This window comes from Streptomyces hokutonensis, assembly GCF_042751305.1.
Taxonomy (GTDB): Bacteria; Actinomycetota; Actinomycetes; order Streptomycetales; family Streptomycetaceae; genus Streptomyces; species Streptomyces hokutonensis_A.
Genome location: NZ_JBHYWD010000005.1, coordinates 272,388 through 328,635, shown reverse-complemented (window position 1 = coordinate 328,635; position 56,248 = coordinate 272,388). Strand labels below are relative to the sequence as shown.

The following is a 56,248-nucleotide window of genomic DNA, read 5'->3' as shown; positions in this document are numbered from 1 at the left end:
CCTCACCCTCTTCACGGCGGCGGCCGACCGCCTCGCCGCGGCCGGTGTCCGCACGCCCCGGCTCCTGCACGCCGACCCCACCCACACCCACCTCCCGGCGGACGCGGCGCTGGTCGAGGACCTCCCGGGCGGCACCCTGGAGGACCTGCTGGACGCCGACCCGGCCGCCGCACAGGAGGCCCTGGAACGGATGGCGAGCCTCCTCGCCGCCCTGCACACCTGCACGGGCCCGCGCTTCGGGAAGGTGGTGGTGGTCGACAACGGCGGTTCCTCGTACGGGAGTTCATGCGAGGAGACCGTCGTGGCACGCGCCCTGAGCGACCTCGACGAACTCCCCGCCCGCGACCCGCGAGCCGCCGCCGCCCACCCCCAACTGGCCGAGTCCGTAAGGGCCTTGGCCGCCCGCGTCGGCCCTCGCACCTCGCGCCCCGCCCTCATCCACGGCGAACTCGGCGCCGACCACGTCCGCGTGACCGCCGACGGCGACCTCGCCCTCATCGACATCGAAGGCCTGATGTACTTCGACCTCGAATGGGAGCACGTCTTCCTCCGCCTGCGCTTCGGCCGTCACTACGACGCCCTGCGCACCGAGGGTCTGGACGAGGACCGGCTCCACCTCTACCGCCTGGCCATGCATCTCTCCCTGGTGGCGGGCCCGTTGCGCCTCCTGGAGGTCGGTGACTTCCACGACCCCGAGTTCATGCGGGGCATCGCGGAACACAACCTCCAGCAGGCCCTGTCTCTCACGGAGTGGACATGAGTGACGTCGAACTGACCGTGGCCGTGCTGCTGATCGCCGTTCTCGCCGTCGTCGGCGTCGGGGCGATCACCCGCGGCTGGACCCCGCTCGTCCGCCGACGCGGCGTCGCGCGCCCCCGGTTGTGGGGCTACGGCATCCTGGTCAGCGCCGCGGGCCTGGCCTGGTCCACCTTCTTCGGGCCGTATCTGAGCCCCCACTCGCACGGGTTCCTCGCGCTGGCCGGCACGTTCGTGATGGCCGCCGGGATCCTCGTCCAGCGGGCCGCCGTGGAGCCCGGGAAGGCCGAGGACCCTACGAAGAGCGCCTCCTGATCTTCGACCCCAGCCACACCAGCGGGTCGTACTTGCGGTCAACTGCCCGTTCCTTCAAGGGGATCAGCGCGTTGTCCGTGATGTGGATGCCCTCGGGGCAGACCTCGGTGCAGCACTTGGTGATGTTGCAGTAGCCGAGGCCGTGTTCGTCCTGGGCGGTCTTCTTGCGGTCCAGGCCGCTCTCGGCGGCCGCGTCCAGCGGGTGCATGTCCAACTCGGCTACCCGCATGAGGAATCGGGGTCCCGCGAACGCCGTCTTGTTCTCCTCGTGGTCGCGGACGACATGGCAGGTGTCCTGGCACAGGAAGCACTCGATGCACTTGCGGAACTCCTGCGAGCGGTCCACGTCCTCCTGCATCATCCGGTACTCGCCCGCGGCGACGCCCTGCGGCGGCACGAACGCCGGAACCTCCCTGGCCTTCTGGTAGTTGAAGCCCACGTCCGTGACGAGATCGCGGACCACCGGGAAGGCACGCAGCGGGGTGACCGTGATCGTCTCCTCGCGGGTGAACACCGACATGCGGGTCATGCACATCAGCCGGGGCCGCCCGTTGATCTCCGCCGAGCACGAACCGCACTTGCCCGCCTTGCAGTTCCAGCGCACGGCGAGGTCGGAGGCCTGGGTGGCCTGGATGCGGTGGATGATGTCGAGGATCACCTCGCCGTCGTTGACCTCGACCTTGAAATCCTCCAGGCCGCCGCCCTTGACGTCCCCCCGCCACACCTTGAAGCGGGCCTCGTAGCTGCTCACTCGTAGAGCTCCTCTTCGGCGAGGTACTTGACCAGCTCTTCCTTCTCGAAGAGGGCGAGCAGGTCGGCGCGGATGGGGTCGGTGGTCTCGCGGGTCAGGGCGATCTGTGCGGACATCGGGTCCGTCGCTCCCAACCCGCCTGTGGGGTCGGTGAGTTGGCAGATGAGGTTGATGCGCCGCCAGTCGCGGTTCATGCCGGGGTGGTCCTCGCGGGTGTGTCCGCCACGCGACTCGGTGCGCTCCAGAGCGGCCCGCGCCACGCACTCGCTGACCAGCAGCATGTTCCGGAGGTCGAGCGCGAGGTGCCAGCCCGGGTTGAACTGGCGGTGGCCCTCGACTCCCGCCCGGCGGGCCCGTACTCGAAGGTCCGCCAGTTTCTCCAGCGCCTGTTCCATCTCGCCCTCGCGGCGGATGATGCCGACGAGGTCGTTCATGGTCTGCTGGAGTTCCTGGTGGAGGGTGTACGGGTTCTCCGGGGTGCGGCCGTTCTCCTTGCCCGGTTCAGGGCCCTCCGCGGAGAAGGGGCGCAGTGCCTCCGCCGCCGCCAGGTCCACCTCGGTGTCGTCGACCTGAGGGCGGCTGTCCGCCAGGTCGGCCGCGTGGTCCGCCGCGTGCCAGCCCGCCCGGCGGCCGAACACCAGCAGGTCGGACAGGGAGTTGCCGCCCAGCCGGTTGGAGCCGTGCATACCGCCGGCCACCTCGCCGGCCGCGAACAGCCCCGGTACCCCGCGTGCCGCCGCCGTGTCCGACTCGACCGCGATGCCGCCCATCACGTAGTGACAGGTCGGGCCGACCTCCATCGCCTCCGCCGTGATGTCGACGTCTGCCAGCTCCTTGAACTGGTGGTACATGGACGGCAGTCGGCGCCGGATCACCTCCGCCGGCATACGTGTCGACACGTCCAGGAAGACCCCGCCGTGGGGCGATCCGCGGCCCGCCTTCACCTCGGAGTTGATGGCGCGGGCGACCTCGTCGCGGGGGAGCAGCTCGGGGGGACGGCGGTTGTGGTCCGGGTCCTCGTACCAGCGGTCGCCCTCCGCCTCCGACTCGGCGTACTTCTCCTTGAAGACGTCGGGGACGTAGTCGAACATGAACCGCTTGCCCTCGGAGTTGCGCAGCACCCCGCCGTCACCGCGCACCGACTCGGTGACGAGGATGCCCTTCACGGACGGCGGCCAGACCATGCCGGTCGGGTGGAACTGCACGAACTCCATGTTGAGGAGGGGCGCGCCCGCCAGCAGCGCCAGCGCGTGGCCGTCGCCCGTGTACTCCCACGAGTTGGACGTCACCTTGAAGGACTTGCCGATGCCGCCCGTCGCGATCACCACGGAGGGCGCTTCCAGGACGAGGAAACGGCCCGTCTCGCGCTCGTACGCGAAGACTCCGGAGACCCGGCTGCCGTCCTTCAACACCCTTGTGACCGTGCACTCCTGATAGACCTTCAGGCGCGACTCGTACTCGCCCGTCTCGCGAAAGTCCTCCTGCTGGAGCGACACGATCTTCTGCTGGAGCGTGCGGATCAGCTCAAGTCCCGTGCGGTCGCCGACGTGGGCGAGGCGCGGGTACTCGTGGCCGCCGAAGTTGCGCTGCGAGATCCGGCCGTCCTGGGTGCGGTCGAAGAGGGCGCCCCAGGTCTCCAACTCCCAGACCCGGTCGGGGGCTTCCTTCGCGTGCAGCTCGGACATGCGCCACTGGTTGAGGAACTTGCCGCCGCGCAGGGTGTCGCGGAAGTGGACCTGCCAGTTGTCGCCGGAGTTGACGTTGCCCATCGCCGCCGCGATGCCGCCCTCGGCCATCACCGTATGGGCCTTGCCGAACAGCGACTTGCAGATCACCGCCGTACGGGCACCGCGCTCGCGCGCCTCGATGGCGGCCCGGAGGCCCGCGCCACCGGCACCGACCACGACGACGTCCCACTCCTGTCGCTCGACCACGGACATCAGAAGAACCTCGGATCGTTGAAAGCGCCTGAGGCGACCAGGTACACGTAGAAGTCGGCAGCCGCCACGCTGATCAACGACGCCCAGGCGAGCTGCATATGACGGTTGTTCAGCTGCCCCACGAACTTCCACGCCTTGTAGCGCACGGGGTGCTTGGAGAAGTGCTTGAGCTTGCCGCCGACGATGTGCCGGCAGGAGTGGCAGGACAGGGTGTACGCCCAGATCAGCACGATGTTGGCCACGAAGACGAGGGTGCCCAGGCCCATGTGGCCCCAGTGGTAGTGCTCGTCGCGGAAGGTCAGCACGGTGTCGTAGGTGAGCGTGCCCGCGACCAGGAGCGCCGCGTAGAAGAAGTACCGGTGGACGTTCTGCAGGATCAGCGGGAAGCGGGTCTCGCCGGAGTACTTCTTGTGCGGCTCGGCCACCGCGCAGGCCGGGGGAGAGGCCCAGAAGCCGCGGTAGTAGGCCTTGCGGTAGTAGTAGCAGGTCAGACGGAAGCCGAGCGGGAAGACCAGGATGATGATGGCGGGGGAGATGCCCCACCAGCTCCCGAAGAGATCGGCGTTCGGGCCCGCGTGCATGGTGCTGCACCGCTCGGCCAGACAGGGCGAGTAGAACGGCGAGACGTACGGCGCCGAGTAGTAGTTGCTGTCCGCGAAGGCCCGCCAGGTCGAGTAGACGACGAAGGCGAGCAGTCCGGCGGCGGTGACGGCCGGGGCCAGCCACCAGCGGTCGGTCCGCAGATGCGGGGCGTCGATGGCGGCGCGCGTACCGGTGCGTACGCCGCCGCTGTTCGGATGGGGTTCCGTACCAGTGGCCAACTCAGGACTCCGGTCGGTTCAGGGTGCGTGGCGGTCGTGGGCGCCGAGTCCTTCGTCGTCCGAGTCCGTCCACAGGGTGTTGTCGTAGGGGGTGTCGGAGATGGAGACGAGATCGGGGCGCCGGGGGCGCTCGATCCCTGGTGCGGCGTCGCGCAGCAGCGCGACGCTCTCGCGCAGGCGGTCGGCGTCGGCCTTGACCCTGCGCATCTCCAGGCCGCCGCTGCCGAATTGCTGTTCCAGCCGTCCCACCGACCTGAACAGGTCTTCAAGACAGCGCTGGACTGACGTCAGTTCGTCGTGCACGGACATGACGTGACCTCACTTCCGTGGGCGTCGGCCCTGGACGGCAACGTTCATGCGCCTGCGAGTGTTGCGCGTCACACCTGCCGGTGGGAAGCGGTGTGCACGGATTGGCCGGGGTGCGTTGGTGTGTACGGGGGCAGATTCGAACATTGCGCCGCACGGGTGGGCTTCCCGGCGCCCCTCGCCGTGTCGCCCCACAGGGCCGAACCGTTTCCTCTTCAGTGGCCGCAAAGATCTGATCAGCCCCATATACCACCAAAAGTGATCAGAAGCCCGCGGCTTACCGGAGGTAGCAGTGATGTCCCACGACGGCGTCGGACTGCGCGCGGTCATGCGCTCGGTCGCCTTCCTCACCGCGGGCGCGCTCGCGGTGCCCACCCTCGCGGGGTGCAGTTCCGAGGACGAGTCGGGCAAGCCGCTGGCCGCACAGGACATCGCGCCCGTCGCGCGTGACCTGGTCGCCGACGGCGGCACCCTGCGCTGGGCCGTCGACGACGTACCCGAGACCCTCAACGCCTTCCAGTCGGACGCCGACGACGCCACCACCCGCGTCGCCCAGGCCGTCCTGCCCGCCATGTTCCGGCTCGACGCGCAGGGCCGCCCGCAGCGCGACGCCGACTACCTGGAGTCCGCGAAGGTCGTCGACACCTCGCCCAAGCAGGTCGTCCTCTACAAGCTCGACCAGCAGGCGGTGTGGAGCGACGGCCGGGAGATCGGCGCCGCCGACTTCGCCGCCCAGTGGCGCGCCCTGTCCGGCAAGGACTCCGCGTACTGGACCGCCCGCAACGCCGGCTACGACCGCATCGAGAAGATCGAGCGCGGCGCCAACAACCTCGAGGTCAAGGTCACCTTCAGCAGGCCGTACGCCGACTGGAAGTCACTGTTCTCGCCGCTGTACCCCAAGGACGTCATGGGCACCCCGGACGCCTTCAACGACGGGGCGCGCCGCAAGCTGAAGGTCACCGCCGGCGCCTTCTCGCTGCAGAAGGTCGACCGCAAGGACAAGGAGATCGTCCTCGCCCGCAACCCGCACTGGTGGGGCCGGCCCGCGAAGCTCTCGCAGATCGTGCTGGCCGCCGTACCGCTGGACAAGCGGGCCGCCGCACTCGCCGACGGCACCGTCGACCTGGCCGCCGTCGACCCCGCCGACGCGAGCCGGATCGCGCTCGCGGGCCGCGCCAAGGGCACCGGCACCCCGCTCCAGGGCGCGAGCGCGAGCGCCACGAGCGACACGGAGAGCAAGGACGAGAACAAGGGCGAGAGCCCCAGGGAGAAGAAGCAGCTCAGCAAGAAGGAGCGCAAGGCGCTCGCCAAGTACCTGCGCCGGCAGGACGAGTTGAGGGCCTTCACCGTCCGCCGCTCCTTCGAACCCGCCTACACACAGCTCGCCCTCAACGGCTCCGAGGGGCCCCTCGCCGACGAGCGCGTCCGGCGCGCCGTGGCCCGAGCGCTCGACCGGGAGGCGCTCGCCAAGGTCGTCCTCACCCCGCTGGGCCTGCCCGCCGTACCGGTCGGCAGCCACCTCGCACTCTCCGGGCAGGCCGCGTACGCCGACAACAGCGGCGCGCTCGGCGACCACGACACGGCGGAGGCGCAGGCACTGCTCGCCGACGCCGGATGGGTGCCCGGCGGACCGGTCAAGGACAAGGGCGAGAAGGCGGCCGGCGCCGAGGGCAAGAAGGGCAAGAAGGACGACGAGTCGGAGGGCGGCTCCGACGGGCAGTACATCGTCGGCGAGGACAACAAGGACCCGCAGGACCACACCAACAAGCACGGTCACGGCGACGGGGGCTCCAAGCACCTCGCCGACGGCAAGCAGTACGACGGCCGCAAGGTGAAGCAGGGCGGGGCGCCCGGCGCGTACGCCCCGAAGGGCACGGCCGCCCCCGCCGGCGCGAAGACCGGCACGCTCGCCAAGGACGGCAAGCCGCTCACCCTGCGCTTCGTGCTCCCCTCCGGCACCGGCTCCGAGTCGCTGAGCGCGGTCGCCGACAGCATCTCCCGCATGCTGGAGAAGGTCGGCATCCGCACCGAGATCAGCAAGGTCTCCGACGACAGCTACTTCAAGGACCACATCGCGTCCGGCCAGTACGACCTCGCCCTCTACTCCTGGCCCGCGTCCGCCTACCCCGCCACCGACGCCCGCCCGATCTTCGCCAAGCCGGTCCCGGCCGCCGACGGCTCCCTGAACGTCGAGCAGAACTACACCCGCGTCGGCACCGACCAGGTCGACCAGCTCTTCGACCAGGCCGCGTCCACCCTCGACGAGGACGAGTCCGCCGCCCTCGTCCGCAAGGCCGACGCCCGCATCTGGGCCGCGGCCGGCTCCATCCCCCTCTACCAGCGCCCCCAGCTCACGGCCGCCCGCAAGACCGTCGTCAACGCGGGCTCCTTCGGCTTCCAGACCCCGGTCTACGAGGACATGGGGTTTCTGAAGAAGGGGGCCCACCCCTCGGCGAGCCCGTCCAAGGGCTAACATCGCGCGAACATGACGAGCAGCGCCGCCGTCCCGCAGGTGATGCGGGGCGGCGGTTGTCGTACGGGGGTGGGTTGTGCGGGGTTGGGGTGCGGCGTTGACCGCGGTGGTGATGCTGGGCACGGCCGGCTGCGGAGCCGCGGCCACCGATGACGGCCGGGCCGCGGCCGGGGCGGCCACGATCTGTACGCACGGGACCTATACCTGGTCCGGCGTCCGGCACGAGGAGCGGCTGACCGGGCTCCCCGACCGGATCACCTACACCGACGGCGGGTACCAGGGCACCGTCGAACCCGTCTCCGACACCGTCTACCGGCCCACCGTGACCCATCCGCCCAAGGGCGTCGCCCCCGCGCGCGTGATCAAGGCACTCGGCACCCATCTGAAGACGGAGGACCCGCTCGCCGGGCCGTCCGAGACCGCCGGGCACGAGGAGACGGACTTCTTCGACGTGCTCGTGGGCCCCCGGCAGCCCTATTACACCTGGGAGTCCATCGGCCTGGTCGAGGCGGACTTCACTTACAGCTGTGGACTGAACCCGCCGGTGCGCGGTCACGTGCACACCTGGGACACCTACGGCGGCGGATTCATCCCCTGTTCCGAGCCGCCCGAGAGTGCTGCGGCCCAGGCGGCGGCGTCGAAGCTCTGCCCGTAAGGCCCTGCGGAGGCCCCTTCCCCGTACGCCACGTACGATGGGGTAAGGCCGTGGCGTGTCCAGCCCGGCAGGGTCCGCGTAACACAGACGTACGCGCAGGCCTTCCTCACTCTCCGGGAGTACGCCGCAATATGGCCACGCGCCACGACATCCGCAACGTCGCCATCGTCGCCCACGTCGACCACGGGAAGACGACCCTCGTCGACGCCATGCTGAAGCAGGCCGGTGCCTTCGCCGCGCACGCCGCCGAATCGCTCGACGACCGCATGATGGACTCGAACGATCTGGAGCGTGAGAAGGGCATCACGATCCTGGCCAAGAACACGGCCGTCAAGTACCACCCCAAGGATGGCGGAGACGTCATCACCATCAACATCATCGACACCCCCGGCCACGCCGACTTCGGTGGCGAGGTCGAGCGCGGTCTGTCGATGGTGGACGCGGTGGTGCTGCTCGTCGACGCCTCCGAGGGCCCGCTGCCCCAGACCCGCTTCGTGCTGCGCAAGGCGCTCCAGCAGCGCCTGCCCGTCATCCTCTGCATCAACAAGACGGACCGCCCGGACTCCCGGATCGACGAGGTCGTCAACGAGACCTACGACCTCTTCCTGGACCTGGACGCGGACGAGGAGCAGATCGAGTTCCCGATCGTCTACGCGTGTGCGCGTGACGGCGTCGCCTCGCTGACCAAGCCGGAGAACGGCACGGTCCCGCAGGACAGCGACAACCTGGAGCCCTTCTTCTCCACGATCCTGTCGCACGTCCCGGCCCCGCAGTACGACGAGGAGGCCCCGCTCCAGGCGCACGTCACCAACCTGGACGCGGACAACTTCCTCGGCCGTATCGCGCTGCTCCGCGTCGAGCAGGGCGAGCTGCGCAAGGGCCAGACCGTCACGTGGATCAAGCGCGACGGCACCATGTCCAACGTGCGCATCACCGAGCTGCTGATGACCGAGGCGCTCACCCGCAAGCCGGCCGAGATGGCGGGCCCCGGTGACATCTGCGCCGTGGCCGGTATCCCGGACATCATGATCGGTGAGACCCTCGCCGACCCCGAGAACCCGATCGCGCTGCCGCTGATCACGGTCGACGAGCCGGCGATCTCCATGACCATCGGTACGAACACCTCGCCGCTGGTCGGCCGCGGCGGCACCGGCAAGGGCGCCACCGCGAAGGCGGCCGTCAAGGACCGCAAGGTGACGGCTCGTCAGGTCAAGGACCGCCTGGACCGCGAGCTGATCGGTAACGTCTCGCTCCGCGTCCTCGACACCGAGCGCCCCGACGCCTGGGAGGTGCAGGGCCGCGGTGAGCTGGCGCTGGCCATCCTGGTCGAGCAGATGCGCCGCGAGGGCTTCGAGCTGACCATCGGCAAGCCGCAGGTCGTCACGCAGATCATCGACGGCAAGGTGCACGAGCCGGTCGAGCGCATGACGATCGACGTGCCCGAGGAGCACATGGGCGCGGTCACGCAGCTCATGGGCGTCCGCAAGGGCCGGATGGACAACATGTCCAACCACGGCTCGGGCTGGGTCCGCCTGGAGTTCGTCGTCCCGTCCCGCGGCCTCATCGGCTTCCGTACGGAGTTCCTGACCGGCACGCGCGGCACGGGCATCGCCCACTCCATCCACGAGGGCCACGAGCCGTGGTTCGGTGTGCTGACGACCCGTAACAACGGTTCGCTGGTCGCCGACCGCGCCGGTGCCGTCACCGCGTTCGCGATGACGAACCTCCAGGAGCGCGGTGTGCTGTTCACCGACCCCGGCACCGAGGTGTACGAGGGCATGATCGTCGGCGAGAACTCGCGCGCCGACGACATGGACGTGAACATCACCAAGGAGAAGAAGCTCACCAACATGCGCTCGGCCGCCGCCGACTCCTTCGAGGCGATCGTGCCGCCGCGCAAGCTCTCCCTGGAGCAGTCCCTGGAGTTCTGCCGCGACGACGAGTGCGTCGAGGTGACCCCGGAGGCCGTCCGCATCCGCAAGGTCGTCCTCGACCAGAAGGAGCGGGGTCGCTCGGCGAGCCGCGCCAAGCACGCCTGATCCACCGCTGAGGCCCAACTGAGCCCGGGCGCCCCCTACTTGGGGTGCCCGGGCTCAGTGCGCGGGCCGCGCCACGGTGATGATCTCGGGGCTCTCGGGCGTGAGCGGCCCCCGCTCCCAGTCGCCGTACTGCTCGACGACCGCCAGCCCGGCCCCGGCGAGGAACCCCGACAGGGCGGCACGGTCCAGGAACCGCAGGGTCGACCGGCTGACCTGAGGCCGTGTCCAACACCCGCCCTCGAAGGTCTCGGTGAACGTCACCCGGTCCTCCGCGGCCGGCACGGTCTCGACCTCGTGCCACACCGTTACGACACCGCCGCGCGGGTCGGTGAGCCGGCGCGCCCGGTCCGGTGTCCAGCCCTCCCAGGCACGCGCCGCCGGGTTCCGCGTCTCGAACACGAACCGCCCGCCGGGCGCCAGCGCGTCCTGGACCGCCCGCAGCGCGACCCGCAACTCCTCATCCCGAACCAGGACTTGGAAGGCGTGCCCGGTCATCACGACGAGATCGAACTCGCCGTGCCAGGCCATGGTCCGCAACTCCCCGAGCACCCACTCGACACCGGGCTCCCGCCGACGCGCCTGAACGAGCATGGCGGCGGCGGGATCGATCCCGGTCAGCCGCCCCCTGTGTCCCTCGCCCCGGGCCCGGTGCAGCAACCTCCCGGTACCGCACCCCACATCGAGCACGGCCCGCGCGGACATCGCCAGTTCCAGATAGAAGTCGTCCCCCGCACCCCACGGATTGAGCCCGTCGTACAACTCGGCAAGCGACATGTCCCCGAATGACCGATCCACCACCGGTTCAGCCTGCCACAGCCGCCCCGACGGAACGGCGGGACCGCCTGCATTCTTGACGGGTTCTCAACCGGGGGATGCGGTACCCGGGCTTTGCCCGACGCCTGGCCGAATAAAGGGTTATCCCTTGTCCTGGTCAGGAATCCGCACAGGCCGTCCGATCCGCACTACCCTGCCGTTGGCGTGATCCTGTCCATGCTCTGTCGGCTGCCCTTGAAGGCCTCCGGCGTGCGGGCATGTCGATTGCACAGCGGTCGTTGAACCGCAACTGGATTTTCACGCGCTCCGCGTTCGGCATGCGGACATTCAAGCCCGATAAATATGTAACAAGTCCGTTTCGCAGGGATCTTTCACCAAACCCTTTGTCCGGATTTTGGAAGATGTACGCGCGAGGTGTGATCGAACCGAGACCTTGTGAATATGGCTCGGCCCCGCCTCATGGCAGATAGTTAGGCGCGTAGAGCTCGGATCACGGGTCACTCGCTGTAGGCGGCGACTCATCGAGCGCGGGGAGCACTTGACCTTTTCAGGCACCGGTGACGGTGATGTGTCATGCGCTCTCCCAGGTGATGAACCATTGGACTCATGAGGAGGAGCCCCCATGCGTGGTGCCAAGAGCGCCAAGTGGGTTGCGATAGCCGCAGTTGTGGCGCTGGGCGCAACGGCCTGTGGCGGCGGCGGTGACGACAACAGCTCCGGCGGCAGCAAGGGCAACGGCGTCATCTCGGTGGAGATCGGCGAACCGCAGAACAGCCTGGTTCCGAGCAACACGTACGAGACCGAGGGCGGCCAGGTCATCAACGCCCTCTTCACCGGGCTGACCAAGCTTGACGCCGACAACAAGGTCGTCAACGCCATGGCGGAGTCGATCGAGTCCAAGGACAACAAGGTCTGGACGATCAAGCTGAAGTCTGGCTACACCTTCCACAACGGGGAGAAGGTGACCGCCCAGTCCTTCGCCGACGCGTGGAACTACGGCGCGAACCAGACCAACGCCCAGCAGACCAACCCGCTGTTCAGCCACATCGCGGGCTACGCGGACCTCAACCCGGGCGAGGGCAAGAAGCCCAAGACCGACAAGCTGTCCGGTCTGAAGGTCGTTGACGACAGCACCCTCCAGGTCACCCTGAACGGCGCGTTCTCGGCGTTCCCGTCGCAGCTCTCCTTCACCGCCTTCGTGCCGCTGCCCAAGGCGTTCTTCAAGGACCCGAAGGCCTTCGGCGAGGCCCCGATCGGCAACGGCCCGTTCAAGATGAGCGGTAAGTTCAAGCACAACCAGGAAATTGACACCGTCAAGTACGACAAGTACCCCGACGCCTCGAAGATCGAGGTCAAGGGTGTCAACTTCAAGATCTACTCGAACCAGGACACCGCGTACAAGGACCTCGTCGCCGGCAACCTCGACAGCCTGCTGACGATCCCGACCTCGGGCCTGCCGACGTACCACAAGGACCTGAACGGCCGTTACATCGACGAGGCCGACTCGGCCGTCGGCTACATCGGCTTCCCGATCAAGTACAACAAGGCCTTCCAGAACGCGGACCTCCGCAAGGCCATCTCGATGTCGATCGACCGCGCGACGATCTCGTCGAAGATCTTCCTCGGCGCCCGTACGCCCGCGGACGACTACATCAGCCCGATCATCGACGGCTACCGCAAGGGCGCCTGTGGTGAGTCCTGCACGTACAACCCGACCAAGGCCAAGGCGCTCTACAAGCAGAGCGGCGGTCTGCCGGGCAACACGCTGGAGATCGGTTACAACGCGGACGGCGGCCACAAGGAGTGGGTCGAGGCCGTGTCGAACCAGATCCAGCAGGCTCTCGGCATCAAGGTGACGGCCAAGCCGTTCGAGCAGTTCCAGACCATCCTCAACGACCTGGACGCCAAGAAGTACCAGGGCGCGTTCCGTATGGCGTGGAGCATGGACTACCCGGACATGGAGGACTACCTCCGTCCGATCTTCTCGAAGGACGCCATCACCACCGGCTCCAACTACTCGGGCTACACGAACGAGGCGTTCGAGCAGCTCCTCGTCGAGGGCGACCAGGCCCCGACGCACGAGGACGCCATCAAGAAGTACCAGGCCGCGGACGACATCCTGCTCAAGGACCTGCCGTACATCCCGGTGTACTTCTACACGATGAACGCCGGCTTCAGCGACAAGATCAAGTCCATGAAGGTCGCCGGTCACCAGATCCTGTGGGACACGGTCAAGCTCAGCTGACCTGGTTCGAACAGTTCTGACACAGCAGTACGGGGTGAGCAGGGGGAGGAATAGCCTTCCCCTGCTCACTTCTGCTGCCGTCTACCGTCCGACCGTGCCCTCCCCCCGGCCGCGGTCGGGTCGAGCACCCCCCTCTGGAGTACCCATGGGCCGATACGTCGCGCGCCGTCTCCTACAGGTGATCCCTGTGGTCTTCGGCGTCACGTTCATCATCTTCTGCCTGGTCTTCGCTCTGCCCGGCGATCCGATCCAGGCACTGGCCGGCGACAAGCGCGCCGACCCCAACATCGCGGCGATCCTCCGCGCGCACTACCACCTCAACGAGCCGCTGTACCAGCAGTACTGGCACTACATCAGCGGCGTCTTCAGCGGTGACCTCGGGGAGACGTACAACGGGCGTTCCATCTCGGACATCGTCTCCGAGCGCTTCCCCGTCACGCTGAAGCTGGGGCTGACGTCGTTCGCCATCGAGGCCGTGATAGGCATCGTCGCGGGCATCTTCTCCGCCCTGAAAAAGGGCAAGTTCATCGACAACGTCGTACTCATCTCGACCCTGGTCCTGATCTCGATCCCGGTCTTCGTGCTCGGCTCCGTGCTGCAGCTGGAGTTCGGTGTGAACCTCAAGATCACGCCGGTCGCGGGCATCCAACACGGCTGGCCGCAGAGCTACATCCTCCCGGCCATCGTGCTCGCCTCGACGTCGATGGCGTACATCGCCCGACTCGTCCGGACCAGCATGATGGAGTCGGTCCGTGCCGACTACGTCCGTACGGCGATCGCCAAGGGCCTTCCGCAGCGGCGGGTCATCGGCGTGCACGCGATGCGCAACTCCCTGATCCCGGTCGTCACCTTCCTGGGCTTCGACCTGGGCGCGCTCATGGGCGGCGCCATCATCACCGAGCGCGTGTTCAACATGCCAGGTATCGGCGGTCAGTTGGCCCAGTCCGTCTCCCTGCGGGAGCGACCCGTCGTCGTCGGCCTGGTGACCCTTCTCGTGCTGATCTACCTGGTCGCCAACCTCCTCGTAGACCTGCTCTACGCCGTGCTTGACCCGAGGATCCGCTATGAGTGAGAAGACGATAGAAAGGCCCACCACCGACGAGGCCGCCATCGCCAAGGAGATCGAGGCGGAGGAGAAGGCGGCGGCGCGGCAGGCGAGCCTGCTGCGGGACGGCTGGGCGGACCTGCGCAAGCGGCCCATGTTCATCGTGACCTCGCTGATCATCCTGGTCCTGCTCGCGCTGGCGGTCGCGCCAAGTCTGTTCACGGCGCGCTCCCCGTTCTCCGACGGCTTCTGCCAGCTTCAGAACTCCATGACCGGGCCCTCGTCCGGGCACCTGTTCGGCTACGACGTGCAGGGCTGCGACATCTACACGCGGACCGTCTACGGCACCCGCAACTCGATCGTCGTCGGTGTCGTGACCACCACCGCCACCACGCTGATCGGCGGCCTGGTGGGCATGCTCGCCGGTCTCATCGGCGGCTGGGCCGACGCGCTGCTGTCCCGTATCACCGAGGTGTTCGCGGGTCTGCCGCTCATCATCGGCGCGCTGCTGATCATGTCCATCTGGGGCGGCGGCGACGTGTGGTCGGTGTCGCTCATCATGGCGCTCCTCGGCTGGCCGCAGGTCTACCGGATCATGCGCGGCGAGGTCATCGCCAACAAGTACAACGACTACGTGACGGCCGCGCGGGCACTGGGCGCGGGCTCCTGGCGAATAGCGTTCCGGCACATCCTGCCGAACACGCTCGCCCCCGTCATCGTCATCACCACCATGAACCTCGGTGTGTACATCAGCGCCGAGGCCGCCCTGTCCTACCTGGGCATCGGCATCCAGTACCCCAACATCTCCTGGGGCGTGATGATCAGTGACGCCCAGGACAGGTTCCTGACCTCGCCGCACGCGCTGATGTTCCCGGCCGGTGCCCTGAGCATCACGGTCCTGGCCTTCATCATGCTCGGCGACGTGGTTCGCGACGCCTTCGATCCCAAGATGCGCTGAGGGAGGCGTACGTGACCATCATCGACCCGACGGACGCCGTTCCGGCCCAGCGCCCCGGCGACCACGACAACACCGGCCCACTGCTCGAAGTGCGCGATCTGCACGTCGAGTTCCAGACCCGCGAGGGTGTGGTCAAGGCCGTCAACGGCGTCAACTACACCGTCGACTCCGGAGAGACGCTCGCCGTGCTCGGCGAGTCCGGCTCCGGCAAGTCCGTGACCGCGCAGGCGATCATGGGCATCCTGGACATGCCGCCCGCCCGGATCCCGCAGGGGGAGATCCGTTTCTACGGCCAGGACATGCTGACCATGGGTGCCGAGGAGCGGCGCAAGCTGCGCGGCGCCCGGATCGCCATGATCTTCCAGGACGCGCTCTCCTCGCTCAACCCCGTGCTCAGCGTGGGGTTCCAGCTCGGCGAGATGTTCCGCGTCCACCAGGGCATGTCCCGCAAGCAGGCCAAGGCCAAGTCCATCGAGCTGATGGACCGGGTGAAGATCCCGGCCGCCGCGGCGCGGGTGAACGACTACCCGCACCAGTTCTCCGGCGGTATGCGCCAGCGCATCATGATCGCGATGGCGCTCGCCCTGGAGCCGGACCTGATCATCGCCGACGAGCCGACCACGGCCCTCGACGTGACGGTGCAGGCCCAGGTCATGGACCTGCTCGCGGAGTTGCAGCGCGAGTACCGGATGGGGCTCATCCTCATCACCCACGACCTCGGTGTGGTCGCGGACGTCGCCGACAAGATCGCGGTGATGTACGCGGGCCGTATCGTGGAGACGGCACCGGTGCACGAGCTGTACAAGCGCCCGGCGCACCCCTACACCCGGGGTCTGCTGGACTCCATCCCGCGCCTGGACCAGAAGGGCCAGGAGCTCTACGCGATCCAGGGCCTGCCGCCCAACCTGCTGAAGGTGCCGCAGGGTTGTGCCTTCAACCCGCGCTGCGAGAAGGCGCAGGACATCTGCCGTACGGAGTTCCCGCCGCTGGTCCCGGTGACCGAGGCGGACGGAACGGAACTGCCCGGCCGCGCCAGCGCGTGCCACTTCTGGAAGGAGACGATCCATGGCTGACCCGACCAAGGCCGACGAGCCCCAGGACGCGATGCCCAACGTCTCCGAGGTCGAGGTGGCGGAGGTGCACTCGGAGGAGGAGGCGGTCGCCGCTCTCGACGCGAACGTCGAGCGGGGCGAGCCGATCCTCCAGGTGCGCAACCTGGTCAAACACTTCCCGCTGACCCAGGGGATCGTGATCAAACGCCAGATCGGCGCGGTGAAGGCCGTCGACGGTGTCTCCTTCGACCTGCACCAGGGCGAGACCCTGGGCATCGTGGGCGAGTCCGGCTGCGGCAAGTCGACGGTCGCCAAGCTCCTGATGAGCCTGGAGACGCCGACGGCCGGCGAGGTCTTCTACAAGGGCCAGGACATCACCCGGCTGTCCGGCAGGGCCCTCAAGGCCGTCCGCCGGAACATCCAGATGATCTTCCAGGACCCGTACACCTCGCTCAACCCCCGGATGACGGTGGGCGACATCATCGGTGAGCCCTTCGACATCCACCCCGAGGTGGCACCGAAGGGGGACCGTCGCCAGAAGGTGCGGGACCTCCTGGACGTCGTGGGTCTCAACCCGGAGTACATCAACCGCTACCCGCACCAGTTCTCGGGCGGCCAGCGCCAGCGCATCGGCATCGCCCGCGGCCTCGCGCTCAACCCCGAGGTCATCATCTGCGACGAGCCGGTGTCCGCGCTCGACGTGTCGGTGCAGGCACAGGTCATCAACCTGATGGCGCGACTGCAGGACGAGTTCAACCTCTCCTACATCTTCATCGCGCACGACCTGTCGATCGTCCGGCACATCTCGGACCGGGTGGGCGTGATGTACCTCGGCAAGATGGCCGAGGTCGGCACCGACGAGCAGATCTACGAGTACCCGACGCACCCCTACACCCAGGCGCTGCTGTCGGCGGTACCCGTGCCGGACCCGGAGGCCCGCGAGCACCGCGAGCGGATCATCCTCACCGGTGACGTGCCCTCCCCGGCCAACCCGCCGTCCGGCTGCCGCTTCCGCACCCGCTGCTGGAAGGCCCAGGACAAGTGCGCCCAGGAGGAGCCGCTGCTGGCGATCCCGGAGCGCTTCAAGGGCTCCGACACCCCCGCGGCCCACGAGTCGGCGTGCCACTTCGCCGAGGTCAAGGACGTGGTCCACGCGGCCTGATCGCTACGGCCGACACCGAATCCCGGCACTGCGACGGCGGTGCCGGGATTCGGCGTTCTCATACGACGGGGTCCGCCACCCGCGCCCAGTGACAGGCCACTTGAGCCTCCCCGCCCCCGCCCAGCACCTCCAGGTCCTCGGTCCGGCACCGGTGCGCCACCCCCGCCCGCTCCGCCTCCCCGCTCGCCAGGATCTGGCAGCGCACCCGGAACCGGCAGCCGCTCGGGATACGGGACGGGTCCGGTGGTTCGCCGGACAGCACCACGGGATCGCCCGGCGCCTCCGGCAGCACCGACAACAATGCCTGCGTGTACGGGTGTTGGGGCGCCGTCAGAACGCGCTCGGCGTCCCCCGTCTCCACGATCCGGCCCAGGTACATCACCGCGACCCGGTCGGCGATGTTCCACGCCAGCCCCAGGTCGTGGGTCACCACCAGGGCGGCCAGGCCGAGTTCGGTGCGCAGCCGCAGGAGCAGGGCCAGGATCTCGCCGCGCACGGAGGCGTCCAGGGAGGCCACCGGCTCGTCGGCGACGAGGAGTTCGGGTTCCAGCACGAGTGCGCCGGCGATCACCACGCGCTGCCGCTGCCCGCCGGACAGCTCGTGCGGATAGCGCAGAAAGAACCGCTCGGGCGGCCGCAGCCCGGCACGGCTCAACGCCCGGGCGACCACGGCCTGTTCGTCACCCACACCCCCGTGAATGCGCAGCCCCTCGGCCACCGCGTCGTACACCGTGTGCCGTGGGTTGAGCGACCCGCTCGGGTCCTGGAGGACGAGCTGCACGCGTCGGCGATAGGCCTTGAGGGCCCGTGAGGAGTACTGGAGGGGCTTGCCGTCGAAGGTGACCCGCCCTCCGGTCGGCGGCACCAGCCCGAGCAGCGAGCGGGCCAGCGTCGTCTTCCCGCACCCGGACTCTCCGACGAGGGCGACGACCTCCCCCGGCCGGATGTCGAGATCGACCCCGTCCACGGCCCGGGCGGCCGCACCGCCGCGCCGCCCGGGGAAGGCCACGCGCAGTCCTTGGGCGCTGAGGAGGGGCGCCGGTTGTGTGGTCATGACGCGCTCCCGGTGTCGTGGCCGGCCGGTACCTGCACATGCACGCAGGCCGCCCTCCGCCCCCGGCCGGCCTCCCGGAGGGACTGGTCCTCGGTCGCGCACGCGTCCAACGCCTCCGCGCAGCGTGGATGGAAGGCGCAGCCGGACGGCAGGTCCGACGGGTCGGGTGGGTCGCCTGCCAGGCCGCGTGGGGCGAAGCGGGAGGCCGGGTCGCCGATGTGCGGGAAGGAGGCCGACAGGGCCTTGGCGTAGGGGTGGAGGGCGTTCTCGTAGACCTGCCGGGCGGGGCCCTCCTCGATCACGCGGCCCGCGTACATGACGACCAGGCGGTCGCAGAGGTCGGCGAGGATCGCGAGGTCGTGGCTGATCATCAGCAGGCCCACCTGCTGGTCCGTGACCAGGCGTTCGATCAGGCCGAGGATCTGGGCCTGGATCATCACGTCGAGTGCCGTGGTGGGCTCGTCCGCGATGATCAGCTGCGGGTCGCAGGCGAGTGCCATGGCGATCATGACGCGTTGCCGCTGGCCGCCGGAGAGTTCGTGCGGGTAGGCGGTCGCGCGGGTGGCCGGCAGTCCGGCCTGTTCCAGGAGTTCCCCGGCGCGGCGCCTGGCCTGTGCCGTCGTCGCGCCCTGGTGCAGCAGCACGGGTTCCGCGATCTGGTCACCGATGCGGTGCACGGGGTTGAGGGAGTGCATCGCGCCCTGGAAGACGATCGAGGCACCGGCCCAGCGGACCGCCCGCACCCGCCCCCACCGCATCGTCAGCACGTCCTCGCCGTTCAGCAGGATCTCCCCGGAGACCCGCGTCCCCGGCGGCAGCAGCCGTAGCAGCGCGAGCGCCAGGGTGGACTTGCCGGAGCCCGACTCGCCCGCCACGCCCACTTTCTGACCGGCCGTCAGGGACAGGTCGACGCCTCGCACCGCGGCCACCCCGCCCGGGTACGTCACTTCGAGGTTCCGGACCTCCAGGAGGGTCAACCCGCCACCCCCAGCCGGGGGTTGAGGACGGACTCCACCGCGCGCCCGCACAGCGTGAACGCCAGCGCGACCACGGCGATCGCGATGCCGGGCGGCACCAGGTACCACCAGTCCCCGGCACTGACCGCGCCCGCCTCCCGGGCGTCCTGGAGCAGCCCGCCCCACGACACCACCGTCGGATCGCCGAGCCCCAGGAACGCGAGGGTCGCCTCGGCGAGGATGGAGGAGGAGACCATCAGGGTCGTCTGCGCCAGGACCAGCGGCATCACATTGGGCAGCACGTGCCGGGACATCACGTGCCAGTGGCCGCCGCCGAGCGCCCGCGCCCGTTCGATGTACGGCCGTGACTCCACCGCCAGCGTCTGCGCCCGCACCAGCCGGGCCGTGGTCGGCCAGGTGGTCACGCCGATCGCGAGGATCACCGTCCCCAGGGAGCGGGACATGACGGTGGCCAGCGCGATGGCGAGCACCAGCGTCGGCATGACCAGGAACCAGTCGGTGATCCGCATCAGGACCGTCCCGTACGCGCCCCGGAAGTGCCCGGCGGTGATCCCGACCACCGCGCCGATCGCCACGGACAGCACGGCCGCGAGTAGTCCGACGAGCAGTGAGACCCGCGCGCCCCAGATGACCAGTCCCAGCAGGTTGCGGCCGAACTGGTCGGTGCCCAGCGGGAATTGGGCGCTCGGACTCTCCAGGGGCTGCCCCGGTGCTCCGGTCACGCTCGACACGTCGGAGCCGACCGTCAGCGGTGCGGTGAGCGCGGCCAGTGCGAAGAGGCCGAGCGCGGCCAGGCCGACCAGTCCGGCGCGGTGGGTGCGGTACCGCGCCCAGAACCGTACGGCGGACCGGCGGCGGCGCTGCCAGGCGAGGGCGCGCGGACCGGTCTGTGCGACGGGGGGAGCGGTCATCGGCCCACCCGGGGGTCGAGCAGCGGATAGACGAGGTCTGCCAGTGTGTTCATGACGATCACCGCCGCGGCGAAGAAGAGGAACAGGCCCTGGACCAGGGGCAGATCGGGCACGCTCAGCGCCTGGTAGAACAGTCCGCCCAGACCGGGCCAGGAGAAGACCGTCTCCACCAGGATCACGCCGGCGACCGTACGGCCGAGGTTGACGAAGACGAGGGTGACGGTGGGCAGCAGCGCGTTCGGTACGGCGTGCCGGCGCCGGACCAGGTCGTCCCGAAGTCCCTTGGCCCGCGCGGTCGTCAGATAGTCGCTGCCCATCTCGTCGAGCAGCGCGGAGCGCGTGACCAGCAGGGTCTGCCCGTACTCGACCGCCACCAGCGTGACCACGGGCAGGACGAGATGGTGGGCCACGTCCAGCATGTACGCGAAGCCCTCCTTGCCGCCCGACTCCATGCCGCCGGTCGGGAAGAGCCCGGGGATCGGGCCCACGCCCACCGAGAACACGATGATCAGCAGCAGGCCGAGCCAGAACGACGGCACGGAGTAAAGGGTCAGCGCAAGACCGGTGTTGAGCCGGTCGGACAGACTGCCGTTGCGCCATGCCGACCTGGTGCCGAGGAACATGCCGAGCGCGGTGTACAGCACGAAGGCCGTGCCGGTGAGCAGCAGGGTGTTCGGGAGCGCCTCGGTGATCTTGTCGATGACGGGCGCCCGGAACTGGTACGACGTCCCGAGGTCGCCGGTGAGGGCTTTGCCGCAGTAGTCCGTGAACTGCTCCCACAGCGGCAGGTCGAGCCCGAACTCCCGGCGGTACTCGGCCAGTTGGGCGGTCGAGATCGGGCGCCCGCCGGTCATCGTCTTGACCGGGTCGCCCGGGATCAGCCGGAACAGGAAGAACCCGGTGACCAGCACGGCCAGCAGCGAGACGACGGCGCCGCCCAACTTGCCGCCGACGTAGCGGACGTAGCCGGACCGGGCACTGCCCGCTCCTGGTCCGGCCGTCTCCTCCACCGGCACCGAGGTGACGTCAGCGGCCATGAACGGCCGTCCCGCACAAGGCTGTTGAGGATCGGCGCACCGGCTACTCCCGGTCCTCGGCGGTGGCCCGGCGCCGCACCGCGAACAGCACCACCGCACCGACCACGACCAGCCCTCCGACGGCGATCCCGGCGATCGCCCCGCCCGAGAGCCCGCCGGACGACGAGCCGTCGGAGGCCGCGGGCACCGCCGACCACCAACTCCAGTAGCCGTCCTGCCCGTAGATGTTGCCGCCGCTCAGAGGCATCGTGTCGATGGACTTGATCTGGTCGGTGCGGTAGGCCTCGACGGCGTTCGGGTACGCCATGACGTTCATGTACCCGAGGTCGTACAGCCGCGACTCCATCTGCTTCACGAGGTCCGCCCGCTTGACCGGGTCGTACTCGGCCAACTGCTGGGCGTAGAGCGTGTCGTAGGTCTTGTCGCAGATGAAGTTGTCGGTGGCGCCGATGTCCTTGGGGGTGGCCGGGAGTGCCGCGCAGGTGTGGATGGACAGTACGAAGTCCGGGTCGGGGTTGACGGACCAGCCGTCGAAGGCGAGGTCGTACTTGCCGGCGAGCCAGGGGTCGGTGACGTTGTCGAGGCAGTCGAGCGTCACGCCGATGCCGAGCTTGCCCCACCACTCCTTGAGGTACTGGCCGACCGCCTTGTCGTTGGGGTCGGTGGCGTGGCACAGCAGGCGGTAGTCGATCGGTTTGCCGTCCTTGCCGACGCGTTTGCCGTCGCTGTTCTTCTTGTAGCCCGCCCGGTCGAGGAGTTGGGCCGCCTTCGTGGGGTCGTAGGCGAGGTCCTGGCTCGCGGACGGTTTCCAGAAGTACGTCGAGAAGCGCGGCGGGATGTAGCCCTCGCCCTCGACGGCGTGGCCCTGGAAGACCTTGTCGATGAGGGTCGTGCGGTCGACCGCCATGAACAGGGCGTGCCGGACGTTCTCGTCGAGCAGGGAGGGGTCGCCGTCGCCGAAGTGGGTGCCGTTCCTGGCCTGGGCGCCGGGGTTGGTGGCGAGGGCGTAGAAGCGGCGGCCGGGGGCGTCGTTGACCTTGATGTTCTGCTCGGTCTTGAGGGAGGCGGCCTGGGCGGGGGTCAGGGAGGGGGAGCCGGCGACGAAGGAGACCTCGCCCTTGCGGAGTGCGGCCACGGCCGCGTCCTGGTCCTTGTAGTAGCGGAAGACGAGTTCGTCGAACTTCGGTGCCCCGCGCCAGAAGGACTTGTTGGCCTTGAGGCGGACGTAGCTGTCGGGTTTGTAGGCGGTGAGGACGAACGGGCCGTTGCCGACGATCGGGAAGGTCTTGTCGTTGTTGAACTTGGAGAGGTCGCCGGCCTTCGACCAGATGTGCTCGGGCACGATCGGCACATCGAGCGCGGTCATCGTGGCCTGCGGCTTCTTGAGCTGGATGACCAGCTGGGTGGGGCTGGGGGCGGTGACCTTCGCGAAGTTGGTGACGAAGCTGCCGTTGGCGGTGGCGGCGCCCGGGTCGGTCATCATCTTGTTGAACGTCCAGGCCGCGTCCTCGGCGGTGGCCTGCTGCCCGTCGGACCACTTGGAGTCCGAGCGGATCGTGTACGTCCAGGTCAGCTTGTCCGGCGACGAGGTCCACTTGGTGGCGAGCCCCGGGATGGTGTGGTTGTCCTTGGGGTCGTAGTTGGTGAGGTAGTCGTACATCAGCCGGCCGATGCTGGTGCTGACCAGGCGGGTCGCCAGGAAGGGGCTCAGGGAGTCCACGCTCTGCGCGACGGCGACGGTGAGGACCTTGTCGCTCTTGTCGGTCTTGGCCTCGGCCTGCTGCGGTGCCGGATTGAGGGGGGTGGCGAGGGCCGCCGTGACGGCCAGGGCGCCGGATGCTCCGGCCACCAGCCGGTATAAGCGGCGGGGCCGCGGTCTTCTGGGGCGTGAGTGCTCTGTGCCGTTCCGGTCCTGAGTGCTCATGGTCCTGACCTCGCGCTTGACCAGGTGACGCCGGGCTGGGTTGAAGAGTGTGTCTATCAGCGGCGGTCGGCACCCGTCAACGGCGCGTGAAAGGCCATGTGGCCTGCGGAAACAGTGAGTTGACGCACCGATTCGAGGTTTATTGGTCCACACCACTGAAGCGTGCCTGGTGGGGCCGTGGCAGTGGAACGGGGACCGCTGCGGCCTGTGCGTCACCCGTCCCGCGCGCGGCCTGTGCTGCATTCGGGTGGCTGCGTGTGCGAGGTGACCGGTTTGTGCGGATATTGGCCGGTAATGGATCGATCTGGATCGGCCTGGGTCGGCTTTCCTGAGGAGGCACTCGATGCGTGGAGCCACACACGCCAAATGGGCCGCTTGCGCGGCGGCGGTAGCCCTCGCGGCGACCGCCTGTGGGAGCAGCGGCGGCAGCAGCAGCGGCGGCGGTGACGGCAGCGCGGTGCTCAGTGCCTCCTGGGGAGACCCGCAGAACCCGCTGGAGCCGGCCAACACCAACGAGGTACAGGGCGGCAAGGTCCTCGACATGGTCTTCCGCGGCCTCAAGCGCTACAACGCCAAGACCGGCAAGGCCGAGGACATGCTCGCCGACAAGATCGAGACCACGGACTCGCAGAACTTCACGGTCACCATCAAGAGCGGCTGGAAGTTCAGCAACGGCGAGGCCGTCACCGCGAAGTCCTTCGTCGACGCGTGGAACTACGGCGCCAGCCTCAAGAACAACCAGAAGAACGCGTACTTCTTCGGGTACATCGAGGGCTACGACAAGGTCCACCCCGACAGCGGTTCGCAGTCCGCGACCACGCTCTCCGGGCTCAAGGTGACCGGCACCGACACCTTCACCATCAAGCTCACCCAGAAGTTCTCCACGTTCCCGGACACCCTCGGCTACGCGGCCTACTCCCCGCTGCCGTCGACGTTCTTCTCCGACCACGCGGCCTGGCTCAAGAAGCCGGTCGGGAACGGGCCCTACACCATCGAGTCGTACACCAAGGGCTCGCAGATGCAGCTCAAGAAGTGGGACGGCTACACCAACGCGGACAAGGCGCAGAACGGTGGCGTGACCCTCAAGGTCTACACCGACAACAACACCGCCTACACCGACCTGATGGCCGGCAACCTCGACCTCGTCGACGACATCCCGGCCGCGCAGCTCAAGAACGTCAAGAGCGACCTCGGCGGCCGGTACATCAACACGCCCGCCGGGATCATCCAGACGCTCGCGTTCCCGTACTACGACAAGGACTGGAACAAGAGCGGCTCGGAGAAGGTCCGCCAGGGCCTGTCGATGGCGATCAACCGGGACCAGATCACCAACACGATCTTCCAGAAGACCCGCACCCCGGCCACCGACTGGACCTCACCGGTGCTCGGCACCGCCGGCGGCTTCCAGGACGGGCTGTGCGGGGACTCCTGCAAGTACAACCCGACCGAGGCCAAGAAGCTGGTCCAGGAGGGCGGCGGGCTGCCCGGCGGCCAGGTCAAGATCACGTACAACGCGGACACGGGCTCGCACAAGGAGTGGGTGGACGCCGTGTGCAACTCCATCAACAACGCGCTCGGCAACGACAAGGCGTGCGTCGGCAACCCGGTCGGCACCTTCGCCGACTTCCGCAACCAGATCGGCCAGCACAAGATGACCGGGCCGTTCCGGGCCGGCTGGCAGATGGACTACCCGCTCATCCAGAACTTCCTCCAGCCGCTGTACTACACCAACGCCTCCTCCAACGACGGCCAGTGGTCCAACAAGGACTTCGACAAGCTCGTGAACCAGGCCAACGCGGAGACCGACACCGGCAAGGCGATCAAGCTCTTCCAGCAGGCCGAGGGCGTCGTACGGGACAACATGGCCGCCATCCCGCTCTGGTACCAGAACGGCAGCGCGGGCTACTCCGACCGGCTCTCCAACGTGGCGCTCAACCCGTTCAGCGTCCCCGTGTACAACGAGATCAAGGTCGGCTGAGCCCGCATGGGACGGTACGTCGTCCGGCGGCTGCTGCAGATGATCCCGGTCTTCATCGGCGCCACCCTGCTGATCTTCCTGATGGTGAACGTGATGGGCGACCCCATCGCGGGCCTGTGCGGCGACCGGCAGTGCGACCCGGCGACGGCCGCCCAGCTCAAGAAGGAGTTCGGCCTCGACAAGCCCCTGTGGCAGCAGTACCTGACCTACTTGGGGAACATCTTCACCGGTGACTTCGGTACGGCGTTCAACGGCCAGAAGGTCACCGAGCTGATGGCGACCGCGTTCCCCGTCACCATCCGGCTGACCATCGTGGCGATCGTCATCGAGGTCGTCATCGGCATCACGCTCGGGGTGCTCACCGGCCTCAAGCGCGGCCGGCCGATCGACACGAGCGTGCTGCTGCTCACCCTCGTCGTCATCTCCATCCCGACCTTCGTCACCGGTCTGCTGCTGCAACTGCTGCTCGGCGTCGAGTGGGGCTGGATCAAACCCTCCGTCTCCTCGGAGGCGACCTTCAGTGAACTGATCGTCCCCGGGCTGGTGTTGGCCTCGGTCTCACTCGCCTACGTCACCCGGCTGACCCGGACGTCCATCGCGGAGAACCGGCGCTCCGACTACGTCCGCACGGCCGTGGCGAAGGGCCTCCCGAGACGCCGGGTGATCATCCGCCACCTCCTCCGCAACTCCCTCATCCCCGTGGTCACTTTCATCGGAACCGACATCGGCGCCCTGATGGGCGGCGCGATCGTCACCGAGCGGATCTTCAACATCCACGGCGTCGGCTTCCAGATCTACCAGGGGATCGTCCGGCAGAACACACAGACCGTGGTCGGCTTCGTGACGGTCCTCGTCCTCGTCTTCCTGGTCGCCAACCTGCTTGTAGACCTCCTGTACGCCGTACTCGACCCGAGGATCCGCTATGCCTGAGCAGCCGTTCGAGCCGGATCGCGCCATCGCCGGCACCGGCGCGGGCGGCGCGATGGACCTCGCCACGAGCGAGGCGGAGACCCTGGAGAAGACTCCTGGCGGCCCGGAGGGCACGGGCCCCCAGGAGAAGCCCCGCTCCCTCTGGTCCGACGCCTGGCGGGACCTGCGCCGCAACCCGGTCTTCATCATCTCCGCACTGGTCATCCTCTTCCTGATCGTCATCTCCCTCTGGCCGTCCCTGATCGCCTCCGGCAACCCCCTCAAGTGCGACCTCGCAAAGGCCCAGGAGGGCTCCCAGCCCGGCCATCCTTTCGGCTACGACGGCCAGGGCTGCGACGTCTACACGCGCACGGTGTACGGCACCCGTACGTCGGTGACGGTCGGCGTCCTCGCCACGCTGGGCGTCGCGATCCTCGGCTCGGCCCTGGGCGGACTCGCGGGCTTCTTCGGCGGGGCGTGGGACTCGATCCTCTCCCGCCTCACGGACATCTTCTTCGCGATCCCGGTGGTCCTCGGCGGCCTGGTCCTGCTCTCCGTGGTCACCAGCAACACGGTCTGGCCGGTCATCGGCTTCATGGTGCTGCTCGGCTGGCCGCAGATCTCCCGCATCGCCCGCGGCTCGGTCATCACCGCCAAACAGAACGACTACGTGCAGGCCGCGCGGGCCCTCGGCGCCTCCAACTCCCGCCTCCTGCTACGGCACATCGCCCCGAACGCGGTCGCCCCGGTGATCGTCGTCGCCACCATCGCGCTCGGCACGTACATCTCGCTGGAAGCGACCCTGTCGTACCTCGGCGTAGGCCTGAAGCCCCCCACGGTCAGCTGGGGCATCGACATCTCCTCGGCCTCCGCCTACATCCGCAACGCCCCCCACATGCTCCTCTGGCCGGCCGGAGCCCTCGCGATCACCGTCCTCGCGTTCATCATGCTCGGCGACGCGGTGCGCGACGCCCTTGACCCGAAGTTGAGGTGAGGCGGCGTCATGCTGCTCGAAGTGCGGGATCTGCACGTGGAGTTCAGGACCAGGGACGGGGTCGCCAAGGCCGTCAACGGGGTCAACTACAGCGTGGACGAGGGGGAGACCCTTGCCGTGCTGGGGGAGTCGGGGTCCGGGAAGTCCGTGACCGCGCAGGCTGTCATGGGGATTCTCGATGTGCCGCCGGGGAAGATCACCGGCGGGGAGATCCTCTTCCGGGGCGAGGACCTGCTGAAGTTCAAGGAAGAGGAACGGCGCAAGGTCCGCGGCGCCGAGATGGCGATGATCTTCCAGGACGCGCTGTCCTCGCTCAACCCCGTGCTCTCCGTGGGCGATCAGCTCGGCGAGATGTTCGTCGTGCACAAGGGGATGTCGAGGAAGGACGCGCGCGCCAAGGCCGTCGAGCTGATGGAGCGGGTGCGGATCCCGGCCGCCAAGGAACGCGTGCGGGACTACCCGCACCAGTTCTCCGGCGGTATGCGCCAGCGCATCATGATCGCGATGGCGCTCGCCCTCGAACCGGCGCTCATCATCGCCGACGAACCCACCACCGCCCTGGATGTCACCGTGCAGGCCCAGGTCATGGACCTGCTCGCCGAGTTGCAGCGCGAGCTCAACATGGGGCTCATCCTCATCACCCACGACCTCGGAGTCGTCGCGGACGTCGCCGACAAGATCGCCGTGATGTACGCGGGACGGATCGTCGAGTCGGCCCCGGTCCACGACATCTACAAGGCACCCGCCCACCCGTACACGCGCGGCCTGCTGGACTCCATCCCGCGCCTGGACCAGAAGGGCCAGGAGCTCTACGCCATCAAGGGCCTCCCGCCGAACCTGATGCACATCCCGCCCGGCTGCGCCTTCAACCCCCGCTGTCCGATGGCCCAGGACGTGTGCCGGACCGATGAACCCGAACTGTACGAGGTTGATCAACACCGGGGCAGTGCCTGTCACTTCTGGAGGGAGTGCCTCAATGGTTGAGCCGATCCTTGAAGTGACCGGACTGGTCAAGCACTACCCGTTGACCCAGGGCATTCTGTTCAAGAAACAGGTCGGTGCCGTCAAGGCCGTTGACGGTGTCGACTTCACGCTCAACAGAGGAGAGACCCTCGGCATCGTCGGGGAGTCCGGGTGCGGCAAATCAACTGTCGCCAAGATGCTGGTCAATCTCGAGCGGCCGACCGAGGGGTCGATCAAGTTCAAGGGCGAGGACATCAGTAAGATGTCCGGCCGCGCCCTGAAGACCGCCCGCCGCAACATCCAGATGGTGTTCCAGGACCCGTACACCTCCCTCAACCCCCGTATGACGGTCGGCGACATCATCGGAGAGCCGTACGAGATCCACCCCGAGGTGGCCCCGAAAGGCGACCGGCGCAAGCGGGTTCAGGATCTCCTCGACGTCGTGGGACTCAACCCCGAGTACATCAACCGCTATCCGCACCAGTTCTCCGGCGGCCAGCGCCAACGCATCGGCATCGCACGGGGGTTGGCCCTGCGCCCCGAGGTCATCGTCGCCGACGAACCCGTCTCCGCGCTCGACGTCTCCGTGCAGGCCCAGGTCATCAACCTCCTCGACCGCCTCCAGGACGAGTTCGACCTCTCCTACGTCTTCATCGCGCACGACCTCTCGATCGTCCGGCACATCTCGGACCGGGTCGGGGTGATGTACCTCGGACGGATCGTGGAGATCGGCAGCGACGAGCAGATCTACGACCACCCGACGCACCCGTACACGCAGGCACTGCTGTCCGCGGTCCCCGTGCCCGACCCGGACGCGCGCGAGCACCGCGAGCGGATCATCCTGTCCGGCGATGTGCCGTCCCCGACGAACGTCCCGTCCGGCTGCCGCTTCCGTACCCGCTGCTGGAAGGCGCAGGAGCGCTGCGCGCTGGAGGTGCCGCTGCTCGCCGTACCGGCCGAGTTCCGGCTCGTGAGCGGGCCCGTGGCCCACGACTCGGCCTGTCACTTCGCGGAGGAGAAGACGGTCGTACCGAAGGACGAGACCCCGGACGATCTTGGAAACGGGGCGGAATAACCGCACAAACAGGCATCAACCGCGTTAACACGCAGGCAACTCGGCCGACCCGATCTCGATATACGGACGCGTCAACCTGAACAACGTACGGCCGTGCGGGTGCCGTAAACGGACCGGGGCGCGCCATGTCGCCCCGGTCCGTTGCCCGTTGTCAGCGGGCGAGCCCCAACGAGCGCTTCAGGAAGTCCAGCTGGAGCAGCAGCAGGTTCTCCGCGACCGCCTCCTGCGGGGTCATGTGCGTCACCCCGGAGAGGGGCAGTACCTCGTGCGGACGGCCGGCCGCGAGCAGGGCCGAGGACAGGCGCAGGGAGTGGGCGACCACCACGTTGTCGTCCGCGAGGCCGTGGATGATCAGCATCGGGCGGTGCGGCTCGGCAGCGTCCACCAGGCCCGCGTCGTCGATCACGGAGTTGCGCCGGTAGACCTCGGGCTGCTCGGCGGGGTGCCCGATGTACCGCTCCTGGTAGTGGGTGTCGTACAGCCGCAGGTCGGTGACCGGTGCGCCGACGACCGCCGCGTGGAAGACGTCGGGGCGGCGCAGCGCGGCGAGGGCGGCCAGGTAGCCGCCGAACGACCAGCCCCGGATCGCGACCCGGCCGAGGTCGAGCGGGAAGTCGGCCGCGAGCGCCTGGAGCGCGTCGATCTGGTCCTCCAGGACGACCGCCGCGAGGTCGTCCCTGATCGCCTTCTCCCAGGCCGGTGAGCGGCCCGGAGTGCCCCGTCCGTCGGCGACGAGCACCGCGAAACCCTGGTCGGCGAACCACTGCGAGGTGAGGTGCGCGTTGTGTGCGGCGACCACGCGCTGACCGTGCGGACCGCCGTAGGGGTCGAGCAGAACCGGAAGCGGACTGCTGCCGTTGTAGTCCCGTGGCATAAGCAGGGCGCACGGGACGCGGCGTGCGCCCCCCTCGGTGAAGGTGATGCGCGGGGACACACCGGGATCTTCGGCGTACGACGCGATCGGCACCGTCTTCTTGCCCTCGCGCAGCACCTGTACCCGCGTGCCCGGCCGGTCCGGTACCGCCGACAGCAGGACGGTCACGCCCCCGGCGCGTACCGCCGAGTGCACGCCGGGCTCCTGCGAGACGCGCTCCAGGCCGAGCTCGCTGACCCGGTAGACATGCACCTCGCCGGTCTCCGGGGCGGGTGCCGCCTCGCCCGCCGAGGCCGCGACCAGCACGTTGTCGTCCGAGACGTCCAGTACCGCGCGGACGTGCAACTGCGGTCCGGTGAGCGGGCGTTCACCGACCGCGAGGACCCGGGCGCCCCCCTCGTCGGCGATCCGCACGAGCCGTCCGGAGGGGCTCCAGCACGGCACGCCAGGGAAAAGATCAAGCCAAACTGGATCTTCGTCGGCGTGCACCATCCGGGTCGCCCCGGTGTCCGGGTCCACAGCCAGGAACAGCTGGCTGCGCTGGTCCCGCGCCTGCACGAGCAGCAGCGGGGCACCCGCCGCTGACCAGTGCACTCGCGCCAGATACGGATACCGTGCGCGGTCCCAGACGACCTCCGTGCGCACCCCGTTCAGCGCGATCACATACAGCCGTACCTCCGCGTTGGCCGTCCCCGCCGCCGGATACGCGACCCGCCGCGGCTCGCGCTCCGGGTGGGCCGGGTCGGCGATCCACCAGCGCTCCACCGGCGTGTCGTCCACGCGGGCGACCAGCAGCCGGTCCGAGTCCGGCGACCACCAGAAACCGCGGGTACGGCTCATCTCCTCGGCCGCGATGAACTCGGCCAATCCATAGGTGACTTCGTCCGACTCCGGCCCGGCGAGCACCCGGTCGCCCTCGCCCTCGGCTCCCACGACCCGCAGGGCGCCCTCGGTGACGTAGGCGATGTGCCGTCCGTCGGGGGCCGGGCGGGGGTCGATCACCGGCCCCGGGACGGGGAGTTCACGTGCCGTGCCGGCCCGCAGCTCGGCCGTGAAAAGCCGCCCTGACAAGGCGAAAGACGCCAACTCGACCTCGCTGTCGGTGGCGTAGCCGACGATCCCCGCACCACCCTCGCGGGTGCGCTCGCGGCGCGCCCGCTCCTCGGGTGAGAGGTGCTCCGAGGCGCCGCCCAGGAGGGCGCGCGGGTCGGCCGCGACGCGCTCCTCGCCGCCCGCCGGATCGAGGACCCACAGCGCGTTCACCCGGTCCGTGCCGGAGGAGGAGCGCAGGAACACGACCCGGGAACCATCGGGCGCCACGGTGAACGCGCGCGGCGCGCCGAGCGTGAACCGCTGGGTACGGGCGTGCCGTCGGGGGAAGGAGTCAGCCTCGGTCGTCATGCCCCGACCATATTGGCCATGCGCCCCCTTGTGCGGCTGTGCGCCGAGCGATGCGCGAGCGCGGATAGTTATGATCACTAGCGCTGGGTGGGTATGAACCTGCTGGCTGCTGTATGGATTTGCTCTACGGATCCACGCCATGGATCCATTGCCCCCATAGTCCGACCCCCCCGAGTCCCTGGGATCATTGGAGGTGAGCCGCCGTGGCACTCTCGATTTCGGCGGTGGTGCTGCTGGCGATCGTCGTCTTCCTTCTGGTCAGGAAATCAGGGCTGAAGGGCGGACACGCGGTCGTCTGTGTCCTCCTCGGGTTCTATCTGGCCTCCTCGACCATCGCGCCCACGATCAGCGATCTCACGACGAACATCGCGAGCATGATCGGCAGCATCAAGTTCTGACGGCTCACCTTTAGGGTGGGCACATGACGGAACTGCCCGCCCGTCGTCTGTTGCTGGTGCACGCGCACCCCGACGACGAGTCGATCAACAACGGCGCGACCATGGCCAAGTACGCGGCCGAGGGTGCCCTGGTGACACTGGTCACCTGCACCCTCGGTGAACACGGCGAGGTCATTCCGCCCGAGCTGCGGCAGCTGACGGGTGCCGCGCTCGGGAAACACCGGGCGGGCGAGCTCGGGGCCGCGATGAGTGAGCTCGGGGTGGGTGACTTCCGTCTCCTCGGCGGCGCCGGACGCTACCAGGACTCCGGGATGATGGGCACCCCGGACAACGACGACCCAGATTGCTTCTGGCAGGCCGACGTCGACGAGGCCGCCGAGTACCTCATCGAGGTGATCCGCGAGGTGCGCCCGCAGGTCCTGGTCACCTACGACCCCGACGGCGGCTACGGCCACCCGGACCACATCCAGGCCCACCGCGTCGCCATGCGCGCCGCCGAACTCGCCGCCGACGCAGGGCAGTCGATCGCCAAGGTCTACTGGAACCGCGTACCCCGGACCGTCGTCGAGGACGGCTTCGAGCGGCTGCGGGACGCGCTGCCGGAGCTGCCCTTCGCGGAGACCGCCGCCGTGGACGACGTCCCGGGTGTCGTGGACGACGACCGGATCACCACCGCGATCGACGGCACCGAATACGGAGCCGCCAAGACCGCCGCGATGCGCGCGCACGCGACCCAGATCGAAGTCGCCCCGGACGAGCCGTACTTCGTGCTCTCCAACTACCTCGCGCAGCCGGTTTTCACCACCGAGTACTACGAGTTGGTCAAGGGCGAGACCGGCGGCCCGGCACCCGAGACCGACCTCTTCGAAGGGCTGGGCCTGTGACGAGCGCCAACCAGGGCGGCGGAAGCCTGCTCGCCCAGCCGCTGCAACGGCCTTCCGGACTACGGGTGTTGGCCTACCTCGGGCTCTTCGTGCTCGGCGCGGTCGTCGGGGCGGCCGGGGCGCTGGTGCAGGGCGGCTGGTTCCCCGGCGGGCTGCTGCTCGCGCTCGCCGGAGCGGGCGGACTGTTCCTCGGCGGGGCGAGAGCGGCCGGCGGGCGGGGCGGGGCCGTGGCGCCCGCGGCCGGCTGGATGGTGGCTGTCATCCTGCTCACCGCCAGCCGTCCGGAAGGCGACTTCCTCTTCGGCGCGGGAGTCGGTTCCTATCTCTTTCTGCTCGGCGGAATGGCCATTGCTGTGATCTGTGCCACGTTGGGTTTGGGGCGGCAACCAAGCGGCCCTGACGTCCGACTTGGCAAGTGACGTACCACTTCGCGGTGACGCGCGCGTGCGAGTCCGGTGTGGGTTTCCCCAGCGGCCGTGGGATACCGCCAAGAAGTGGCCAGTATGGTGGTGCGCGCCGCCGAGTCGCCCGTGGGTGTCGGGCGGCGGAGCCAACCGGGAGAACCTGCCTTGAGTCGTGAAACTGACACTCCGTCCTCCGGGCCCGACGGGCGCGGCGGAGCCGCTTACCCATCGGGGACCCCGCCGTACGGGACGCCCGCGGCTTCCGACGACCGTACGGATGCGGGGCGTTCGGCCGCGCAGCCGGAGGAACGCAAGACCGAGACGACGCTGACGACCCGGATCCGGATCAACATCCCCGGGTCGCGGCCCATTCCGCCGGTCGTCGTGCGCACGCCCGTCGCGGACACCGAGTCCGCCGACGGGTCCACGACCGCCGAGACACAGCTGCCGAGTTCCCCGCTGCCCACGGGCGTCGTCGAACCGACCGCCGAACTCGCCCTGCCCACACCCGAGGAGAAGACCAGCGACTGGTTCGCGCCACGCAAGTCCGGCCCCGCGAAGGGCGGTCAGGGCGGTGGCGGCACCAACGGCGCTGGGATTCCGGGCGGTTCGGCCGCGGGGACTCCGAGTGCCGGCACGCCGACCACGGGTGCGCCCGGGGCCGCGCGGCCGACCGGTGCCCGCCCCGGCGGTGTGGTCGGCGCCATGGGCCTGCCGAGCGCTTCCCGGCCGGGCGGCGCGAACGGCGGTACGAACGGTGCCGGGTTCGCCGGTGCCACCGGTGGCGGACCCGTTGCCCCCGGGCACGGCGGCGGCACCGGCTCCTTCGACGTGACCGAGGCGCTGGCGGCGGGCTCGCTGGGCAACGGCTCCCGTCCGGGCGGAGGCGGCGCCGAACCGCGCCGCGACGAGCTGCCGTACTTCTCGGGGAACGGCCCGGGCGAGCAGGGCGGCCTTCCCGGGGCCAACGGCCAGGGCGGCTTCCCCGGACCCGAGGGTCAGGGTGCCCAGGGCGGCTACGCCGGGTCCAACGGTCACGGCGCGCGCATCGAGCAGTTCCCCGGGCCCGACGGCCAGGGCATCGGCCCCGGCGCCCCGGGCGGTCCCGGTGGACCCAGCGGTTTCAACGGCCCGAACGGGCGCGGCGGCCAGGGCGGCCCCGAGGGCCCCGCGGGCCCGACCGGCGGCCCGGTCACCGGCGACGGCCTGATGCTGCCGCCGGGCCCCGGCTCCATGGGCGGAGCACCGGGCGCGCCCAGCGCGCTGAGCGGCTACGCCGACGGCGCGGGCGGCCCGGGTGCGACTGGTGGCCCGGGCGGTCCCGGCGCCCCCGGTGGCGCGGCTCCCGGCCGACACGCTGGTCGTGGCAGGGGTCCCGGCGGTCCGGGTGGTCCCGGCGGCCCCGGAGGTCGTGGCGCGGGCCCCGGTGGCCCCGGTGCGGGCCCCGCCATGGGTCTCACCGGCCCCGGTACGGCCGGCGGCGCGAGTCTCCCCGGCGGGATCCCCGGCGGCGGGCTCAGCGACGACACCGCGATCCTCACCCCGCAGAAGCTCGCCCAGCCCGGCATGCCCGGCTACGGCGCCCCCGCCGACCAGGTCTCCGGACACACCGTCACCAGCGGTATGCCGGTCGTCCCGGGCAACGGCACCGCGCCGTTCGGCACGGGCACCCACCCCGACGGACCGCTGCCGCACACGCCCCCGAAGCTGCCCGAGCCGGGCTCGACGCAGAGCACGCCCGCCAAGAACGCAGGCAATAACGCGGGCAAGGGCGCGGCGAAGAAAAAGAAGAAGGGCCGCAGCAAGCTGGTCCTGCTCGGTGTCGGCGTGTTCGTCATCGCGGGCGGTGCCTACGGCGCCGGGCTGCTGATGAACCACACCGACGTGCCCAAGGGCACCACCGTGCTCGGCGTCGACATCGGCGGCGGCACCCGTGACGACGCGGTCAAGAAGCTCGACGACGCGTTCGGCGACCGGGTGAACAAGCCGCTGAAGCTGTCGGTGGGCGGCAGGACCGTCTCGCTGAAGCCGGACCAGGCGGGGCTGCAGTTCGACTTCGCCACGACCGTCAGCAAGGCCGCCACCAGCGACTACAACCCGGTCTCCGTGATCGGCTCGCTCTTCGGCCAGGAGCGGATCATCCAGCCCGAGATGCCGACCGACGAGGAGAAGCTCCAGGCCGCCCTGGCGAACCTCGGCGGCGGCTCCGGCTCCGGCGCGGTCACCGAGGGCACGATCCAGTTCACGTCCGGCAAGGCGGTCGCCGTCTACGGCAAGGCGGGCAAGGCCATCGACCCGGCCGGCTCCGTCACGGCCGTTGAGGAGGCGTACCGCACCGAGGTGGAGACCAACACGGTCACCACGGTGACGGTCCCGACGACCACCAAGCAGCCGAGCGTCACGAACGCCGAGGTCGACCGCGAGATGAAGGCGTTCGCGGAACCCGCCATGTCCGCCTTCGCCACGGTCAAGACGGACACCGGCGTCACGCTGCTGCTGAGCCCGAAGAACTCCCTGTGGAAGTTCCTGAGGGTCAAGGCCGTGAACGGCAAGCTCACCGACAGCCCCGACCTGGCCGCCCTCAAAGCGCTCTACGGCAGTGCCTTCGACGGCGTCAAGATCACCCGGGCCACCGGCCAGAAGACGGCAGTCACACCCCAGGACGTCTACGGCGCCCTGCGCCAGGCCCTGATCAGCAAGACCGACCGGGTGGGCATCATCCAGACCAACCCCAGCTAGACCGTGTCCGACCGCACGAGGGGGCACCCGGCACCACGCCGGGCGCCCCCTCGGCCGTAGGACATGACATCTGTCATGCGCCACACCGGACCGCCGACACTGCCGGGCACCGGCCCCGGGCGGTCACGATGGGTGCATGACGACAACAGCGGCGACCACCGCCAGCCCAGTGGTCGGGTTCGACCAGGTGAGCAAGAGCTACGGCGAGGTCCGGGCCGTCGACGGGCTGTCGCTCGCGCTGCACCCGGGGGAGACGGTGGCCCTGCTGGGGCCGAACGGGGCCGGCAAGTCCACCACCCTCGATCTGCTGCTCGGCCTCAAGCACGCCGACAGCGGCACGGTCAGCGTCTTCGGCACCAGCCCCCGCGAGGCGATCGTCGCCGGCCGGGTGGGCGCGATGCTGCAGAGCGGCGGGCTGATGGACGAGGTCACCGTCGGTGAACTGGTCAAGCTGGCCTGCGACTTGCACCCGAAGCCGTACAAGGTCTCCGACGTGATCGCCCGCGCGGGCATCGCCCAGATCGCCGACCGCAAGGTCAACAAGCTCTCCGGCGGCCAGGCCCAGCGCGTCCGCTTCGCCCTCGCGACCGCCGGCGACAGCGACCTGATCGTCCTCGACGAACCGACCACCGGCATGGACGTCTCCGCCCGGCAGGCCTTCTGGGCCACCATGCGCGAACAGGCCGACCAGGGTCGTACGGTCCTCTTCGCCACCCACTACCTCGAAGAGGCCGACGCCATCGCGGACCGCGTGCTGGTCCTGCACCGCGGCCGGCTGCTCGCCGACGGCACCTCCGCCGAGATCAAGGCGAAGGCGGGCGCCCGCAGGGTCGCCTTCGACCTGGACGGCGAGATCGACGAGGCACCGATCCGCGCGCTGCCCTTCCTGACCTCCGTCGACATCAGCGGCTCCACGATCCGCATCCAGTCCACCGACGCCGACGCGACCGTCCACGCGCTCTACGGCCTCGGCGTCTACCCCCGCAACCTCGAAGTCGCCGGACTCGGCCTGGAACAGGCCTTCGTCGCCATCACCACCGCCGAGGAGGCCAAGCAGTCATGAACAGCCTGATCAAACTGGAACTCACCCGTGCCCTGCGCAACCGCAAGTTCCTGTTCTTCTCGGTGATCTACCCCTCCGTCATCTTCCTGCTGGTCTCCAACCAGACGGGCTCGGTCGACGGCACCGGCCTGAGCATCGCCAAGTACGTCATGGTCTCCATGGCCTCCTTCGGCGCCCTGACCGCCGTCCTGATGGGCAACAGCGAGCGCATCGCCAAGGAGCGCGAGAACGGCTGGGTACGGCAGCTGCGGCTGACCACCCTGCCCGGGCGCGGCTACGTCCTCGCCAAGACCGCCAGCGCCGCCGTCGTCAGCCTGCCGTCGATCGTGGTCGTGTTCATCGTCGCCGCCGCATTGAAGGACGTACGGCTGGAGGCCTGGCAGTGGCTAGCGCTGACCGGCGCGATCTGGGCGGGCAGCCTGGTCTTCGCCGCGCTCGGCGTCGCCATCGGCTACCTCGCCTCCGGGGACGCGGTCCGTCCGATCACGATGATCGTCTACTTCGGTCTGTCGATCCTCGGCGGCCTGTGGTTCCCGTCCTCGACCTTCCCGACCTGGCTCCAGGACATCGCGAAGTGGCTGCCCACGCACGCGTACGCTGCCCTGGGGCAGGCCATCGAGCAGAGCCGGTCGCCCCACGCCAAGGACGTCACCCTTCTCGTCGTCTACTTCGCGCTCTTCGCGGGCGGGGCGGCCTGGCTGTACCGGAAGGACACGCTGAAGGCGTGAGCGCGATGACCGAAGATCCGCTGCCGGAGAAGGCCAGGGTGGAGCGGCTGATCCGGATCGGCCGGCCGCCCCGCAACCGGAGCGAGATGGTGCGCAAGCTGGTGTGGATCCTGCCCTGGCTGGTCTTCCTCGGCGCGCCCGTGCAGGACCTGCTGGCCGGCCACCACACCGCCTCGGCCACGGCGGCCGGCTGGGTGGGCCTGGTGGCCTTCACCGGGACCTACCTGTCAGTCGTCTTCCGCACCATGGGCCGCCCCTACTCCGGTTGGCTCGTTGCCGCCATGGTCGCCGTCCTGTGGGTACTGGCCGTCGCCCTGGCCCTCAGCCTCGGCAACTCCTGGCTCGGCCTCTTCGTCTACGTCTCCGTCACCTGCGGGGTGACCCTCCCGCTGCGCGCCGCGTACTGGACGATCCCGCTGACCACCGCCGCGATGATGCTGGCGGGCTGGTTCGTCGGCGACCTGGACGAGGCCTGGGGCCTGTTCCTGATCGTGCTGCTGGTGGGCTACTCCATGACAGGCGTACGACAACTCGTGCGCACGACGGTCGAGTTGCGCAAGGCCCGCGCCACCGTCGCCCAACTCGCCGCCAACGAGGAGCGGTTGCGCCTGGCCCGGGACCTGCACGACCTGCTCGGCCACTCCCTCTCCCTGATCACGCTGAAGAGCGAGCTGGCCGGCCGGATGCTCCCCGACCACCCCGACAAGGCGGCCCAGCAGGTCGCCGACATCGAACAGGTCAGCCGCCAGGCCCTGGTGGACGTCCGCGAGGCCGTCACCGGCTACCGGCGCCCCCGCCTCCCCGGCGAACTCGCGGGTGCCCAGGTTGCGTTGACGGCCGCGGGCGTCACGGCCGACCTCCCCGCCGAACCGGACCTCACCGGCGTCCCCGAGGACCGCGAGTCCGCCCTCGCCTGGGCCCTGCGCGAGGCGATCACCAACGTCGTCCGGCACAGCGGGGCCCAGCGCTGTGTGGTCGAACTGGTCCGGCGCCAGACCCTGGACGGCCCGATGCTCGAACTCTCCGTCGAGGACAACGGCTCGGGCGGCTCGGGCAAGGACCCCGGCAACGGTCTGACGGGTCTCGCCGAGCGCCTCGCGAAGGTCGGCGGCTCCCTGGAGGCGACCCGCGTCAAACACGGCTTCCGGCTGGTCGCACGGGTGCCCGTGGGCGTTCCGGTCTCCTCGGCGGACGTAGGATCCCCCGCATGAGCCGTACGATCAAGGTCCTCCTCGCCGAGGACCAGTCGATGGTCCGCGAGGCACTGGCCGCACTGCTCGGCCTGGAGGACGACATCGAGGTCGTCGCCCAAGTCGCGCGCGGCGACGAGGTGTTGGCGGCGGCCCGGGAACACGCCGTGGACGTGGCCCTCCTCGACATCGAGATGCCCGGCTGCACCGGCATCGAGGCGGCGGCCCAGGTCCACAAGGCGCTCCCCGAGGTGAAACTGGTGGTCCTGACGACCTTCGGCCGCCCCGGCTATCTGCGCAGCGCGATGGAGGCGGGCGCGGACGCGTTCCTGGTCAAGGACGCCCCGGCCGCCCAACTCGCGGCAGCGGTACGGAAAGTACTGGCCGGAGAGCGGGTCATCGACCCAACTCTCGCCGCGGCGGCCCTGGCAGAGGGCGCCAACCCACTGACCGACCGCGAGCGCGAGGTCTTGAGGGCGGCGGCGGACGGCTCGACGAACGCGGAACTGGCCAAGGCGCTGCACTTGTCGCAGGGGACGGTCCGCAACTACTTGTCGACGGCGATCCAGAAGCTGGCGGTGAGGAACAGGGCGGAGGCGGTACGGATCGCGAGAGAGAAGGGCTGGCTGTAAATCGCCGGCCAGGTGCAGTTCTTCAGGGGCGCGGGGCCGTATCGATTTGCGGCTCCGCCGCGTGGGCGCGACCAGCCCCAACGCACCCGCACTCGCCAACTCAGTTCAGCCTGGCGCGAGCCGACCGCGCCTGCCCCCGCACCCGATCGGCAGCAGGCTCATCCACCACCGCCACCACCTCCGCATACGCCTCCAACTCGGCCGCCCCCGCGAGGAAATCCCCCCGCTCGACCAGCAGTTGAGCCCGCTCATACCGCAACCGAGCCGAATGCGAAGGCAACAGCAGCGCCAACTCCACGGCCCACAAGGCCACATCCGACCGCTCGGGCCGAGCCGCAGCCCACGCCCGGATGTTGTTCAGGACGCGCGAAACAACCTCCAGCGGCGCCGCAGGCACAAGCATCGAGGGCTCCAGCGAAGCTCCCGTCGCCCCCGCGACCAGCAACTCCGCGTCGCCGCCCGACAACACCCGCCCACCGTCGAACGGATCGGCCAGCACCTGTTCCTCCGCCGGCCCGAGCCCCACCACGAAGTGCCCGGGCAGTGCGACCCCGTAGACCGGGGCCCCGGCCCGCCGGGCGACCTCCATCCACACCACGGACAACAGGATGGGCAGCCCGCGCCGCCGCCGCAGTACGTCGTGCAGCAGCGAGGAACCAAGCCGCTGGTAGTCGCCGGGCGTACCCCGGAACTCGAAGCGGACGCCGAGGAGTTGGCGCAGCGCGTTCGCCCACGCGGAGGGCCCGCCGGGGCGGTACGGCAACTGCCCGGCCAGCCGGTCGAGTTCGACCTGCGCCGCGTCGATACCGGCGTCGTCCAGCGCCCCGTCCGCCGTCGCCCCCACCAGCAGGCAGAGCGTGGCGAGATCGGGCCGCTCGGACCGCGCCTCCTCGGCGAACCAGGCACGTACCTCCGCCGACCGCTCGGGTGACGGCGGACAGGGACCGGGCATGGCGAACTCGAACCCCCTCACGACGATCCGAGGCGGCCGCTGTCACTGTCCGCCACCGGCTCGCGATAGTGGTGGTAGGCGTGGTGCGCCCCGAACCCCATCCCGGTGTACAGCGCCCGCGCCCCCGCGTTGTCCGTCTCGACCTGCAACCACGCGGCCGACGCCCCCTCCTCCAGCGCCCGCGAGGCCAACGCGGCCATGACGAGCGAGGCGAGCCCCCGCCGCCGTAGCGCCGGATCGACCTCGACGGCGCCGAAACCGGCCCACCGCCCGTCCACGACACACCGCCCGATGGCCGCGGGCTCGGCGCCCTCACCAGGGACCGTCGCGAACCACACCGAGGGTCCGCCGCCCAGCACCTTCAGGGCCACCTCGCTCACCCCCTTGCGCTGATAGCGGGCCAGCCACGCGTCGTCCGCCGTCCCGGAGAGGACGACCCCGGCCGGGTCGGCCCGGTCGGCGACCGGGGCCAGGGCCCCGACCCACAGCTCGGCCGTCACCTCACGGGTCCAGCCGCGCCGCTCCAACTCGGCGCAGAGCAGCTCCTGCGTGCCCTCGGCGCCGGTCGCGGTCTGGACGTAGGCCGGCAGACCGCGGTCGCCGTACCACCGTCGTACGGCGGTGAGGGCCGCGTCGAGAGGCAGGCCGGGATCGCCGAGCGGGAGGACGGAGTTGGCGCGGCGGGTGAATCCGGCGGCGGAGCGCAGCTCCCACTCGCCGAGCCGCTCGCTCTCCACCGGTTGCCAGCCGCGCGCGGAGACCCGCGCCAGCTCCCGGTAGGTGGCGGCGGGCCCCCGCCGCCGGGCCGGAGCGGCCGGTACGACCTTCCCCGCCACCAGCGAGGATTCCGAAATGCGGACGGACTCCCCGCCCTTCCGTGTGATCGTCAGCACACCGCTGTCCCATGATGTGAGAACACCCACCGTGTCGGTGAACTTCTCCGTCGTGTCTTCAGCATCTGACAAGCACCTGACGGAGACCCGTTTGCCCACGTCAGCAGCGGTGATACGGACCTCGAGACGTCCGGCCGCAGAGATTTCCACAGGTCAGTTCACCCCTCCTGTATGGATCACGCCCCGGAACGGAGATACTAGGTGCGGGCATGGACGACGCCGCGCTCCAGCGCGCCTGGCGGCGGAGCCTACGGAGGCCCGCCAGCGCCCTATCGAGGAGGAACGACAGCGTGACCTACGTCATCGCGCAGCCTTGTGTCGACGTCAAGGACAAGGCGTGCATCGAGGAGTGCCCGGTCGACTGCATCTACGAGGGCTCCCGGTCCTTGTACATCCACCCGGACGAATGCGTCGACTGTGGAGCCTGTGAGCCGGTGTGCCCGGTCGAGGCGATCTTCTACGAGGACGACACTCCCGAGGAGTGGAAGGACTACTACAAGGCGAACGTCGAGTTCTTCGACGAGCTCGGCTCCCCGGGCGGTGCCAGCAAGCTGGGCCTGATCGAGCGCGACCACCCCTTCGTCGCCGCGCTGCCGCCGCAGAACCAGTAAGAGCGGCCCGCGACAGACGCGCCGCCTCGGTCCCGTACGGCCTGATCACGCCCGATCAGCGCCCTACGGGGCCGAGGCGTTTGCCGTACCGGCCGAACCGATGAGAGTGAGCGAGCAACCGTGTCCGCAGTCTCCGACCGTCTGCCCACCTTCCCCTGGGACAAGCTGGAGCCGTACAAGAAGACGGCGACGGCGCACCCGGGCGGCATCGTCGACCTCTCGGTCGGCACCCCGGTGGACCCGGTCCCCGATCTGATCCAGAAGGCCCTGATCGACGCGGCCGACTCGCCCGGCTACCCCACGGTCTGGGGCACCCCGGCCCTGCGCGACGCGCTCACCGGCTGGGTCGAACGCCGCCTTGGCGCCCGCGACGTCACCCACCGCCACGTCCTGCCGATCGTCGGCTCCAAGGAACTCGTCGCCTGGCTCCCCACCCAGTTGGGCCTGGGCCCGGGCGACCGCGTGGCCTACCCCCGCCTCGCCTACCCGACCTACGAGGTCGGCGCCCGCCTGGCCCGCGCCGACTACGAGGTCTACGACAACCCGCGCGACCTGGACCCGGCCGGCCTGAAGCTCCTCTGGCTGAACTCCCCGTCCAACCCGACCGGCAAGGTCCTCTCCAAGCGGGAACTCACCGAGACCGTCGCCTGGGCCCGCGAGCACGGCGTCCTGATCTTCTCCGACGAGTGCTACCTCGAACTGGGCTGGGAGGCCGACCCGGTCTCGGTCCTGCACCCGGACGTCAACGGCGGCTCCTACGACGGCATCGTCGCCGTCCACTCCCTCTCCAAGCGCTCCAACCTCGCCGGCTACCGCGCCGCCTTCCTGGCCGGCGACCCGGCGGTCCTCGCCCCGCTCCTGGAGATCCGCAAGCACGGCGGCATGATGACCTCGGCCCCGACCCAGGCGGCCGTCGTGGCGGCACTCAGCGACGACACCCACGTCCAGGAACAGCGCGAGCGCTACAAGGCCCGCCGCACGTTGTTGCGCGCAGCGCTGACCGGCCACGGCTTCCGCATCGAACACAGCGAGGCCAGCCTCTACCTGTGGGCAACACGGGACGAGTCCTGCTGGGACACGGTGGCCCACCTGGCCGACCTGGGCATCCTGGTCGCGCCGGGCGACTTCTACGGCGAGGCGGGCGCGAACTTCGTACGCGTGGCGCTGACGGCGACGGACGAGCGAGTAAGGGCAGCTGTAAACCGGCTGAGCTGAAGGTTTTTGCTCTTAGGGGCGCGGGGAACTGCGCGACAAGCCCCCACCGGCCGTAAGTCGACGAACAACGCAAGAAGGGGTCCAGGGGAATTCCCTGGACCCCTTCAGCGCAGGCGAACTAGCCAAGCGGCAGACCCTTGAGCGGCAGCTCCTGAGCCGTGGGCAGCCCACCCTTGGTCACGGCGTCGGTCGGCAGGCCACCACCAGCCGTGGCGGTCTTGGCCGTGTCACCGAGCAGGCCGCCGGCCTGTCCCGCCGTGTCCCCGGCAACATGCTGCGCGGCCGGAGCCACCGTCTTGGCAACCTTCCCGCCGGTCTTGCCTGCGGCCGGCACCGCCTTCTCCAGCGTCTGGCCACCGGACTTGCCGGCGACCCCCGTGACGTTCTGGCTCGCGCCGTCGACCGTGTTGCCGACGCTCGCCCCGTCCAGGGCGGTCAGCGCGCCCAGGTTGGGGGTGGCCGGCAGGGAGGGGGCCGCACTGGCGGAGCCGGCCGCACCGACCCCGGCTGCCGCTCCCGCTGCGACGAGCAGCGCGGCACGGGCGATCCGGCGGGTCAGGGGGAGGGACATGATGCTCCTTGTGTTGATCTCCGGGCTCGGACGCAGTGACTACCGCTCGAAGCGCGCGAAGGTTGCGGAGCGCCAACGTAAAGAGTTGGCAATGCGTCGCATTATCAGCTACGGATAAAAACGGACAAAGGTCGCCCGTCCCGAAAGCCCGCCGATTGCTTGCAGCCCTTTGTTTTCAAGGACTCCGGCGCACCCGAGGGTGACCACACGAAAACCTGAGCACCCACGGCCCCGGATCGACCACGCATAACCCCTACGGGTGAGGACCCGTACTACTGCCCGGTCGGCCCCTCGGTCTGGATGCGGACCCCGCCCACGGCCTTGGTGCCGGTCGAGTGCCACGGATCGTTCGCGCTGCCCGCGGCCCACTCGCGCCCGGCGTACGACACCCGGTCGATGTGCAGCGCCGAGGAGTTGGCCACCGCCCAGTGCGCGAGCTGCCAGCCGGTCTTCGTACTGCCGGACCGCACCGGCAGGGTCACCGTGCTGCTCCCACCGGTCGCACTCGCGCTCGGCGAAGGCGTGGCCGAGGACTTGGCCCTGGACTTCGACGCGGACGTGCCCTTGGCCGTGGAACCGCCGCCGGTCACCTCCGCGCCGGTCTCCTTCAGCACCTCGCGCCCGAAGTCCCGGACCAGCGCGGCCCGTACGGCGTCCGGGCCGGTGGTGGTCACGGTGGAGTCCGGGAGGCCCTGGCAGGTCAGCGTGGCGGCCGACCGCCCGGTGAGGGCGGCGGACAGCAGCGTGGCGTCGGGCTCGTGCTTGGCGTACGCCTCCGGGTAGCCGCTGCGCTGTACGCGCTGCGCGGCGACCGTGAGCGGGAGCTTCTGGTAGCCGTCCACCTTGGCCAGGTGCTCGTAGAAGACACCCGCCGCGTACGTCGGGTCCATGATCTGCTTCTCGGTGCCCCAGCCCTGCGAGGGCCGCTGCTGGAACAGGCCGAGCGAATCCCGGTCCCCATGGGTGATGTTGACGAGCTGCGACTCCTGGATCGCGGTCGCGAGCGCGATCGTCACGGCCCGCTCGGGCATCCCGCGCCCGGTGCCGACGGCGGCGATCGTCGCCGCGTTCATCGTCTGCTCCTGCGTGAACTCGAACTCCTGGCCGTCGCCCTTCCCGGAGACCACCTTGCAACCGGGGCCGCCCCGGCCGCCGGTGACGTACTGGACGACCAGATAGCCCGCGACCGCGAGCAGCACCACGAAGGCGGCCGAGAACCTGAAGAGGAGGCCGCGTCGACGCTTCTTTGGGGTGGGGGACTGCTCAGGCATCCCCACAAGGTAGCGGAGGCTCCTGTTACCGCTGAGCCGGGTGTGGACAAACGGTGGAGACGCCCTTGGCGTTAGGGTCGACGGCATGGCCGACACCCCACTTGACCTCACGCTGGACGCCGCACGGCTCACCGCGCAGCTCGTCGACTTCCCCTCGGAGAGCGGCAGCGAGAAGCCCCTCGCGGACGCGATCGAGACCGCGCTGCGCGCCCTGCCCCACCTGACGGTCGACCGGTACGGCAACAACATCGTGGCGCGCACGAACCTGGGCCGTACGGAACGCGTCATTCTGGCCGGCCACATCGACACGGTCCCCATCGCCGGCAACGTCCCCTCGCGCTTCGACGAGCACGGCGTCCTGTGGGGCTGCGGCACCTGCGACATGAAGTCGGGCGTCGCCGTCCAGCTCCGCCTCGCGGCCACGGTCCCGGCCCCCAACCGCGACCTGACCTTCGTCTTCTACGACAACGAGGAGGTCGCCGCTCCGCTCAACGGCCTCAAGCACGTCTCCGAAGCCCATCCCGAGTGGCTGGCAGGCGACTTCGCGGTCCTCCTGGAGCCGACGGACGGTCAGGTCGAGGGCGGCTGCCAGGGCACGCTCAGGGTGTTTCTGAAGTTCAAGGGTGAACGAGCGCACTCCGCGCGCGCGTGGATGGGCTCCAACGCGATCCACGCGGCCTCGCGGGCGCTGGCCAAGCTCGCCGCGTACGAGGCCCGCACGCCGGTCGTGGACGGCCTTCGGTTCCACGAGGGCCTCAACGCGGTGCGGGTGGAAGGGGGCGTGGCCACCAACGTGATCCCCGACGCGTGCACCCTGGTCGTCAACTTCCGCTACGCGCCCGACCGCAGCGAGGCGGAGGCGGAGGCCTTCGTGCGCGAGTACTTCGCCGACTGCGGGGTCGACGAGTTCGTCGTCGACGACCACACCGGAGGAGCCCGCCCCGGCCTCGACCACCCGGCCGCGATGGCCTTCATGGCGGCCGTCGGCGGCGAGGCCCGCCCCAAGTTCGGCTGGACCGACGTGGCCCGCTTCAGCGCCCTCGGAGTGCCCGCGGTGAACTACGGCCCCGGTGCCCAACTCCTCGCCCACAAGGTGGACGAGAGGGTCGAGGCGGCCCTCATCCCCGAGGCGGAACGGCGGCTGCGGGACTGGCTCACCGTCTGACATCCGTATGTCCCCCCTCCGTAACCCGCGTAGACCTACGCTGAGGTACGAAACACCTGCAAGTGGAGGGAGCGCACATGGCTACAGGCAACCCCGAGGGCAAGCAGCAGCCACCGGAGGAGCAGCGCCTGGGACCGGTCCTCCGGAGGCGCGGCCAGGTGACCGCGAGCACGACCGACCAGCGTCTCCTGGACGCGGGAGGCCCCTCGGACTGGGTCCACACCGACCCGTGGCGCGTTCTGCGCATCCAGTCGGAGTTCATCGAGGGCTTCGGCACACTGGCCGAACTGCCGCCCGCGATCAGCGTGTTCGGCTCGGCCCGCACCAAGCCGGACTCACCGGAGTACGAAGCCGGTGTACGGCTCGGACACGCCCTCGTGGAGGCCGGGTGGGCCGTGATCACCGGCGGCGGCCCCGGAGCCATGGAGGCGGCCAACAAGGGCGCCCTGGAGGCCAAGGGCATCTCCGTCGGCCTGGGCATCGAGCTGCCCTTCGAGCAGGGGCTCAACGCCTACGTCGACATCGGCCTGAACTTCCGTTACTTCTTCGTCCGCAAGATGATGTTCGTCAAGTACGCCCAGGGCTTCGTGGTCCTGCCCGGCGGCCTCGGCACCCTCGACGAACTCTTCGAGGCCCTCACCCTCGTACAGACCCAGAAGGTCACCCGCTTCCCGATCGTGCTGTTCGGCAGCGAGTACTGGGGCGGCCTCGTCGACTGGCTGAAGAACACCCTGATCGCCCAGGGCAAGGCGTCGGAGAAGGACCTCCTGCTGTTCCACGTGACGGACGACGTGGACGAGGCGGTCGCGCTGGTGTCGAAGGAAGCCGGCCGGTAGTGATCAGCCTGTCCGGCGTTTGAGGACGAGGCCCCTTCAGGGCCGAAGCGGGGGTCTGGGGGCGGCAGCCTCCAGGGACGGGACGGGCAGGGGCGGCGGGGGCGAAAAAATCAGGCCAGCCCCCGCCGCGCCACAGCCGGCGGCCGATGCCCGGCAATGGACGCCACCATGTCCAGCACCTGCCGCGTCTCCGCGACCTCATGCACCCGATACACCTGCGCCCCCAACCACGCCGACACCGCCGTCGTCGCGAGCGTCCCGACAACCCGCTCCTTGACCGGCTTGTCGAGCGTCTCCCCCACGAAGTCCTTGTTGGACAGCGACACCAGCACCGGCCACCCCGTGGAGACCATCTCCCCGAGCCGCCGCGTCGCCTCCAGACTGTGCCGCGTGCTCTTCCCGAAGTCGTGCCCGGGATCGATCAGCACCGATTCCCGGGGCACGCCGAGGGAAACGGCCCGCTCGGCGAGCCCCAGGGTCACGCGCAGGATGTCGGCCATGACGTCGTCGTACGTCACCCGGTGCGGGCGCGTCCGCGGCTCGGCGCCGCCCGCGTGCGTGCACACCAGCCCCACGCCGTACCGCGCGGCGACCTCCGCGAGCCGCGGATCGACGCCGCCCCACGCGTCGTTCAGGAGATCCGCGCCGGCCTCGCAGACGGCCTCGCCGACCTCGTGCCGCCAGGTGTCGACGCTGATGATCACGTCGGGGAAGCGGCGCCGTACCTCGGCCACGAAACCGACCGTGCGCCGCGCCTCCTCCTCGGCGGTGACCTCTTCGCCGGGGCCGGCCTTGACCCCGCCGATGTCGATGATGGCGGCGCCCTCGGCCACCGCGTGCTCCACGCGCGCGAGGGCCGGTTCGTCGCGGAACGTCGCCCCCTGGTCGTAGAAGGAGTCCGGGGTCCGGTTCACGATCGCCATGATCACCGGCTCGTGCGCGTCGAATTCACGCCTGCCCAGCCTGAGCATCCCCTGTGACCTCTCCTAGTACTGACCGGTCTTCAGCCGCCTGTGACCCTAACTGTCAGCGTCGCATGGCACGATCGGACCCTGACACATTCGGCTTCGGCACGTCCGACATCGACGCTCGTGGAGACCCCAGCGATGTTCATGTTCCTGTTCCTGGTCGTCGGGCTGGCCGTCGTGGTCGGCGCCGTGACCCTCTCGGTGATCGGCGGCGGCGAGAACGCCCCACTGCCCGACGTCGCGCCCGAGCGCCTCGACGACGCGCTGCCCCCGGACCGGCCCGTCGACCAGGCCGACGTGGAGAGCATCCGCTTCCCGCTCGCCGTGCGGGGCTACCGCATGGCCGAGGTGGACGACGCGCTGAGCCGCATCGCCGCCGAACTCGCCGAGCGCGACGCTCGGATCGCCGACCTGGAGTCCGCGCTGGCGGGCGCGCAGAGCCACCGTGTCTCGATCGAGAAGCCCGTGGAAGGCGACCACCAGTGAGCGAGGCCGTGGCCGGTCCCGACGGCGGTCTGCGCTGCCCCTGGGCGCTGTCCACCGAGGACTACATCACGTACCACGACGAGGAGTGGGGCCGCCCGGTCCACGGCGACGACGCCCTCTACGAGCGGCTCTCCCTGGAGGCCTTCCAGTCGGGCCTGTCCTGGATCACGATCCTGCGCCGCCGCGAGGGATTCCGGGCCGCGTTCGACGGCTTCCGCATCGCCAAGGTCGCCGCTTTCACGGACGCCGACCGCGAACGCCTGCTCCTCGACGCGGGCATCATCCGCAACCGCCTCAAGATCGACGCGACGATCGCCAACGCGCGCGTGCTGGCCGACTGGGCGCCGGGCGAACTCGACGACTTCATCTGGTCGCACGCCCCGAAGCCGGGCCCGGCCCCGAAGAGACTCGGGGACGTCCCGGCGGTCACTGAGGAGTCGACGGCCCTGTCCAAGGCCCTCAAGAAGCGGGGCCTGAAATTCGTAGGGCCGACGACGGCGTATGCCTTGATGCAGGCGTGCGGACTGGTGAACGACCACTTGGAAGTCTGCGTAGCGAGAAGCGCCCTGTAAGGGGCGCGGGGCTGCGTCGATATGCGGCTCCGCCGCGGGGCGCGACCAGCCCCCACGCACCCGCAGCTTCAGAACTCAGCGACCCAAGTACTTCGCAGTCTCCTTGTTGACAAAGGCATCCACAGCGATCGCGTGATCCTCCGACGCGCCCGCCCGGGCCTGGAGTTCGTCCTCCTTCTCCAGGGTCTCCTCAAGGGTGTGCGAGAGGCCGTAGGCCACAGACTCCTTCAGCGCCGCGTAGGCGACCGTCGGCCCACCGGCCAGCGCCCGCGCCACCTTCTCGGCCTCCGCGTGCAACTCGCCGACGGGGACGAGACGGTTGGCGATACCGAGGTCGTACGCGTCCTGCGCGGTGATCGTGCGCGGGAACAGCAGCAGGTCGGAGGCGCGCCCGGGACCGACGACCCTGGGCAGCGTCCAGGAGATGCCGGAGTCCGCGGTCAGCGCCACACCCGCGAAGGACGTGTTGAAGCCGGCGGTGTCCGCCACGACGCGGTAGTCCGCGGCCAGCGCGAGCCCGAAGCCGGCCCCGGCCGCGACCCCGTTGACCCCGGCCACCACGGGCTTCGCCATCCCGGCCAGCGCCCGCACGATGGGGTTGTAGTGCTCCTTGACCGTGGTCATCGTCGCCCCGGTTCCGGCCTCGCGGTCGGAGGCCAGCAGCGTGATGTGCTCCTTGAGGTCCTGGCCCACGCAGAACGCCCGCTCGCCGGCCGCGGTCAGCAGCACGGCCCGTACGGCGTCGTCGCCCGCCGCGGCCCGGACCGCCTCCCGGAGGGCGACCTTGGTCGCGATGTTCAGCGCGTTCATCGCCTCCGGGCGGTTCAGCGTGATCTTCGCGAGTCCGTCGCTCACCTCGTAGAGCACGGTGTCGGCCATGGTGGGTCCCCTCCGGTGTCGCCGCTCCGGCGTACCGGCCGGTACGCCCTGTGTCCGTAGGACAGCATGGCGGAGATCGCCGTCCACGCACCGGACCGGACGTGTGACCTGCGTCAAAGAATTCCGAGGCGGTTTCGCTCGGCCGGGGTCCGCGCGGCGGCGCAGTATCGCAGTCACATCGGCGAATTGAGTGGTTTTGCTCGCGCGCGTTGCCCAAGCGATGCCGACTGATGTTGGTCATCGGGTCCTGAGATGCGGGATAATGGCTTGGAAGCAATGTGTTCGATGCCGGTGACGCGTGTCTCATTAGGGGCCGCGCGTGCCCTCCATGGGGCCGTCGGCGACGATGAGCTGGTTTCAGGAAGGGGAACGAGCATGGCGGCCATGAAGCCGCGGACGGGCGATGGCCCGCTCGAGGTGACCAAGGAGGGGCGGGGCATCGTCATGCGCGTTCCGCTCGAAGGCGGCGGTCGGCTCGTCGTCGAGCTGACCCCTGACGAGGCCGACGCCCTGGGCGACGCCCTCAAGAAGGTCGTCGGCTGACGCGGCGGAACGCGACCATACCCCTTCAGCTGCCCCGGCATCCGAGATGGTGCCGGGGCAGCTGCTTTCCCGAGTTCCCACGGCGTCCTACCGCTTGACCGCGCACAGCAGTCCGTCGCCCACCGGGAGCAGCGACGGCACCAGCTCCGGGCTCTCGCGTACCGCCCGCAGCAGCTCGCGCAGCCGCAGCACCTCGGTCGGCTGCGGGCCCGAGTCGACGGTGCGGCCGTTGGCGAAGACGCCCTCGAAGACCACCAGGCCACCCGGACGCAGCAGGCGCAACGATTCAGCGAGATAGTCCAGGAACTCCTGCCGGTCGCCGTCGCAGAACACCAGGTCGTAGCCGGCGTCCGCGAGCCGGGGCAGCACGTCCAGGGCGCGGCCCGGGATGAAGCGGGCCCGGTTGCTGGCGAAGCCGCAGGCGCGGAAGGCCTGGCGGGCGAACTGCTGGTGGTCCGGCTCCTGGTCGACGGTGGTCAGTACCCCGTCCGGCCGCATGCCGTAGAGGAGATGCATCCCGGACACGCCGGTCCCTGTACCGATCTCCGCCACCGCCTTCGCGTCCACGGTGGCGGCCAGCATCCGCAGCGCGGCGCCCGTGCCGGGCGACACCGAGCGCAGCCCTGCATCGCGGGCCCGGTCCCGGGCCCAGCGCAGTGCTTCGTCCTCGGCGACATAGGCGTCGGCGAACGCCCAGCTCGTCTGCCGGTTGCCGGTAATGACCCTCTCCTGTCCCCGTGGTTGCCTGGGCGTGACTGTATCCGTTGGTGCCGGGAACCTGCTGATGGGACCGGGCGTTTAGAGGGGAAGGAATGCACTGGGGGACGAGGCCGGAGGGGAGAGCGGGGGATGAGGATGGATCAGGACGTCGAGCAGCGGCGGGAGCAGGGGCCCGAGCATCGGCTCGTACCGTCGGAAGGTCGGTATGAGCGTGTATCAAATTCTCGTAAAACCCCTTATCCGGAGCTAACGGGCGAGGTGGCTATGGTAGGGACTCCACTGGACACCACCAGAGCCGACAGGGGAGGTGCGGCTGTACCTGTGGATCGGGGAGGAGTGCTCCGGCGCTTTCTCGGATCGGCGGGCAGGCCGAAATCCGTGAACGACACCGCTGCTGACCACAGCCACGCCGCTGACCATGCCCAGACCGCGACCTTCTCCACCGACGCGGACGGGCAGGCGTGGACTCCGCCCACCTGGGAGGAGATCGTCAGCACCCACAGCGGCCGTGTGTACCGGCTCGCGTACCGTCTGACGGGGAACCAGCACGACGCCGAGGACCTCACACAGGAGGTCTTCGTCCGGGTCTTCCGTTCCCTGTCGACGTACACGCCCGGCACCTTCGAGGGCTGGCTGCACCGCATCACCACCAACCTCTTCCTGGACATGGTCCGCCGCAAGCAGCGCATCCGTTTCGACGCCCTAGGGGAGGACGCGGCCGAGCGCCTGCCCAGCCGCGAGCCGTCGCCCCAGCAGGTCTTCAACGACGCGCACTTCGACGCCGACGTCCAGCAGGCCCTGGACACCCTCGCCCCCGAGTTCCGGGCAGCGGTCGTCCTGTGCGACATCGAGGGCCTCTCGTACGAGGAGATCGCCGCGACCCTGGGCGTCAAGCTCGGCACGGTCCGGTCCCGGATCCACCGTGGCCGCTCCCAGCTGCGCAAGGCCCTCGCACACCGCTCGCCGGAAGCACGGGCCGAGCGCCGTTCCTTCGTGGCGCGTGTGCCCGCGCTGGGGGGAGGGGGCGCGTCCGCGTGAGTGGAACACGTCCTACGCCTGCGGAGCAGCACCTGGGAGACCGACTTTCCGCCCTGGTGGACGGGGAGCTCGGTCATGAGTCGCGCGATCGCGTACTGGCACACCTGGCCACCTGCACGAAGTGCAAGGCCGAGGCCGACGCGCAGCGCCGACTGAAGAACGTGTTCGCGGAAATGGCCCCGCCGCCGCCCTCCGAGAGCTTCCTGGCCCGCCTCCAGGGACTCCCCGGGGGAGACGGAGACTCGGACCCCGAGGAACCACCCGGCGGGGGACTCTTCGCCGGGGCCGGCTTCTTCGGCGTGAGAAGAGACGGCCCGCTCGACGCGTTCGAGTTCGGCTATGTCCCCGCGGGCCCGCACGCCGCGACAGCCCTGACCCCGTCGTCCGCACCGGCCCGCGAGGGCTTCCGCATCCATGACGTCAGCCGGCACGACACCGACCGCTCCGCCTCGCGCGGAATGCGGTTCGCGTTCGTCGCCGCCGGCGCGGTCTCACTGGCCGCGATCGCCCTGGGCGGCGTCGCCACGGTCACACCGGGCGACACCGCCGCCGAGGCAAGGGGCGGCGCGGGAGTGACCCCGGCGCGCACCCAGGGCACGGGCGCCGCGGCCGCCGACTCCGGGCGCCGCCGTGGTGTCGGGCCCCTGCTCGCCCAGGGCACGAGCCAGCGGTCGATGCTCGGCGACACCCCGATCGCCCCGACCTCCGTCTCCGCGCCGCTGCTGCCCGGGGTTCCGTCCCCGGCGGTCGTCCGGGGCGACGACGAGGTCATGCACACGCTGACCGCGCCCGTGGTAGCCGGTGCGGCGGTCATGTCCCCGCTGATACGTCCGCTCAACACCAACCCGCCGGTCGCCCTCACCTCGTGGTCCACGGCCCCCGATGTCACGGCCCCCGGCCTGCTGCGCGCACCCGACGCCACCTCGTCCCCCACTCCATCCCCTTCCGCCTCCTCCCGCCCCCTGCGCTGACCGGCCCCTGCCCCGCACCCCGCCGACCTGGTTGAATCCGGGGAGTACGGGGTGGCACGGCGGGCGGTGGGGAGCACATGAACGAGGAGACACCGAAGCCGAAGTGGTGGGGTCGAGGGCGGGCGGTGACGCCCGGTGCGGCCGTGAGTGCCGAACTCGCTTCCACCGACGCCGACTTCGAGCCGGAGCGTCCCGTGCAGGCGCCCGGCGACGCCCCACACGCCCCCACAACGGCCTCCGGCACTCCCGCCGCACTTGATCCCGCCCCCGATCCCGTTCCCGACCCCTGGCACCGCTACGACCCCTGGGCACCCCCACCACCCGCGGCTCCCCTCCAGCAAACCGGTGCCGCACCCCTCACCCACCACCAGCGTCGCAACCGCACCCGGAAACTCCTCGTCGTCTCCGGGCTGGTGCTCGCGCTGGTCTCCGGCGGCGTCGGAGGTGTCGTAGGGGCGTATCTGGAGCGGGACGGTGTCGGTGGTGGAGATGTCGTGCTGCCGCAGGCGGGTGCGGAGGACGGTGGGCGGGCGGCCGGAAGTGTGGCCGCGATCGCCGCCCGGGCGCTGCCCAGTGTGGTGACCCTGCATGTGAGCGGGGACGAGGAGTCGGGGACCGGTACCGGGATCGTGCTGGACACGCGGGGGCACATCCTCACCAACAACCATGTCGTGCAGCCCGCGGGCGGCGACGGCGAGATATCCGTGAGCTTCAGCGGGGGACAGACCGCCAGGGCGAAGGTCGTCGGGCACGACACCGGGTACGACCTCGCCGTGGTGCAGGTGAGCCGGGTGCGCGGGCTCAGGCCGATGCCCCTCGGCAACTCCGACAATGTGCGGGTCGGCGACCCGGTCGTCGCGATCGGCGCGCCCTTCGACCTCGACAACACCGTGACCGCCGGGATCATCAGCGCCAAGGACCGGCCCATCACGGCCGGCGGCGACGCGGCGGACGGGAGCGATGTCTCGTACGTCGACGCCCTGCAGACCGACGCGCCCATCAACCCGGGCAACTCCGGCGGGCCGCTGCTGGACGCCCAGGGGCGGGTCGTCGGGATCAACTCGGCCATCCGGTCGGCCGACGACGGGACCGTCACGGGCGACGGTCAGGCCGGTTCGATCGGGCTCGGCTTCGCCATCCCCGTCAACCAGGCCAAGCGCGTCGCCGAGGAACTGATCAACACCGGGAAGGCCACCCACCCGGTCATCGGCGTCACCCTCGACATGGACTACAGCGGGGACGGAGCCCGCGTCGCGACGAAGGGCAGCGACGGCCCCGCCGTCACCGCCGGCGGTCCCGGCGCCAGGGCCGGGCTCAAGGCGGGCGACGTCATCACCGAGGTCGACGGCGAGCGCGTCCACTCCGGCGACGAACTCATCGTGCGGACCCGCGCGCACCGCCCCGGCGACCATCTGCGCCTGACGCTCCGGCGGGGCGGCAAGGACATGACCGTGTCGCTCGTCCTGGGCTCCTCGACCGGTGAATGAGCCGGTATTGACAGAAACGTCACAGGTGGGAGCCCCGCGCCCCGTCCCACTAGGCAAACAACCCGGAAAACCGGTCCTGTACACCCACTCGTAGCCCACGGGACAGTACCGGTCGGGTGGGATCGCCGGGTACCGTGGACCCGGCCCGGACCACGGAAGACGCGCACAGACCACCGAGGGCCGAGGACCGAGGACATCGCAAGGAGCTTCAGGTGTTCAATGACATAGGACCGCTCGAGCTGGTGACGATCATTGTGCTCGCCGTGCTCGTCTTCGGTCCGGACAAGCTCCCGAAGGTCATCCAGGACGTCATGCGGACGATCCGGAAGATCCGAGAGTTCTCGGAGAGCGCGAAGGCGGACATCCGCGAGGAACTGGGCCCGGACTTCAAGGACTTCGACTTCGAGGACCTCAACCCCAAGACGTTCCTGCGCAAGCAGCTGGACAACGACGAGCTGGGGCTCAAGGAGATCCGCAACGGCTTCGACCTGAAGAAGGAGATGGCCGAGGTCACGGAGGCGGTGCAGAGCGCCGACACTCCGAGCTCCCCGCCCGCTTCCGGTGGTCGTCTCGACATGACCAAGAAGCCCGAGGACCCCGAGAAGGACGAGCGCCCGCCCTTCGACGCGGACGCCACCTGATCCTCCCGCGAGACTCCTGAAACGCTTCCCACGTGACGCGTTTCATACGTTTGCCACGCCCTCGTACGGCCTGAACACGGCCTCCGCACGCCTCACGCGCCGGGCGCTTTCCGGGCTGCCTCCCACGAGGTGGCTATGCTGCCGAGTTGTTGTGCGGACCGGGCGAGCCGCCCGAAGGGGGGCGGGCCGCCCCGGTCCGACGAGAGCTAGGAGGCGTCCGGCATGGAGACGACGAGTCGGGTAGGCGCGCAGGCGCCGGCCGCGGAGGGCGGACAGCAGGTCCCCTCCGCCCGGCGCACGGTCGACGGCTACCTGCTGGCGCCCTTCCCGTGGTACGGCCTCGACGAGGCCTTCACGGGGCCGCGCTGGCTGATGCAGGTGGGCATGGCGGCGGACGGTGCCGTCGAGCACGGTTCGATCGGGCACGGCGACGAGCCCTCCGTACGCAACGAAGGCACGGAGGACAAGGAGAAGTTCGCGGTGGTCGTCACCGTCGCGGGCAACCCCGCCCGGCGCACGGCCGACGGCACGGGCCTCCTGGAGGCCACCTCGGTGTCCTCGGCGGCCTGGCTCGCCGGGGTCGGACTGCTGTCCTTCACCTGGCCCGGCCAGATGGACCACACCCTGCGCGACGACTGGCTGGAGCAGCAGACCGAGACGGCCTGGGTCCTGGCCGACGACCTCGCCGGCGACGACTGGTCGACCCTGTCCCTGCCCGTGGACGGCGTCCCGACACCCTTCCACTACCGCGAGTCCGAGTTCGGCTGGGTGCTCGCCGGATCTACGCAGGCGGGGGTCCACGTGGGGGCGTACGGCAGGGGTATGAGCGCGTACGGCCTCGGCTTCGCCGCGATCAAGGACATCGCCGCCTACGCCCAGTAGCTGCTACGACGATGGGGGGGGCCCCGGCGGGGGGGGCGCCCCCCCCCCCCGGGGGGGAGGCGATCTAAAATGTTTTTTGGGGGGGTGGCGGGCGGGGTCCCCCCTCGACCCCCCCCCCCC

Annotated in this window: 53 protein-coding genes (1 of these 53 running past the window's edge); 35 read left to right on the top strand and 18 right to left on the bottom strand. The window is 69.7% G+C overall.

Annotation, left to right across the window (positions count from 1 at the left end):
* Both ACFXC1_RS16400 and ACFXC1_RS16395 read left to right on the top strand, forming a co-directional pair.
* On the top strand, positions 1-760 hold the 3' portion of the coding sequence (locus ACFXC1_RS16400) for a phosphotransferase family protein (protein WP_381243179.1). It extends 233 nt beyond the left edge of the window; only the last 760 of its 993 coding nucleotides appear in the window; its start codon lies off the left edge, out of view; the stop codon is at positions 758-760.
* Positions 757-1,071, top strand: coding sequence for a hypothetical protein (locus tag ACFXC1_RS16395; protein ID WP_381243176.1), 315 nt, complete (start codon positions 757-759; stop codon positions 1,069-1,071). Before ACFXC1_RS16400 ends, ACFXC1_RS16395 begins: the two co-directional genes overlap by 4 nt.
* On the opposite strand, the gene ACFXC1_RS16390 is transcribed toward ACFXC1_RS16395, so the two are convergent.
* Genes ACFXC1_RS16390 through ACFXC1_RS16375 form a run of 4 tightly spaced genes read right to left on the bottom strand, consistent with a single transcriptional unit; the run spans position 1,052 to position 4,892 of the window.
* A complete protein-coding gene (locus ACFXC1_RS16390) occupies positions 1,052-1,822 on the bottom strand; it encodes a succinate dehydrogenase/fumarate reductase iron-sulfur subunit (protein WP_381243174.1) in 771 nt (256 codons plus the stop codon). The two genes, ACFXC1_RS16395 and ACFXC1_RS16390, sit on opposite strands and share 20 nt — an antisense overlap.
* Complete coding sequence (locus ACFXC1_RS16385; RefSeq protein ID WP_381243172.1) at positions 1,819-3,762, bottom strand: fumarate reductase/succinate dehydrogenase flavoprotein subunit; 1,944 nt, start codon at positions 3,760-3,762, stop codon at positions 1,819-1,821. The genes ACFXC1_RS16390 and ACFXC1_RS16385 overlap by 4 nt, the downstream gene beginning before the upstream one ends.
* Complete coding sequence (locus ACFXC1_RS16380; RefSeq protein ID WP_381243169.1) at positions 3,762-4,583, bottom strand: hypothetical protein; 822 nt, start codon at positions 4,581-4,583, stop codon at positions 3,762-3,764. Before ACFXC1_RS16380 ends, ACFXC1_RS16385 begins: the two co-directional genes overlap by 1 nt.
* Before the next feature lie 18 nt (positions 4,584-4,601).
* A complete protein-coding gene (locus ACFXC1_RS16375) occupies positions 4,602-4,892 on the bottom strand; it encodes a hypothetical protein (RefSeq protein ID WP_381243167.1) in 291 nt (96 codons plus the stop codon).
* A gap of 292 nt (positions 4,893-5,184) precedes the next feature.
* Between ACFXC1_RS16375 and ACFXC1_RS16370 the strand changes: the two genes are divergently transcribed.
* The 3 genes from ACFXC1_RS16370 (at position 5,185) to typA (ending at position 10,056) form a co-directional block, all read left to right on the top strand.
* Positions 5,185-7,362 (top strand): ABC transporter family substrate-binding protein, encoded by a 2,178-nt coding sequence (locus tag ACFXC1_RS16370; protein ID WP_381243164.1) that lies wholly within the window; start codon positions 5,185-5,187, stop codon positions 7,360-7,362.
* Positions 7,363-7,468: 106 nt separating this feature from the next.
* Complete coding sequence (locus ACFXC1_RS16365) at positions 7,469-8,017, top strand: hypothetical protein (RefSeq protein ID WP_381243546.1); 549 nt, start codon at positions 7,469-7,471, stop codon at positions 8,015-8,017.
* Positions 8,018-8,148: 131 nt separating this feature from the next.
* Positions 8,149-10,056 carry a translational GTPase TypA gene (typA, locus tag ACFXC1_RS16360; protein ID WP_381243161.1) on the top strand — a complete coding sequence of 636 codons (1,908 nt, stop codon included), beginning with the start codon at positions 8,149-8,151 and terminating at the stop codon, positions 10,054-10,056.
* A 54-nt stretch (positions 10,057-10,110) separates the two neighbouring features.
* Here the strand turns inward: typA and ACFXC1_RS16355 are convergent, their stop codons facing one another.
* Positions 10,111-10,854, bottom strand: a complete 744-nt coding sequence (locus ACFXC1_RS16355) for a class I SAM-dependent methyltransferase (protein WP_381243159.1) — start codon at positions 10,852-10,854, stop codon at positions 10,111-10,113.
* A 598-nt stretch (positions 10,855-11,452) separates the two neighbouring features.
* On the opposite strand from ACFXC1_RS16355, the gene ACFXC1_RS16350 reads away from it, so the two are divergent.
* From ACFXC1_RS16350 to ACFXC1_RS16330, 5 genes are all read left to right on the top strand, one after another.
* Entirely contained in the window at positions 11,453-13,075 is a 1,623-nt protein-coding gene (locus ACFXC1_RS16350; RefSeq protein ID WP_381243156.1) for a peptide ABC transporter substrate-binding protein, read from the top strand.
* Between the two features lie 145 nt (positions 13,076-13,220).
* Complete coding sequence (locus ACFXC1_RS16345; protein ID WP_381243154.1) at positions 13,221-14,147, top strand: ABC transporter permease; 927 nt, start codon at positions 13,221-13,223, stop codon at positions 14,145-14,147.
* Positions 14,140-15,078, top strand: a complete 939-nt coding sequence (locus ACFXC1_RS16340; protein ID WP_381243151.1) for an ABC transporter permease — start codon at positions 14,140-14,142, stop codon at positions 15,076-15,078. Before ACFXC1_RS16345 ends, ACFXC1_RS16340 begins: the two co-directional genes overlap by 8 nt.
* An 11-nt stretch (positions 15,079-15,089) precedes the next feature.
* On the top strand, positions 15,090-16,151 hold the full coding sequence (locus tag ACFXC1_RS16335) for an ABC transporter ATP-binding protein (RefSeq protein WP_381243148.1): 1,062 nt from the start codon (positions 15,090-15,092) through the stop codon (positions 16,149-16,151).
* Positions 16,144-17,292: an ABC transporter ATP-binding protein gene (locus ACFXC1_RS16330; RefSeq protein ID WP_381243145.1), complete on the top strand. Its 1,149-nt coding sequence runs from the start codon at positions 16,144-16,146 to the stop codon at positions 17,290-17,292. The genes ACFXC1_RS16335 and ACFXC1_RS16330 overlap by 8 nt, the downstream gene beginning before the upstream one ends.
* Positions 17,293-17,350: 58 nt before the next feature.
* On the opposite strand, the gene ACFXC1_RS16325 is transcribed toward ACFXC1_RS16330, so the two are convergent.
* From ACFXC1_RS16325 to ACFXC1_RS16305, 5 genes are read right to left on the bottom strand one after another with little or no spacing between them, the layout of a single operon-like run.
* Positions 17,351-18,346, bottom strand: a complete 996-nt coding sequence (locus ACFXC1_RS16325; protein WP_381243143.1) for an oligopeptide/dipeptide ABC transporter ATP-binding protein — start codon at positions 18,344-18,346, stop codon at positions 17,351-17,353.
* Positions 18,343-19,323 (bottom strand): ABC transporter ATP-binding protein, encoded by a 981-nt coding sequence (locus ACFXC1_RS16320; RefSeq protein WP_381243141.1) that lies wholly within the window; start codon positions 19,321-19,323, stop codon positions 18,343-18,345. Before ACFXC1_RS16320 ends, ACFXC1_RS16325 begins: the two co-directional genes overlap by 4 nt.
* The gene (locus ACFXC1_RS16315) at positions 19,320-20,234 is read right to left on the bottom strand and encodes an ABC transporter permease (protein WP_381243139.1); all 915 of its coding nucleotides are present in this window, start codon (positions 20,232-20,234) and stop codon (positions 19,320-19,322) included. Before ACFXC1_RS16315 ends, ACFXC1_RS16320 begins: the two co-directional genes overlap by 4 nt.
* A complete protein-coding gene (locus tag ACFXC1_RS16310) occupies positions 20,231-21,271 on the bottom strand; it encodes an ABC transporter permease (protein WP_381243137.1) in 1,041 nt (346 codons plus the stop codon). Before ACFXC1_RS16310 ends, ACFXC1_RS16315 begins: the two co-directional genes overlap by 4 nt.
* A gap of 43 nt (positions 21,272-21,314) precedes the next feature.
* The gene (locus ACFXC1_RS16305) at positions 21,315-23,195 is read right to left on the bottom strand and encodes an ABC transporter substrate-binding protein (protein ID WP_381243135.1); all 1,881 of its coding nucleotides are present in this window, start codon (positions 23,193-23,195) and stop codon (positions 21,315-21,317) included.
* Between the two features lie 343 nt (positions 23,196-23,538).
* Here ACFXC1_RS16305 and ACFXC1_RS16300 point away from each other — a divergent pair, with 343 nt between their 5' ends.
* Genes ACFXC1_RS16300 through ACFXC1_RS16280 form a run of 5 tightly spaced genes read left to right on the top strand, consistent with a single transcriptional unit; the run spans position 23,539 to position 29,114 of the window.
* Entirely contained in the window at positions 23,539-25,173 is a 1,635-nt protein-coding gene (locus ACFXC1_RS16300; RefSeq protein ID WP_381243133.1) for a peptide ABC transporter substrate-binding protein, read from the top strand.
* Between the two features lie 6 nt (positions 25,174-25,179).
* Positions 25,180-26,103 (top strand): ABC transporter permease, encoded by a 924-nt coding sequence (locus ACFXC1_RS16295; RefSeq protein WP_381243131.1) that lies wholly within the window; start codon positions 25,180-25,182, stop codon positions 26,101-26,103.
* Positions 26,096-27,076 (top strand): ABC transporter permease, encoded by a 981-nt coding sequence (locus tag ACFXC1_RS16290; RefSeq protein WP_381243129.1) that lies wholly within the window; start codon positions 26,096-26,098, stop codon positions 27,074-27,076. Before ACFXC1_RS16295 ends, ACFXC1_RS16290 begins: the two co-directional genes overlap by 8 nt.
* A gap of 9 nt (positions 27,077-27,085) precedes the next feature.
* Complete coding sequence (locus tag ACFXC1_RS16285) at positions 27,086-28,060, top strand: ABC transporter ATP-binding protein (RefSeq protein ID WP_381243127.1); 975 nt, start codon at positions 27,086-27,088, stop codon at positions 28,058-28,060.
* Complete coding sequence (locus ACFXC1_RS16280; protein ID WP_381243125.1) at positions 28,053-29,114, top strand: ABC transporter ATP-binding protein; 1,062 nt, start codon at positions 28,053-28,055, stop codon at positions 29,112-29,114. Before ACFXC1_RS16285 ends, ACFXC1_RS16280 begins: the two co-directional genes overlap by 8 nt.
* A gap of 151 nt (positions 29,115-29,265) precedes the next feature.
* Here ACFXC1_RS16280 and ACFXC1_RS16275 read toward each other — a convergent pair whose 3' ends face one another.
* On the bottom strand, positions 29,266-31,389 hold the full coding sequence (locus ACFXC1_RS16275; protein ID WP_381243124.1) for a S9 family peptidase: 2,124 nt from the start codon (positions 31,387-31,389) through the stop codon (positions 29,266-29,268).
* 203 nt (positions 31,390-31,592) lie between these two features.
* On the opposite strand from ACFXC1_RS16275, the gene ACFXC1_RS16270 reads away from it, so the two are divergent.
* From ACFXC1_RS16270 to ACFXC1_RS16235, 8 genes are all read left to right on the top strand, one after another.
* The gene (locus ACFXC1_RS16270) at positions 31,593-31,787 is read left to right on the top strand and encodes a hypothetical protein (RefSeq protein WP_327401497.1); all 195 of its coding nucleotides are present in this window, start codon (positions 31,593-31,595) and stop codon (positions 31,785-31,787) included.
* A 23-nt stretch (positions 31,788-31,810) separates the two neighbouring features.
* The gene (gene mshB / locus ACFXC1_RS16265) at positions 31,811-32,671 is read left to right on the top strand and encodes an N-acetyl-1-D-myo-inositol-2-amino-2-deoxy-alpha-D-glucopyranoside deacetylase (RefSeq protein WP_381243122.1); all 861 of its coding nucleotides are present in this window, start codon (positions 31,811-31,813) and stop codon (positions 32,669-32,671) included.
* On the top strand, positions 32,668-33,090 hold the full coding sequence (locus ACFXC1_RS16260; protein WP_381243120.1) for a DUF6113 family protein: 423 nt from the start codon (positions 32,668-32,670) through the stop codon (positions 33,088-33,090). The genes mshB and ACFXC1_RS16260 overlap by 4 nt, the downstream gene beginning before the upstream one ends.
* A 150-nt stretch (positions 33,091-33,240) precedes the next feature.
* The gene (locus tag ACFXC1_RS16255) at positions 33,241-35,814 is read left to right on the top strand and encodes a hypothetical protein (RefSeq protein ID WP_381243118.1); all 2,574 of its coding nucleotides are present in this window, start codon (positions 33,241-33,243) and stop codon (positions 35,812-35,814) included.
* Positions 35,815-35,950: 136 nt separating this feature from the next.
* Complete coding sequence (locus ACFXC1_RS16250) at positions 35,951-36,877, top strand: ABC transporter ATP-binding protein (RefSeq protein WP_381243116.1); 927 nt, start codon at positions 35,951-35,953, stop codon at positions 36,875-36,877.
* Positions 36,874-37,605 (top strand): ABC transporter permease, encoded by a 732-nt coding sequence (locus tag ACFXC1_RS16245; RefSeq protein WP_381243114.1) that lies wholly within the window; start codon positions 36,874-36,876, stop codon positions 37,603-37,605. Before ACFXC1_RS16250 ends, ACFXC1_RS16245 begins: the two co-directional genes overlap by 4 nt.
* A 5-nt stretch (positions 37,606-37,610) precedes the next feature.
* Positions 37,611-38,816: a sensor histidine kinase gene (locus ACFXC1_RS16240; RefSeq protein ID WP_381243544.1), complete on the top strand. Its 1,206-nt coding sequence runs from the start codon at positions 37,611-37,613 to the stop codon at positions 38,814-38,816.
* Positions 38,813-39,427 carry a response regulator gene (locus tag ACFXC1_RS16235; RefSeq protein ID WP_381243112.1) on the top strand — a complete coding sequence of 205 codons (615 nt, stop codon included), beginning with the start codon at positions 38,813-38,815 and terminating at the stop codon, positions 39,425-39,427. Before ACFXC1_RS16240 ends, ACFXC1_RS16235 begins: the two co-directional genes overlap by 4 nt.
* 100 nt (positions 39,428-39,527) lie before the next feature.
* Here the strand turns inward: ACFXC1_RS16235 and ACFXC1_RS16230 are convergent, their stop codons facing one another.
* Together ACFXC1_RS16230 and ACFXC1_RS16225 are read right to left on the bottom strand one after the other, a co-directional pair.
* Entirely contained in the window at positions 39,528-40,379 is an 852-nt protein-coding gene (locus tag ACFXC1_RS16230; RefSeq protein WP_381243110.1) for a transglutaminase family protein, read from the bottom strand.
* Positions 40,380-40,396: 17 nt separating this feature from the next.
* Positions 40,397-41,422 carry a GNAT family N-acetyltransferase gene (locus tag ACFXC1_RS16225; protein ID WP_381243108.1) on the bottom strand — a complete coding sequence of 342 codons (1,026 nt, stop codon included), beginning with the start codon at positions 41,420-41,422 and terminating at the stop codon, positions 40,397-40,399.
* Between the two features lie 140 nt (positions 41,423-41,562).
* On the opposite strand from ACFXC1_RS16225, the gene fdxA reads away from it, so the two are divergent.
* Together fdxA and ACFXC1_RS16215 are read left to right on the top strand one after the other, a co-directional pair.
* Entirely contained in the window at positions 41,563-41,883 is a 321-nt protein-coding gene (gene fdxA / locus ACFXC1_RS16220; protein ID WP_019058397.1) for a ferredoxin, read from the top strand.
* A 120-nt stretch (positions 41,884-42,003) separates the two neighbouring features.
* Complete coding sequence (locus ACFXC1_RS16215; protein WP_381243105.1) at positions 42,004-43,098, top strand: bifunctional succinyldiaminopimelate transaminase/glutamate-prephenate aminotransferase; 1,095 nt, start codon at positions 42,004-42,006, stop codon at positions 43,096-43,098.
* A 118-nt stretch (positions 43,099-43,216) separates the two neighbouring features.
* Here ACFXC1_RS16215 and ACFXC1_RS16210 read toward each other — a convergent pair whose 3' ends face one another.
* On the bottom strand, positions 43,217-43,669 hold the full coding sequence (locus ACFXC1_RS16210; protein ID WP_019072065.1) for a hypothetical protein: 453 nt from the start codon (positions 43,667-43,669) through the stop codon (positions 43,217-43,219).
* Between the two features lie 272 nt (positions 43,670-43,941).
* Positions 43,942-44,940 carry a heavy metal transporter gene (locus ACFXC1_RS16205; RefSeq protein ID WP_381243103.1) on the bottom strand — a complete coding sequence of 333 codons (999 nt, stop codon included), beginning with the start codon at positions 44,938-44,940 and terminating at the stop codon, positions 43,942-43,944.
* An 85-nt stretch (positions 44,941-45,025) separates the two neighbouring features.
* Between ACFXC1_RS16205 and dapE the strand changes: the two genes are divergently transcribed.
* Complete coding sequence (gene dapE / locus ACFXC1_RS16200) at positions 45,026-46,105, top strand: succinyl-diaminopimelate desuccinylase (protein ID WP_381243101.1); 1,080 nt, start codon at positions 45,026-45,028, stop codon at positions 46,103-46,105.
* Between the two features lie 77 nt (positions 46,106-46,182).
* Positions 46,183-46,941 (top strand): LOG family protein, encoded by a 759-nt coding sequence (locus ACFXC1_RS16195; protein ID WP_043674715.1) that lies wholly within the window; start codon positions 46,183-46,185, stop codon positions 46,939-46,941.
* Positions 46,942-47,051: 110 nt separating this feature from the next.
* Here ACFXC1_RS16195 and folP read toward each other — a convergent pair whose 3' ends face one another.
* Complete coding sequence (gene folP / locus ACFXC1_RS16190; RefSeq protein WP_381243099.1) at positions 47,052-47,912, bottom strand: dihydropteroate synthase; 861 nt, start codon at positions 47,910-47,912, stop codon at positions 47,052-47,054.
* A gap of 141 nt (positions 47,913-48,053) precedes the next feature.
* Between folP and ACFXC1_RS16185 the strand changes: the two genes are divergently transcribed.
* Together ACFXC1_RS16185 and ACFXC1_RS16180 are read left to right on the top strand one after the other, a co-directional pair.
* Entirely contained in the window at positions 48,054-48,395 is a 342-nt protein-coding gene (locus ACFXC1_RS16185; RefSeq protein WP_381243543.1) for a DivIVA domain-containing protein, read from the top strand.
* Entirely contained in the window at positions 48,392-48,967 is a 576-nt protein-coding gene (locus ACFXC1_RS16180; RefSeq protein ID WP_381243097.1) for a DNA-3-methyladenine glycosylase I, read from the top strand. The genes ACFXC1_RS16185 and ACFXC1_RS16180 overlap by 4 nt, the downstream gene beginning before the upstream one ends.
* 75 nt (positions 48,968-49,042) lie before the next feature.
* On the opposite strand, the gene chcB is transcribed toward ACFXC1_RS16180, so the two are convergent.
* Complete coding sequence (chcB, locus tag ACFXC1_RS16175) at positions 49,043-49,846, bottom strand: 2-cyclohexenylcarbonyl CoA isomerase (protein ID WP_381243095.1); 804 nt, start codon at positions 49,844-49,846, stop codon at positions 49,043-49,045.
* A gap of 375 nt (positions 49,847-50,221) precedes the next feature.
* Here chcB and ACFXC1_RS16170 point away from each other — a divergent pair, with 375 nt between their 5' ends.
* Entirely contained in the window at positions 50,222-50,389 is a 168-nt protein-coding gene (locus ACFXC1_RS16170) for a DUF3117 domain-containing protein (RefSeq protein WP_003966491.1), read from the top strand.
* An 87-nt stretch (positions 50,390-50,476) separates the two neighbouring features.
* Here ACFXC1_RS16170 and ACFXC1_RS16165 read toward each other — a convergent pair whose 3' ends face one another.
* Entirely contained in the window at positions 50,477-51,175 is a 699-nt protein-coding gene (locus ACFXC1_RS16165; RefSeq protein ID WP_381243541.1) for an O-methyltransferase, read from the bottom strand.
* Between the two features lie 198 nt (positions 51,176-51,373).
* On the opposite strand from ACFXC1_RS16165, the gene sigE reads away from it, so the two are divergent.
* From sigE to ACFXC1_RS16140, 5 genes are all read left to right on the top strand, one after another.
* The gene (gene sigE, locus ACFXC1_RS16160) at positions 51,374-52,147 is read left to right on the top strand and encodes an RNA polymerase sigma factor SigE (protein WP_235029434.1); all 774 of its coding nucleotides are present in this window, start codon (positions 51,374-51,376) and stop codon (positions 52,145-52,147) included.
* Positions 52,144-53,118 (top strand): zf-HC2 domain-containing protein, encoded by a 975-nt coding sequence (locus ACFXC1_RS16155; RefSeq protein ID WP_381243092.1) that lies wholly within the window; start codon positions 52,144-52,146, stop codon positions 53,116-53,118. The genes sigE and ACFXC1_RS16155 overlap by 4 nt, the downstream gene beginning before the upstream one ends.
* Positions 53,119-53,195: 77 nt before the next feature.
* A complete protein-coding gene (locus ACFXC1_RS16150; protein ID WP_381243090.1) occupies positions 53,196-54,605 on the top strand; it encodes a S1C family serine protease in 1,410 nt (469 codons plus the stop codon).
* Between the two features lie 212 nt (positions 54,606-54,817).
* Positions 54,818-55,246, top strand: coding sequence for a sec-independent translocase (locus tag ACFXC1_RS16145; protein WP_019072077.1), 429 nt, complete (start codon positions 54,818-54,820; stop codon positions 55,244-55,246).
* Between the two features lie 222 nt (positions 55,247-55,468).
* Positions 55,469-56,128 carry a hypothetical protein gene (locus tag ACFXC1_RS16140; protein WP_019072078.1) on the top strand — a complete coding sequence of 220 codons (660 nt, stop codon included), beginning with the start codon at positions 55,469-55,471 and terminating at the stop codon, positions 56,126-56,128.
* The last annotated feature ends 120 nt before the right edge of the window (positions 56,129-56,248 follow it).

Coding starts and splice junctions, on each gene's coding strand:
- ACFXC1_RS16395 (WP_381243176.1), top strand. CDS start 757: ATGAGTGACGTCGAACTGACCGTGGCCGTGCTGCTGATCGCCGTTCTC.
- ACFXC1_RS16385 (WP_381243172.1), bottom strand. CDS start 3,762: ATGTCCGTGGTCGAGCGACAGGAGTGGGACGTCGTCGTGGTCGGTGCC.
- ACFXC1_RS16375 (WP_381243167.1), bottom strand. CDS start 4,892: ATGTCCGTGCACGACGAACTGACGTCAGTCCAGCGCTGTCTTGAAGAC.
- ACFXC1_RS16370 (WP_381243164.1), top strand. CDS start 5,185: ATGTCCCACGACGGCGTCGGACTGCGCGCGGTCATGCGCTCGGTCGCC.
- typA (WP_381243161.1), top strand. CDS start 8,149: ATGGCCACGCGCCACGACATCCGCAACGTCGCCATCGTCGCCCACGTC.
- ACFXC1_RS16350 (WP_381243156.1), top strand. CDS start 11,453: ATGCGTGGTGCCAAGAGCGCCAAGTGGGTTGCGATAGCCGCAGTTGTG.
- ACFXC1_RS16345 (WP_381243154.1), top strand. CDS start 13,221: ATGGGCCGATACGTCGCGCGCCGTCTCCTACAGGTGATCCCTGTGGTC.
- ACFXC1_RS16340 (WP_381243151.1), top strand. CDS start 14,140: ATGAGTGAGAAGACGATAGAAAGGCCCACCACCGACGAGGCCGCCATC.
- ACFXC1_RS16330 (WP_381243145.1), top strand. CDS start 16,144: ATGGCTGACCCGACCAAGGCCGACGAGCCCCAGGACGCGATGCCCAAC.
- ACFXC1_RS16325 (WP_381243143.1), bottom strand. CDS start 18,346: ATGACCACACAACCGGCGCCCCTCCTCAGCGCCCAAGGACTGCGCGTG.
- ACFXC1_RS16315 (WP_381243139.1), bottom strand. CDS start 20,234: ATGACCGCTCCCCCCGTCGCACAGACCGGTCCGCGCGCCCTCGCCTGG.
- ACFXC1_RS16310 (WP_381243137.1), bottom strand. CDS start 21,271: ATGGCCGCTGACGTCACCTCGGTGCCGGTGGAGGAGACGGCCGGACCA.
- ACFXC1_RS16305 (WP_381243135.1), bottom strand. CDS start 23,195: ATGAGCACTCAGGACCGGAACGGCACAGAGCACTCACGCCCCAGAAGA.
- ACFXC1_RS16300 (WP_381243133.1), top strand. CDS start 23,539: ATGCGTGGAGCCACACACGCCAAATGGGCCGCTTGCGCGGCGGCGGTA.
- ACFXC1_RS16295 (WP_381243131.1), top strand. CDS start 25,180: ATGGGACGGTACGTCGTCCGGCGGCTGCTGCAGATGATCCCGGTCTTC.
- ACFXC1_RS16290 (WP_381243129.1), top strand. CDS start 26,096: ATGCCTGAGCAGCCGTTCGAGCCGGATCGCGCCATCGCCGGCACCGGC.
- ACFXC1_RS16285 (WP_381243127.1), top strand. CDS start 27,086: ATGCTGCTCGAAGTGCGGGATCTGCACGTGGAGTTCAGGACCAGGGAC.
- ACFXC1_RS16280 (WP_381243125.1), top strand. CDS start 28,053: ATGGTTGAGCCGATCCTTGAAGTGACCGGACTGGTCAAGCACTACCCG.
- ACFXC1_RS16275 (WP_381243124.1), bottom strand. CDS start 31,389: ATGACGACCGAGGCTGACTCCTTCCCCCGACGGCACGCCCGTACCCAG.
- mshB (WP_381243122.1), top strand. CDS start 31,811: ATGACGGAACTGCCCGCCCGTCGTCTGTTGCTGGTGCACGCGCACCCC.
- ACFXC1_RS16250 (WP_381243116.1), top strand. CDS start 35,951: ATGACGACAACAGCGGCGACCACCGCCAGCCCAGTGGTCGGGTTCGAC.
- ACFXC1_RS16245 (WP_381243114.1), top strand. CDS start 36,874: ATGAACAGCCTGATCAAACTGGAACTCACCCGTGCCCTGCGCAACCGC.
- ACFXC1_RS16240 (WP_381243544.1), top strand. CDS start 37,611: ATGACCGAAGATCCGCTGCCGGAGAAGGCCAGGGTGGAGCGGCTGATC.
- ACFXC1_RS16235 (WP_381243112.1), top strand. CDS start 38,813: ATGAGCCGTACGATCAAGGTCCTCCTCGCCGAGGACCAGTCGATGGTC.
- ACFXC1_RS16230 (WP_381243110.1), bottom strand. CDS start 40,379: ATGCCCGGTCCCTGTCCGCCGTCACCCGAGCGGTCGGCGGAGGTACGT.
- ACFXC1_RS16210 (WP_019072065.1), bottom strand. CDS start 43,669: ATGTCCCTCCCCCTGACCCGCCGGATCGCCCGTGCCGCGCTGCTCGTC.
- ACFXC1_RS16205 (WP_381243103.1), bottom strand. CDS start 44,940: ATGCCTGAGCAGTCCCCCACCCCAAAGAAGCGTCGACGCGGCCTCCTC.
- dapE (WP_381243101.1), top strand. CDS start 45,026: ATGGCCGACACCCCACTTGACCTCACGCTGGACGCCGCACGGCTCACC.
- ACFXC1_RS16195 (WP_043674715.1), top strand. CDS start 46,183: ATGGCTACAGGCAACCCCGAGGGCAAGCAGCAGCCACCGGAGGAGCAG.
- folP (WP_381243099.1), bottom strand. CDS start 47,912: ATGCTCAGGCTGGGCAGGCGTGAATTCGACGCGCACGAGCCGGTGATC.
- ACFXC1_RS16185 (WP_381243543.1), top strand. CDS start 48,054: ATGTTCCTGTTCCTGGTCGTCGGGCTGGCCGTCGTGGTCGGCGCCGTG.
- chcB (WP_381243095.1), bottom strand. CDS start 49,846: ATGGCCGACACCGTGCTCTACGAGGTGAGCGACGGACTCGCGAAGATC.
- ACFXC1_RS16170 (WP_003966491.1), top strand. CDS start 50,222: ATGGCGGCCATGAAGCCGCGGACGGGCGATGGCCCGCTCGAGGTGACC.
- sigE (WP_235029434.1), top strand. CDS start 51,374: ATGGTAGGGACTCCACTGGACACCACCAGAGCCGACAGGGGAGGTGCG.
- ACFXC1_RS16150 (WP_381243090.1), top strand. CDS start 53,196: ATGAACGAGGAGACACCGAAGCCGAAGTGGTGGGGTCGAGGGCGGGCG.
- ACFXC1_RS16140 (WP_019072078.1), top strand. CDS start 55,469: ATGGAGACGACGAGTCGGGTAGGCGCGCAGGCGCCGGCCGCGGAGGGC.